Genomic DNA, 57279 nt, shown 5'->3' on the forward strand with positions numbered 1-57279 from the left:
CTCGGTCCCCGTCGCGCAATTCCAATGCCCTTGCCAGATAAACCATGAATCAAGTCTGACAAACAATCAGACCCAAAGTAATCAACGACACGCTGCACTAGCAACTGAACCGCGCTTGACGTGTGCACGCAGTGATGTCTTCAAGATTCCTCCAGGATGAAGAGAGAGGCGCTACGACGTGAATTCAATGAGTGTCTGTTTCAACCCTGAAATTCTGTTTTCACTGACGGTCCGCAGCACTGCGCCGAAGCGCTCTGATAGAACCAACATTAGTGGCCTGCAGCACATCCGCTACCACATTGGCGCCGGATCCCGAAGATTGTTGAGAATTTGTTACCAACCAGTAGAAGTCGTCTTGGCTGCGCCCCTCCTTTAAGCGCGAACGGACACTTGGGGCCCGCCCGGGAGGGGCCCCAAGTGTCCGTTCGCGCTGGTGGGGAGCTTAGAGGCGCACCAGCATCTTGCCGGTGTTCGCACCATCGAGCAGATCCATGAAGGCCTGGGGCGCATTCTCCAGTCCATCCACCACGGTCTCGTCATACTGGACTGAACCGTCCGCAAGCCAGGCTGACATCTTCCCGAAGAATTCAGCACTGTGCTGGCGCTGTCCGCCGACCAGGAACCCCCGCAGGATGAGCTGCTTGCCAATGGCAAGCGCGAGGTTCCGCGGTGACGGGGTGGGTTCGGTGGAGTTGTACTGGGCTATCGCGCCGCACATGGCAACGCGGCCGCCCACATTCAGGACCGCCAGGGCAGCTTCCAGGTGATCGCCGCCCACGTTGTCGAAATACACGTCAATGCCTGCGGGTCCTGCGGCCTGGACAAGCTGGTCCAGCACCGGCCCGTCGTTATAGTTAAACGCGGCGTCGAAGCCCAGTTCCAGGAGCCGGGCCACCTTCTCCGCGGTTCCCGCGCTGCCGATGACCCTGGAAGCGCCCATCGCCTTGGCGATCTGGCCCACAAGAGAGCCCACGGCACCCGCCGCACCTGACACGAACACCGCATCGCCGGGTTTGAACTCCGCCACTTTGAGCAGGCCGGCGTACGCCGTCAGGCCGGTCATGCCCAGCGCGCCAAGGAACGCCGACGCCGGCGCAAGGTCCGTGCGGGCAACCGAGGTTGAGTCTGCGTCCAGTACGGCGAATTCCCGCCAGCCCAGCTGATGGACGACGGCGTCCCCCACTTTCCGCCCTTCGGCCCTGGACGCGATGACCTCACCAATGGCGCCGCCGTCGAGCGCTGCATCCAGCGCGAACGGCGCCGAGTACGACTTGACGTCGTTCATACGGCCGCGCATGTAAGGGTCCACGGAGATGTAGAGGTTGCGGACCAGGATCTGGCCGTCCTGAAGCTCCGTCAGCGGTGACTCTGCCAGCCGGAAGTTCTCACTGACCGGACGCCCTACCGGACGTGAGGCCAGGCGGATTTCCCGGCTGGATGTTGGAAGTGCCGTTGTCAGGCTCATGCTGCGAACTCCAGGATCTTGATGTCCACCGTCATGTTTCCGCGGGTGGCGTTGGAATATGGGCAAATCTGATGCGCTTGGGCGACCAGGGACTCGGCCGTGGCGAGATCCAGGGCCGGAACAGCGATCTCCAGTTCAGCAGCGAGGCCATAGCCCACGCCGTCTGTCAGCGCGCCAAAGTGGATCTTGGCCGCGACGGCCGAGTCGGTCAGGTCTGCGCGCTCCTTGCGCCCTACGAGGCGGAGCGCGGAGTGGAAGCAGGCCGCGTAACCGGCGGCAAACAGCTGCTCCGGGTTGGTGCCCTGGCCGTCACCGCCCAGCTCCACAGGGCTGGCCAGGCAGACATCCAGCTTGCCGTCGTTGGTGCGTGCGTTGCCGTCCCGGCCTTCGCCGGAAGCGAGGGCCTCGGCAGTGTAGAGAGTCTTCATATGTGGTCCGTCCTGTTGGATGTGGATAACGGAAAATCTTGGCGCTCAGTGCGCGCGGTGAAGAGCTTCGGTGAGCCTTTCCAAGGTGGTGCGAAGCTGTTCCAGCTCCTCGGATGACAACCCGGCGGCGTCCGCAAGGTGCCGTGGAATCCCGCTGGCCTTGCTGCTGAGCGAGCGCCCGGTCGGCGTCAGGTGGACTGCAACACGGCGCTCATCTTCCCCGGACCGGCGGCGCTCCACGAGCCCCATGGCCTCAAGCCGCTTGAGCAGCGGCGACAGCGTGCCGGAGTCAAGGCCCAGTTCCTCGCCGAGCTCCTTGACGCCCTTCGGCTCCGATTCCCAGAGGACCAGCATCACCAGATATTGCGGGTACGTCAGGCCGAGGTCTTCCAAGACGGGGCGGTAGACCGCTGTTGCCGCGCGGGACGCGGAGTACAGCGCAAAACACACCTGGCGGTCGAGGCGGGGGGCTTCAGTCATACCTAAGACGGTAGTCCACAATTCAATTGTGCACAACTTACCGCGCCAAAGGGACGCGTGAACGAGCAGATAACACCCTCAAAACCGGGATTTGAGGGTGTTATCTGCCAGTTCGCGCCGGGGGTGGTGGTTAAGTGTCCGTTCGCGCCAGGGGTTTAGGTAGGTCGGGGGCGCGGGGCTAGAGGTCGCGGATGGTCCGGAGGGCAGCTGCCGTGAGGACCTGGATACCCAGGCCCAGGGCGCGTTCGTCCAGGATGTAGTCACCGCGGTGCAGGTCGTACTCTTCGCCGCCGGGGGTCTTGGTACCCAGGCGCATCATGGCGCCAGGCCGTTCAGCCAGGAACCAGGCGAAGTCCTCGCCGCCCATGGACTGCGGCGTCAGCACTACGGCGCCCTCGCCGATTTCAGCGCGGGCTGCGGCCTCGATCAGAGCCGTCTCGTCCTCGGAGTTCACCACCGGCGGCACTCCCCTGGTGTGCTCCAGGCGTACTTCGACACCGTAGGGCGCGGCCACCTGATGTACCACTTCGTCCAGGAGCTCGCCGGCGTCCTTCCAGGCATCGCGGTCCAGGCAGCGCATGGTCCCGGCCATGAAGCCCGTGCCGGGAATGGCGTTCGGCGCCGATCCGGCGGAGATATGGCCCCACACCACAGAGACACCGCTGCGCACGTCAACGCGGCGGGACAGCACAGCCGGAACATTCACGGCGATCTGTGCCAGGGCGAACACGAGGTCCTCCGTCAGGTGCGGACGGGAGGTATGGCCGCCGCGGCCGCTCAGCTCGATCCTGATGGTGTCCGAGGCGGAAGTGATGGCGCCGATGCGCGTGCCGATGCGTCCGACGTCGATCCTCGGGTCACAGTGCAGCGCAAGGATGCGCGGCACACCGTCCAGGACGCCCTGCTCAATGCAGGACAGAGCGCCGCCGGGCATGGTCTCCTCGGCAGGCTGGAAAATGATCCGGACCGAACCGCCCAGCGGGGACTCCTCGTGCATGCGCTGCAGGACCAGAGCGACGCCGAGCATGGCGGCGGTGTGTACGTCGTGGCCACAGGCATGCGTGACGCCATGGTTCTTCGAGGCAAACGGCAGCCCCGTTTCCTCGATGATGGGCAGGGCGTCAATGTCGCCCCGGAGCGCTGTGGCGATGGGCCCCTCGCCGATGTCGACGGTGAGGCCGGTGCCTTCAAGCCGCCGCGGAGCCAGTCCGGCGGCTTCGAGCCGCTCCAACAGCTTGTCTGTGGTGCGGAATTCCTTGAAGGAAAGCTCGGGGTGCGCGTGCAGATCTCGGCGGAAGTCGATCAGCTCCGGCAGGAGGGGTTCCAACCATGGCCGCACTAATGCGGTGGGCTCGGCTTCAGTAGTGTAATTACGCACTCATTTACTCTAGCGAGCGTCCACGGAATAGCGTCATCACGGCGGGCGCGTTACAGATTGTGCCGCGCCTGGACACTCCCGACCGGGTTACAGAACGTCGGTGTCGCCACTGGCCTTGAGCGCGTCAACGGCTCCCTTGACCCGCTGCGCGTGCTGCTTGGTGGTCACCAGGAGGGCATCGCCCGTGTCAACGATGACCACATCCTTGATGCCGATCAGGGCGATCACGCGCTTCGTGTCCGAAACCACCACACCGCTGGCGTTTTCGGTGAAAACCCGGGCGCCTTCACCGATAACGGTGACGTCATCGACTTCCCGCGCACTGTTGAGCCGGCCCACCGAAGCAAAGTCTCCGACGTCGTCCCATCCGAACGTGCCCGGCACAACGGCCACATCGCCGGCAGCGGCGGCAGGCTCGGCCACCGCATAGTCAATGGCGATTTTGGGCAACGTGGGCCAAACGCGGGCTGTGACGACATCACGTTCGGGAGTGTCCCAGGCTTGGGCGATCTCCTGCAGGCCCTTGAACAGCTCCGGCTGGTTGGCCTCAAGGTGCCTCAGCATCAGGGCAACGGGAGCCACGAACATTCCTGCGTTCCAGACATACTCACCGCTGTCCACATACTGCTGGGCAACTTCCTCGTCCGGCTTCTCTACGAACTCGACAACGGCCTGGGCGCTGGGCGCACCTTCGATGTTGAGTTCCGCGCCGGCGCGGATGTAACCGAAGCCGGTGGACGGGTGGGTCGGCTTGATGCCGATGGTCACGATCTTGCCGGCGGCGGCCGTGTGGATGGCTTCGCGGACGGCCTGCTGGAACAGGTGGTCAGGACTGATGACCTGGTCAGCGGCGAAGGAACCCATGATGGTGTCCGGGTCGCGCTGGTACAGGATGGCGGCAGCCAGGCCGATGGCGGCGCCGGAATCCTTGGGCTCGCTCTCCAGGACCAGGTCCGACTCCTGGACCTCGGGCAACTGCCGGCAGACGGCGGCCCGGTGTGCAGTGCCGGTCACCACGAGGACGCGCCTGCCTGCCAGCGGCTCGAGGCGGTCGTAGGTGGCGCGCAGCAAAGTGCTGCCGGACCCGGTGAGGTCATGGAGGAATTTGGGAGCTGCTGCCCGTGACAGGGGCCAGAGGCGAGTCCCCACTCCGCCTGCCGGAATGACCGCAATAAAGCGGTTCAGGGGTGAATCCGGGCTTGTCACTTTGTCTGTACTCATCACGGCTACTTTAGCTGACGAGCCGTGAACTGCCCCTTTCAGAACCCTCCGCCAACCCCCGCGGGCGCGCCATGATGTGGTGTTCGTCTCATCTGCAGGCAAAACGCAGGCATTGCGGGGTCACCAAGGAGTTCCTAAATTGAATAAGCTGTGAGCGAAGCCTAGATTTAGGCCTGAGCTACGAGTTGCTCTCGCAGCAGGCGTTCCCCCCGCGTGGATCTCATGCCAGCGCCGCTGTGTTGCAGGGAGGTTTATCAGTGCCGACAAAACCAGCTGGCACCTTGTACCGCGGCCGTGAAGGCATGTGGTCCTGGGTAGGACACCGGATTACCGGTGTAGTGATCTTTTTCTTCTTGTTGGTCCATGTGCTGGACACCTCATTGGTGCGTGTGTCCCCGGAGGCCTACACGGCTGTTATCGGTGCCTACAAGAACCCCCTTATGGCCCTGGGTGAAACGGGCCTGGTTGCCGCGATTGTCTTCCACGCCTTTAACGGCCTGCGGATCATCGCCGTCGACTTCTGGAAGAAGGGCGCCAAATACCAGCGCCAGATGCTGTGGACCGTCCTGGCCCTGTGGGTAGTTGTTATGGTCGGCTTCTCCATCCGCCACCTTTCCCTCGCACTTGGAGGTCACTGAGCCATGACTGCAACGATCGACAGCCCACGCAGTGGGAAAAACAGTAGCGGCAAGATCTCCCCCCAGTACCGCCGCACCGGCGCAAGCCGGGGCAACTTCGAAATGTTCGCCTGGCTGTTCATGCGCCTTTCCGGCGTAGTGCTGGTGGTGCTCATCTTCGGGCACCTCTTCGTGAACCTCCTGGTGGGCGAAGGCATCCAAGCCATCGACTTCGGCTTCGTCGCCGGCAAGTGGGCTGACCCGTTCTGGCAGATCTGGGACCTCGCCATGCTGTGGCTGGCCATGCTGCACGGCACCAACGGCGTACGCACCATCATCAACGACTACGCCGAGAAGGATTCCACCCGACTCTGGCTCAAGATCGTCCTCTACGCGGCCACCACCGTGATCATCGTCCTTGGCACCCTGGTGATCTTCACCTTCAACCCGTGCCCCGTGGTTGACGGCGTTCCGCTGCCCGGCGGATTCTGCCCCGCGTAGCCAGATCATCCGCTGCCCGCGGTGAGCCGCAGGCTGTATTTTGCGGTGCAGGCAACGCCCGCCCGTTGTTTCATAGCGAATTTTGAGAGAAAGAGCGCCCAAGTATGCAGGTCCATAAGTACGACGTCGTCATCGTCGGTGCCGGTGGCGCTGGCATGCGCGCCGCGATCGAGTCCGGTCAGCGCGCGCGAACAGCAGTACTGACCAAGCTCTACCCCACCCGCTCGCACACCGGTGCGGCGCAGGGTGGCATGTGTGCGGCCCTTGCCAATGTCGAAGAAGACAACTGGGAATGGCACACCTTTGACACCATTAAGGGCGGTGACTACCTGGTTGACCAGGACGCCGCCGAGGTCATGGCGAAGGAAGCCATCGACGCCGTGCTGGACCTGGAAAAGATGGGCCTGCCGTTCAACCGCACGCCCGAAGGCCGGATCGACCAGCGCCGCTTCGGTGGCCACACCCGCGACCACGGCAAGGCGCCCGTCCGCCGTGCCTGCTACGCAGCTGACCGCACCGGCCACATGATCCTGCAGACGCTGTACCAAAACTGCGTCAAGCACAACGTGGAGTTCTACAACGAGTACTACGTCCTTGACCTCCTGACGGTCGAGGAAGACGCTGTCCGCGAGGACGGCACGCCGTACAAGCAGAAGCGTGTTGCCGGCGTCGTGTCCTATGACCTTGCCTCCGGCGAGCTGCACGTGTTCCAGGCCAAGTCCGTGATCTTCGCCTCGGGCGGCGCCGGCAAGGTCTTCAAGACCACCTCCAACGCCCACACCCTCACCGGTGACGGCATGGGCATCGCCTTCCGCCGCGGCATCCCGCTGGAAGACATGGAGTTCTTCCAGTTCCACCCGACAGGCCTAGCCGGCCTGGGCATCCTGCTGTCCGAAGCCGCACGCGGTGAGGGCGCCATCCTGCGTAACTCCGAGGGTGAGCGCTTTATGGAGCGTTACGCCCCCACCATCAAGGACCTGGCACCGCGTGACATCGTGGCCCGCTCCATGGCCAACGAAGTCCGCGAAGGCCGCGGCTGCGGCCCGAACAAGGACTACGTCCTGCTGGACCTGACCCACCTGGAGCCTGCGCACATCGATGCCAAGCTCCCGGACATCACCGAGTTCGCCCGCACCTACCTGGGCGTGGAACCGTACACGGAACCGGTTCCGGTGTTCCCCACGGCGCACTACGCCATGGGCGGCATCCCCACCAACATCACCACCGAGGTCCTGCAGGACAACGACACCGTCATCCCGGGCCTGTACGCCGCCGGCGAGGTCGCCTGCGTTTCGGTCCACGGCTCCAACCGCCTGGGCACCAACTCACTGCTGGACATCAACGTGTTCGGCAAGCGCGCCGGCATCGCCGCCGCGGAGTACGCCAAGACTGCTGACTTCGTGGACCTCCCAGAGGATCCGGAGGCCTACACCATCGAGCTGCTGGACATTGCCCGCAACGGCACCGGCGACGAGAAGGTGGCGGTGATCCGCAAGGAACTCCAGGACACCATGGACGCCAACATGCAGGTGTTCCGTACGGCTGACACGCTGAACCAGGTCCTGACGGACATCGAGTCCTTCGAGGCCCGCTACAAGAAGATCAGCGTCCAGGACAAGGGCAAGCGCTTCAACCTGGACCTGCTCGAGGCCGTTGAACTGGGCTTCCTGCTGGAACTGGCCAAGGTCATGACCGTGGCCGCCCTGCACCGTGAGGAATCCCGCGGCGGACACTTCCGTGAGGACTTCCCGGAACGCGACGACGAAAAATTCATGAAGCACTCCATGGCGTACAAGGATGACCACGCCCCGGCCGACGGCTCGGCAGAGGCAATCGCCGGCATCCGTCTGGGCACCAAACCGGTTGTCTTTACCCGCTACGAGCCGATGGTGAGGAAGTACTAAGATGACCGCTGAACTTGCTGAGCCAGCCTCCAAGATCGAACTGCCCGCACACATCGGAGGCGGCGGAGAGATCCCCACGTTCGACGTCACCCTGCGCGTCCGCCGTTACAACCCTGAGGTGTCCGAGGACGCCACGTGGGACGACTTCAAGGTGACCATGTACGGCACCGACCGCGTGCTGGACGCCCTGCACAAGGTCAAGTGGGAAATTGACGGCAGCGTATCGTTCCGCCGTTCCTGCGCCCACGGTGTCTGCGGTTCTGATGCCATGCGCATCAACGGCCGCAACCGCCTTGCCTGCAAGACGCTCCTTAAGGATTTGGACACCACCAAGCCCATCACCGTTGAGCCCATCAAGGGCCTGCCGGTGGAGAAGGACCTGATCGTGGACATGGAGCCGTTCTTCCAGTCCTTCCGCGAAGTCATGCCGTTCCTGATCAACAAGGGCCACGAGCCCACCAAGGAACGCCTGCAGTCCGCCGAGGACCGTGAGCGCTTCGACGACACCACCAAGTGCATCCTCTGCGCGGCGTGCACGTCCTCCTGCCCGGTCTTCTGGACCGATGGCCAGTACTTCGGCCCGGCCGCGATCGTCAACGCCCACCGCTTCATCTTCGATTCCCGTGATGATGCCGGCGACATGCGCCTGGAAATCCTGAACGACAAGGAAGGCGTGTGGCGTTGCCGCACCACCTTCAACTGCTCCGAAGCATGCCCCCGCGGCATCCAGGTGACCCAGGCAATCGCCGAAGTCAAGCAGGCAATTCTCTCCCGTAAGATCTAATTCAGGTTCTTGCTTACGACGGCGTCACCCACCTTAGGTGGGATGGGCGCCGTCGTTGTTTAACACGTGACGGCACCAACGAAAGCAGCACGCGATGTCCCGCTCCGAAAAAGTCAGCTTCGAAGGTTCCACCGGCGAGCTCCTGTCCGGCATCATCGACGTCCCGGAGGGGCCGGTGCGGGGCTGGGGCGTCTTCTCACACGGCTTCACCCTGGGCAAAGACAGCCCGGCGGCGTCCCGGATGTGCAAGGCCCTGGCCGACACCGGCATCGGGATGCTCCGCTTCGACAACCTGGGGCTGGGCGAGTCAGCCGGCCATTGGTCGGAGGGCTCCTTCAGCCACAAGGTGGCGGACACCGTGGTGGCCGCCGAGTTCATGCGCAGCCACGGGAGGGCCATCTCGCTGCTGGTGGGACACTCCTTCGGCGGCGCGGCGGTGCTTTCGGCCGCCCGACAGATCCCGGAGCTCGACGCCGTCGCAACAGTTGCGGCCCCGTTCTCACCCAAGCACGTGGCCCACGTCTTTGACGCCGCACTGGACAAGATCCTCAGCGAGGGCAGCGCGGAAGTGGACCTCGGCGGGAAACGCGTGGAGATCCGGAAACACTTTGTGGAGGACCTGGAAAACGCGGACCTCACGGACTGCATCCGGCAGCTGCACAAACCGCTGATGGTCCTCCACTCCCCCACGGACAACACCGTGGGCATCGAGAACGCCAGCACCATCTTCCAGACGGCGCGCCATCCGCGGAACTTCGTCTCACTCGAAGGCAGCGACCACCTGCTGACCGGCAAGGGCCAGGCAGCCCGGGCCGCCAGGATTATTTCTGCCTGGGCCGACCAGTACCTCGACGCCGGGAAGTAACTGCCGGGCTGCCCTGGTGCCCGGCGCCGGGGCCCTTTCCGTCGCTGTGGCCCTCCACGGGTACCTTGCCGGGCTGGACCTGCCGGGAGCCCCACAGTGCTTTCTCCTGGCCTGCGGGTGCGCTCCTGAGGTCCTCTTCACGGATGGTGGACCAGCCGGCGGACACGAGGTAGACCTGGCTGACCAGGTTGAACCAGATCAGCAGGCCGATGATGATGGCAAACGGCGCCAGGATGGGGTTCCGTCCCGCACCGGCCAGCAGTTCAGTGCTGAAGACCTGCAGGACGGTGGTGCCCACCGCGGCAAGGATGGTCCCCTCCAGGAGTGCCCGCCGGGAGAGCTTGAGCCCACCGGCCAGCCGGAACATGATGACGGCCGTGACCCAGTTGAGCGTCAGCGGCACACCGATCTTGATCGCTGTGGTCAGCGGACCTGCCACCGCCGGATCCAGCTGCAGGAAGTCCGTGACCCAGCCAGCCGCCGTGCCGAACACCAGGGACGCTCCGGCGCTGATCACCAGGGCCACTCCCAGGAGCAGGAGGGTGCCGGCGTCGCGCAGTTTAAGGACAATCGGGTTGATTTTCAGGGGCGGCAACTGCACCACACCGCGCAGGCCGTCGCGGAGTCCGGCGATCCAGCCCAGGGACGTGATGACCGTAACCGCGGCAGCAATCACGGCGGTCCAGCCGAGTCCGTCCGGGTTCAGGAGGTCGTTCGGATCAACCAGCCCTTCTCCCCCGCCCACCTTCAGCAGTCCGGGCGCACTCTGGGCCACGCTGCGGATGATGGTGTCCAGCAGGGCAGGCTGGCCCCGCAGCACCAGGCCGGCAACGGAGAAACCCGTGGCCAACAGGCCGGTGATGGAGAAGAACATGTTGAAGCCGATGCCGGCGCTCATCAACGGGCCATGCTGGAGGTTGTAGTGCTGCCACGCGCGCATCGGGCGGAAGGCATTAAGCCTGGCCAGCAGCCACTGGAGCATCGCCAGCGAGCTGGCCACCGGGCCGCCGTCGGACCTTCTGGCTTTGCCCCACTCCATCCGTTTCTGGATGACGGCGAGCTTCAGGCGGGCCTGTTCAGTAGGGAGCGGTGGCTCCGTTTGCGTCGGCGTCCGCGGCGAAGGACCCGCCGTCGTCAGTTTCGGTCCCAAAGTCCAACTCTTCCCGTAGCTGCCAAATGCCGTCGGCATCGTGCTCGTAGAGTCCCATGCTAACCACCGGGAACGTCGCCCGGTAACTTTCAAGCACCGTTTCGGCTTCGTCCAGGCTTTCGGGCGCGACATCGTGGGCGATGGTGACATGCGGGTGGTACGAGAACGGCAACTCGCGTTGCAGCGGGCCGCTCTGGAGTCTTTCGTGGAGCTCCACACAGGAGTCGAACCCGTCCTCGACGTTGATGTAAACCACCGGGGAGACCGGCCGGAACGTTCCGGTCCCGGCAATGGTGACCATAAACGGGACCTGCCGCCGCGCCACGTCGCGGACGTGCGCCTGGGTGGCTGCCCAGTCCTGGGTGGCCGTGGTGGTGACCAGCGTGATGTGCGCGGGCACCACCCCCGCCATGGGGTCCCCGAAGGAGGCGCGCCACCGTTGAAGCTCCTCGGCGATGGCAGGGGGAAAGCCCAGAATGACGCCTACGCTCATTCCTTCACTGACATTGCTGGCGGCCGACATCGAGCTAGCGGACGCCTGCGAGGCTGAGGGACGGCAGGAAGCCCATGCGCTCATAGACCTGGCCAAGGGTCACTGCGGCGATTTCCCTGGCCCGCTCGGCGCCCTGGGCCAGCAGCCGGTCCAGCTCGGCCGGGTCAGCCATCAGTTCGTTGGTGCGGTTCCGCAGCGGCGTGATGAAGTCCACCATGATCTCCGCAAGGTCCACTTTCAGGTGGCCGTACATCTTGCCCTCGTACTCCGTCTCCAGCTCAGCCACGGACTTTCCGGTGAGCGTGGAGTAGATGGTGAGGAGGTTGGAGATCCCGGGCTTGGCTTCGGCATCGAACCGGACTTCGGATCCCGTGTCAGTGACCGCGGACTTGATGCGCTTCGCGGCGAGCTTGGGGTCCTCCAGCAGCTGGATGGAACCGTTGGGCGACTCCCCCGTCTTGGACATCTTGGCGCTGGGGTTCTGCAGGTCATAGATCTTGGCGCTGGCCTTGAGGATGGTGGCCTCCGGCACGGTGAACGTGTGGCCGTAACGGGTGTTGAAGCGCTGGGCCAGGTTCCGTGTGAGCTCCAGGTGCTGCCGCTGGTCCTCGCCCACCGGCACGAGGTCAGTCTGGTACAGCAGGATGTCGGCTGCCATGAGCGTGGGGTAGGCAAACAGGCCAAGAGTTGCGGCGTCCGCGCCCGACTTCTGGGTCTTGTCCTTGAACTGTGTCATCCGGGACGCTTCGCCGAAGCCGGTGATGCAGTTCAGGGCCCAGGCCAGCTGGGCGTGCTCGGGGACGTGGGACTGCACAAAGAAGATGCTTTTGTCCGGGTCGATGCCGGCGGCAATGTACTGCGCGGCAACCACCCGGGTGCGCTTGGCAAGCTCGGCGGGATCGAAGTCCACGGTGATGGCGTGAAGGTCCGGGATGAAGAAGACGGCATCATATTCAGCCTGCATGTCCACCCAGTTGCGGACAGCGCCAATGTAGTTGCCCAGGTGCAGGGAGTCCGCCGTGGGCTTGGCGCCGGAGAGGATGCGTTTCTTGGTCACCGGGGAATTCGGGCTAGTCATGGGAAAAAACCTTCGGGGCTTAGAGCCGGTAGTCCACTACCAGCGGGGCATGGTCAGAGAAGCGGGTGTCCCACGAAGGCGCCCGGTCAACCACTGCCGAGAACGCGGCGGCGGCGAGGTCCGGGGTGGCCATGTGGTAGTCGATGCGCCAGCCGGTGTCGTTGTCGAACGCCTGCCCACGCTGTGACCACCAGGTGTAGGGACCGTCGACGTCGCCCGCCAGGCCACGGTGGACATCCTTCCAGCCGATGTCCTCGCCGAAGAAGCGGTCAAAATAGGCACGTTCGTCAGGCAGGAAGCCGGCCTTCTTGACGTTGCCCTTCCAGTTCCTGATGTCCCGTTCGGTGTGGCCCACGTTGAGGTCCCCCACCACCAGTGCGTGATCGCTGTGCTTGGACAGTTCCGGCAGCCTGGTGGTCATGACATCCAAAAAGCGGTACTTGTCCACCTGCTTCGGGGTACCCACCTCGCCGGAGTGCACGTAGGCGCTGGCAACCGTCAGCTGCGCGGGGTTCCCCTCGGCGTCGGCCACCCTGAAGTCAGCCTCAACCCAGCGTCCGGCGGTGGCGAAGTAGTCATCGCCGATGCCGTTGCGGGTGTCCAGCGGTTCTTCGCGGGAAGCGATGGCTACGCCGGCGCGGCCCTTGGCCTCGGCTTCGGCGTGCAGGATGTGCCAGCCATCACCGAGCAGCTGGCGCACAATCGCGTCAGGGGCCCGGACTTCCTGGAGGCAGACAATGTCCACCTCGCGGGGCTCCAGCCATGCCGCCATACCGTTCTTGTAGGCAGCCCGGAGGCCGTTGACGTTGACTGATGCGATGCGAAGGTGGTCCTTCTTCAATGCCGAGATCACCCGCACTACTCTAGTCGATGATGGTTCCGCTGACCGGGTCGCCGGTGCCGCCGGCAGCGCGGATCATGTCGCGGGCGTTGGTGGCGGTGATCTCGATGGTCTCCAGCGCGCGGCGGATCGTATCCTGGTCCGCTGCCTCGCCCTTGGCACGTTCCTTCTCCACTACCTGGATCTGGACCTGGACGATCTTGAAGGAGTGGTCCAGCTTGAGGTCGCGGACTTCGTCCGCTTCGGTCCGCTCGTACACCACCCGGGTGCCGCCGTGGTCGGCCGAGGACGACGACGGCGCACGGCCGGCTGCGCTGTTGAAGGCGTTCTGGGCTTCCGTCAGCTTCGCGCCGGCTTTTTTGGCCGCCTTCTGGATGCTGAACACCACAAAGGCTGCGAGGGCCAGCCAGAAAGCGGCGATGATGGCGACAACCCAGCCCACGACGTCGTTCTGGTTCGCGGCAAAGATCACGGCAACGATGAACGCGATGACAAAGACCATCATTCCCGGGCCGCTGATCCGCAGCATGGAGAAGCCGCCCTTGGGCCGGCCGGACGGAGATTGAGTGTTACCCAGAGATCGCATGCGTCTATTGTCTCAAACGCAGCAGAGCCCCAGCGCACCTTCCACCCCCGGCGAACACTTGCACGCTCCCAACTAAGTAGCGCTATCTGTCGTTTTGAGCCTCCAAAACGACAGATAGCGCTACTTAGTTGGGCTGGGCACGGTTAACGGCCGATGGCGGCCCGCACCTCAAGTGGAGGTGCTGACCGCCGTCGGGCTTTGCTGTTGAGGAACGAAACTAGGCGATTCCCGCCTGGCGCTCCGCGGTTTCCACCACATTGGCGAGCAGCATGGCGCGGGTCATCGGCCCCACGCCGCCCGGGTTCGGGGAGATCCACGAGGCGACGTCGGCAGCGGCGGGGTCCACGTCTCCGGTGACCACTGCCTTACCGTTGCCGTCGTCAACACGGCTCACGCCGACGTCGAGCACTATTGCGCCCGGCTTGAGGTCCGCTGCCTTGATCATGTGCGGGACTCCCGCGGCGGCGATCACGACGTCGGCTTGGCGGAGTTCGGCGGCCAGGTCCACGGTCCCGGTGTGCGCCAGGATGACCGTGGCGTTGACGTCCTTGCGGGTCAGCAGCAGCCCGACGGGACGGCCGATGGTCACGCCGCGGCCCACCACGAGGACGCGCTTGCCCTTGAGGCTGATGCCGTGCCGGGTGAGGAGCTCCACGCAGCCTTTGGGGGTGCACGGCAGCGGCGAGTTCATCGGTCCGCTGACGTTGGCCACCAGGCGGCCCAGGTTCATCGGGTGCAGGCCGTCTGCGTCCTTGACCGGATCCATGGCCTCCAGGATGACGTCCTGGTTGATGTGCTTGGGCAAGGGAAGCTGCACGATGTAGCCGGTGCATTCCGGGTTCCCGTTCAGCTCACGGACCACGGCGAGGAGTTCGTCCTGCGTGGTTTCCTCGGGGAGGTCGCGGCGGATGGACGTGATACCCACCTCGGCGCAGTCCTTGTGCTTGCCGCCCACATACCAGGTGCTCCCGGGGTCGGAGCCCACCAAAACGGTCCCCAGTCCGGGGGTGACGCCCTTGGCCTTGAGTGCGGCCACGCGTTCGGTCAGCTCGGCCTTGATGGCAGCGGCGGTGGCTTTGCCGTCAAGAATCTGTGCAGTTCCAGTTTCAGTGGTCATGGATTACCACTGCTCGTGCAGCGGGTACAGCGGGAAATCGGCGGCGAGCTTGTCCACGCGGGACTGCAGTGCCTCGACGTCCGTGGCGGTGCCGGCCTTCAGTGCAGTGGCGATGATCTCTGCCACCTCGGTGAACTCGGCAGCACCGAAGCCGCGGGTGGCCAGGGCCGGGGTGCCGATGCGCAGGCCGGAGGTGACCATCGGCGGGCGGGGGTCGAACGGAACCGCATTGCGGTTCACGGTGATGCCCACGGAGTGCAGGAGGTCCTCGGCCTGCTGGCCGTCGAGCTGGGAGTCGCGCAGGTCCACCAGGACCAGGTGCACGTCGGTGCCGCCGGTGAGGACGGAGACGCCGGCGTCGGCGACGTCGGACTGGTTGAGGCGGTCGGCGATGATCCGGGCGCCTTCCAGGACGCGTTCCTGGCGTTCCTTGAATTCCTCGGTGGCGGCGATCTTGAAGGCCACGGCCTTGGCCGCAATGACGTGCATGAGCGGGCCGCCCTGCTGGCCCGGGAAGACGTTGGAGTTGATCTTCTTGGCCCACTCCTTCTTGGCCAGGATCACGCCGGAGCGGGGGCCGGCGAGGGTCTTGTGCACGGTGGAGGTGACGACGTCGGAGTACGGAACCGGGCTCGGGTGCAGCCCCGCAGCCACCAGTCCGGCGAAGTGTGCCATGTCGGTCCAGAGCAGCGCGCCCACTTCATCGGCGATGGAGCGGAAGGCCGCGAAGTCCAGGTGGCGCGGGTAGGCGGACCAGCCGGCGATGATGACCTGGGGCTTCTCGGCGATGGCCTGCTCGCGCAGCTTGTCCATGTCAACGCGGAAGTTGTCCGGCTCCACCTGGTAGGCAGCCACGTTGTAGAGCTTGCCGGAGAAGTTCAGCTTCATGCCGTGGGTCAGGTGGCCGCCGTGGGCCAAGGACAGGCCCAGGATCTTGTCACCGGGAGCGATCATGGCGGACAGTGCTGCGGCGTTGGCCTGGGCACCGGAGTGCGGCTGGACGTTGGCGTACTCGGCACCGAACAGTGCCTTGACGCGGTCGATGGCCAACTGCTCTGCGATATCCACATATTCGCAGCCGCCGTAGTAACGGCGGCCCGGGTAGCCTTCGGCATACTTGTTGGTCAGGACCGAGCCCTGGGCTTCCATCACAGCGCGCGGGGCAAAGTTTTCGGAGGCGATCATTTCCAGGGTGCCGCGCTGGCGGCCAAGTTCCTGGCTGAGGACTGCTGCGATTTCGGGGTCAAGCTCGGCCAGCGACTGGTTGCTGACGGCGGCTGTTGTGGTGGCGGTAGTAGTCACGAAAAACTCCTGGCTAGGGATACGGGCACTGCTAAGGTCAGGCTACCGGCTGGCGCACATCACCGCCCCTTGATGACAGGGCGTGAAAGCGAACCGCACCCTCAGAGGGTGCAGTTCCGGTAAGACATGACCCTCGGCCCAGGCGTACGATCCGTGGTCTTCGTGATTGCCACTCCCTGGTGGTTAGCCACCCAACGCCAGTTGCGACCCCACCAGACTACCAAACGCGGGCGGGCCGCGCGGGTAGGCTTGTAGTCGTGACTGAAGAGCAGCTGAACCGAGCTTACGTATTGACATTGTCCTGCCCGGACCGCCCCGGAATTGTCCACGCCGTGGCCGGAGCGCTGCTGGTGGCGGGCTGTAATATTTTGGACTCGCAGCAGTATGGCAGCCCCGCAACCGGCAACTTCTTTATGCGGGTGGAAGCGACGACGACGGCCTCCCGGGCCGAGGTCCAGGCCGCCCTTGAGCCGGTGGTCCACTCCTTCGGCATGCAGTGGAGCCTCAACCCCGTGGGCCAGAAGGTGCGCACGCTCCTGATGGCCAGCACGTCCGCGCACTGCCTCAACGACATCCTGTTCCAGCAGCGCTCCGGCACCCTGCCCATCGAGATCCCGGCCATCGTCTCCAACCACCGTGACCTCGCCGGGCTGGCCGAGTTCTACGGCATCCCGTTCCACCACATCCCGGTCACCCCGGACACCAAGGCCCAGTCCGAGGACAAGCTGCGCGCCCTCATGGCCGAGCACGATATCGAACTGACCGTCCTGGCCCGCTACATGCAGATCATTTCGGATGACCTGTGCGCGGAGCTCACCGGCAAGGCCATCAATATCCACCACTCGTTCCTGCCGTCCTTCAAGGGCGCCAAGCCCTACCACCAGGCTCATGCCCGCGGCGTGAAGCTGATCGGCGCCACTGCCCACTACGTCACGGCCGCGCTGGACGAGGGCCCCATCATCGAGCAGGAAGTCATCCGCGTGGACCACGCCCGCACTCCGGAGCAGTTCGTGCAGATGGGCCGGGACGTGGAGGGCCGCACCCTGACGCAGGCCGTCCAATGGCATGCAGAACACCGGGTGCTGCTGGACGGCAACCGGACAGTGGTCTTTAACTAGGCAGTCTCTTATCTAGGTCGTGGTCCATGGACGCAGTTGAGAATGCAGTGGAGGAACCCGGCCGCGAACAGCGCCTCGCCGAGTTCTATAACCGCCGCGCGGCGTCCGGCACGGAACATCCGCTTGCGCCCCAGCGGGTAGAACAGCGTGAGCGGTTCATCTCGCTGCTCAAGGCCGAGGGCCGGCACAACGTCCTGGAGATCGGCTCCGGCATGGGGCTCGACGGCCTGGAGTTCGTCCGGGCCGGCATCCATTACACCGGCGTTGACCTCTCCGAGGAGCACGTCCGCAGGTCCCGGACGAAGGGCCTGGACGTCTCCGTGGCCAGCGCCCGGCAGCTGCCCTTCCCGGACGGGACCTTCCCGGCCCTCTGGACCATGAGCACGCTGCTACACGTCCCTGCCACCGATATCGACGGCGTCCTGCGCGAACTGGTGCGCGTCACGGCACGCGGCGCGCCCATCGCCGTCGGCCTCTGGTCCGGTGAGGATGAAGAGGTCCTGAACCCCGAGGACGACGTAGAACCCCGGTTCTTCAGCCGGCGCAGCGACGCGACGGTGCGGCAGGTCTTTGGCCGGCACGGTGCCATCGAGGACTTTGTCACCTGGCCGGAAGGCAACGGCGAGGAATCCGGCCCGGGCGCCGGGAACTGGACACAGCACTACCAGTTCCTGATCCTCCGCACCCCCGCCTCTCCCAACTGAGTAGCGCTATCTGTCGTTATGAGGGCTCATAACAACAGATAGCGCTACTCAGTTGGGGTGGGCGGATGTCCTAGGCTTGGCCCATGGCTCCTCTTCACACTTTCGCCGGGAACACCCCGGCCGTCCACGAATCCGCCTTCATCGCCCCGACGGCGTCGATCATCGGCAAGGCCACGCTCGCTGAGGATTCAAGCGCCTTCTATGGTGTGTCGGTCCGGGCCGACACAGCGGCCATCAGCGTCGGCGCCGGCAGCAACCTGCAGGACAACGTGGTGCTGCACGCCGATCCGGGCTTCCCCTGCACAGTCGGGGCCGGGGTCAGTGTGGGACATGCCGCCGTCGTCCATGGCTGCACTGTAGAGGACGACTGCCTGATCGGCATGGGCGCCACTGTGCTTAACGGCGCGGTGATCGGCACCGGCTCGCTCGTGGCAGCCGGCGCCGTTGTCCTGGAAGGGACTATTGTGCCGCCCCGCTCGCTGGTTGCCGGCGTCCCGGCGAAGGTACGGCGGGAACTCACCGATGAGGAGTTCGACGGCGTGAAGCAGAACGCCGTGCGCTACGTCGAGCTGGCGCGCGCGCACCGGGAGCTGCACGGCTAGTCGAGGCTGATGGGCCCGATGGCGTCCAGGAGTTCGCCCGGACCGGGGTTGCCCGGCGCCGACGTCCCGCCCAGGTGTTTCACCACACCCCACACCGCGTTCAGGCCGGTGGTTACGGCGCCTTCGGCCCAGCCCGCCGTGAAGGACACATCATCACCGGCAAGGAAGATCCCGCGCTGGGATTCGGGCAGCTTGTCCTGCTTGAAGTGCGTGAAGAGGCGCTGCTGGTAGCGGTAGTGCCCCGGCAGGTTCGCTTTGAAGGCACCCATGAAGTTGGGGTCCGCTTCCCAGGAAACGGTGATCGGCTGGCCCACGATGTGGCTGGCGATGTCCACGCCCGGGTAAATCTGCTCGAGCGAGTGCAGCATCAGCTCAACGCGTTCGTCGGCGTCCAGCGCCAGCCATTTGAGCGCGTCATCGTTCCACGTGTAGGACAGCAGGATCACGGCGGGCTTGTCCGGGCCGTCATCCAGGAGGTAGGTGGCCCTGTTCAACCGGTCCGTGAGGGTCATGGACAGGACCTCACGGCCGGTGTCCCGATCGATGTCCTTCCAGAACGGCCGGTCCACCATCACAAACGTCTTGGATGACTGCATGTAGTGCGAACGCTCGATCGCAGTCCACAGTTCGGCCGGGAACAGTGCCTCCTCGGTGTGGATGCGCGTGGACAGCAGCCAGGACTGGCACGTGGTGACCACGGCGGGGTAGCTGGCTTCGCGGCCCCAGCGCTCCCGGATCCGGAGGTCGCCGTCGGCATCGCGGCTGATCTTGTCCACGGCGCCGCGGGGCGTGCCGGAGTGGAGCGACGCCAGGGATGTTCCGTCCGGCCAGTGGGCCATGCCCGACGGCGCGTGCTGCCACAGTGCCTCGGGCAGCCGTTGGGCTCCCCCGCTGATGAGCCGGTGCTGGTCATCGGCGTCGGTGTAGACCACGCGGAGGATTTCCAGGATGGAGTTGGGGAAGTCGGTGTCCCAGCCGCCTGTGCCGAAGCCCACCTGGCCAAAGGCCTCCCGGTGGGCAAAGCCGGCTTCCTTGAATGACTCGCTCCCGGCGATGAACCCATAGAAGGTCTGCTCGTCCATGAGCGGCAGCAGCTCATTCCAGAGCTCCTTGATCCGGCCCGTGTCCCGGGCCCGGATGGCCTCCTGCATTTCGACGAACCTCGCGCCGTCGTTCACCGCGGCCTTCCAGGCATCGGCCACCTCGCGGAAGAACGGCGGCAGGTCCTGGGCGGTCTCGGCGTAGTACTTCTGGCCGGCCAGTTCGATCACGGTGCTGGACGTGACGGGTGCCAGCGGGTTGGGGAAATCCTGGGTGTCCAGCCCTAGCAGGTCCACGTAGTGGTAGAAAGCCCTGCCCGACACGGGGAACCGCATGCCGCCCAGATCGGCCACCACGCCGGGAGCGGACGGAAAACCGGCCGTCCGCAGGCGGCCGCCGATCTGGTCCGCTTCATAGATGACAGGGCGCAGGCCCAGCTTCATCAGTTCGTAGGCCGTGACGAGGCCCGAAAGGCCCGCCCCTACAACTGCCACCTCGGTGCCGTACAGCTCCGGCGGAACCGCGCCGAGCCCTGCCGGATGGGCGAGGTAGTGGTCGTAGCTGAACGGAAAATCGGGGTTCAGCATGGTGATGGGGCCAGCCTGGGTGCTGGATGGGTCAGAGGCCGGGAGTTCGGTGGCGACGGTCATGAAAGCTCTGCCTTTGTTTGTTCGGGGGTGGACAGCGTTGAAGATTCCGGCCTGCTCAGCTCACGGTATTCCTCGTGGCTCATGGAAGCCACCCTTGAATTGCGCCGGCCATAGCCGAAGTACGCCGCGATACCCACCATCATCCAGATGCCGAAGGTCACCCAGGTGTCGGCGCCCAGGTTGGCCATGAGGTAGGCGCACATGAGCGCTCCGAGGATGGGCGTGAGCGGAAATAGCGGGACCCGGAAGGTCCGCTTGAGTTCAGGCCGCACACGGCGCAGGTAGATGACGGCAACGTTCACCAGCGCGAAGGCGAAGAGGGTGCCTATGCTCGTGGCGTCAGCCAGGGCGCCGAGTGGAACCAGGCCGGCCGTGACTGCCACGAGGAGGCCCACGATCAGGGTGCCGGCAACCGGTGTGCCGGTCCTCGCGGAGACCCGGCCGAAGATTTTTGGAATGAGTCCGTCGCGGGCCATGGAGAGAAGAATGCGGGTCTGTCCGTAAAGGACAGTCAGCACGATGCTGGCGATGGCAAGGACCGCGCCGACGGCGAAGACCAGGGCGATCCACGGCTGTCCGGTGGTTTCCTCAAGGATCTTCACGAGTGCTGCTTCATTACCGTCGAACCAGCCCCAGGGACGGGCGCCGACGGCGGCGACGGCAACCAGGACATAGATGGTGGTGACGATCAGCATGGAGAGCATGATGGCCCGCGGCAAGTCGCGCTTGGGATTGCGGGCTTCCTCACCGGCCGTGGACGCCGCGTCGAAGCCGATGTAGGAGAAGAAGACGCTGGACGCGGCGGCTGAGACACCAGCAGCGCCCATGGGCAGGAGAGGCTCGAAGTTGCCGGCGCTGAAGGCGGTGAAAGCCACGGCGCAGAAGAAGATCAGGATTCCCACCTTGACCACCACGATGGCGGTGTTAATCCAGGCGCTTTCCTTGGCGCCGCGAACCAGCAGGATCATGGCGAGCAGAACGATGACCATCGCCGGGACGTTCACCACTCCGCCGTCTCCGGGTGGCTGGGAGATTGCGTCGGGCAGGAACTGGCCGAAGACCGCCAGGGACTCGTTCACGTACTGGCCGGCCCCAACTGCCACCGCCGCGACCGAGACTGCGTATTCGAGCACGAGGCACCAGCCACAGATCCAGGCCATGCCCTCGCCCAAAGTGGCGTAGCTGTAGGAATAGCTGGAACCTGCCACCGGAACCAGGCCGGCCATTTCGGCGTAGGACACCGCGGACAGCAGGGCGGCGAGTCCAGCGATGGCAAAGGAGATCCAGATGGCCGGCCCGGCCAGCGGAACCGATTCGCCCAGGATCACCAGAATTCCGGTTCCCAGGGTCGCGCCGACGCTGATCATGGTCAACTGGAAAACGCCGAAGCTGCGGATCAGGCGGGTGCCGCCATGGCCTGTTTCGGCTTCATTGACCATCTGTCCGATCGGCTTGCGGCGCAGCAGCTGCGCGGCCAGGCCGGGCCTGCCGGCAGGCGGTGCCGGCCGGCGTTCTGTGTAGGTGGGCACAGTCATCGTTGACGTCCGTTCGTGAGTAGTTGTCGTTTCCCCTCGCCCAGCTTAGGCATGTGAGCCACCTCTCATGAGTGTGCAAAATGACCTATAGTGTTCTGGCATGAGACGTAATGCACAACAGACCAGCACGCCTTCGGCAGTGCTTTCCGGCCGGGTCAGCGTTGATCTGGCCGCGATTTCCGATAATGTCCGCGCCCTCCGGAAACTCACTCCCGCACCGCACTTCATGGCGGTGGTGAAAGGCAACGCCTATGGCCACGGGCTTGTCGAGGTGGCGCAGGCTGCCCTGTCTGCCGGCGCTGACTGGCTCGGAACGGCACAGCTCACGGAGGCTCTTGCGCTACGCCGCGCAGGCATCACGGCGCCGGTGCTGTCCTGGCTGTACCTCGCCACAGCGTCCAGCGAGATCATTCGCGAAGCTGTGGAAAACGACGTCGACATGTCCTTGGGCAGCCCCGCCCAACTCGACGTTGTGGCCGGCATCGCCCGCACGCTCGGAAGGCCGGCCGCGGTCCACCTTGAGCTGGACAGCGGGTTGAGTCGCGGCGGCGCCCGCGCGGAAGACTGGGTTAACCTTGTGGCCGCTGCACGCAACGCCGAGCTCGAGGGGACCCTCACTGTCCGGGGCATCTGGACCCACCTGGCCTGGGCCGACGTACCGGCCCACCCCGGGAACGCCGCAGCGGTGGACGCCTTCGGGGAAGCCGTACGGCAGGCCAGGGAAGGCGGCCTGGAACCGGAGCTGAGGCATGTGTCCAGCTCTGCCAACATCCTGGACCGCCCTGAGTTTGCCTTCGACATGGTGCGGGCCGGGCTGGCCATTTATGGCCTGGCGCCCGCCGACCATCTTGACCCCGCGGATTTCGGGCTGCGCCCGGCCCTGACTGTCACGGCTCCCGTTGTGCTCGTGAAGAAGGTTCCGGCCGGCACCGGCGTGAGCTACGAACACCAGGCCATCACCCACGAGGCAAGGTATCTGGGGCTGATCCCCCTCGGCTATGCGGACGGCATCCCGAAAGGCATCTCAGGGCGCAGCATTGTCCAACTGGGCGGCAGGCGGGTGCCCGTGATCGGCAAGGTGTGCATGGACCAGTTCATGGTGGACCTCGGCCTGGAAGCCTGCGGAGTTTCCGTCGGCGACACGGCCGTGCTGTTCGGCGATCCGGACACCGGTGCGGCGAGCGCGGACGAATGGGGCTCGGCCATCGGCAGCCACGGCGACGAAATCATCAACCGGATAGCGCCGCGGCTGCCCAGGGCCTACGAGTGCCCCGACTACCAGGATCCTGAAGTCAGCGTGCCGCATGTCGCCTGAAGCTGCCGCGGGAGCGGGCACCAGAGCCGTAACGGGAAGAGGGACCGGCGCCGAGCCGATCAGCGCTGTCACGTTGGAGCAGTTCCTGGAAAAGTTGCCGCCGGAGTTAACGATCCTGCACGACGGCGGCAACGGTTCCGGCCTGCTGCGCTGGGTAGAGCCCAGCGAGCTGGAGGACCCCACGCCGTACCTGCTCGACGGTGAGTTCCTCCTCACGGCGGGTCTGCCGTTTGTGGGCGAGGCAGGCAACCAGGTCCGGGTCGACGCGTACGTGCGGCGTCTGGTGGGAGCCGGGGTGGGGGCCCTGGGCTTCGGGCTGGAACCCTACTTCGACGCAGCGCCGGAGGCACTGGTGAAGGCCTGCGTCCGGCATAACCTGACTCTGGTTCAGGTACCAAGCACTGTGCCGTTCGCTGCCATCGGGCTGGAATTTTCGCAGCTGCTCGAATCGGATAACGCCAAAGCCTTCAGGCAGCTGGCGGACATCAACCGGCAGCTGATGCGCGCAGTCCTCTCCGCCCGCCCCGAGCATGAACTCCTGGCCGCACTGGCCCAGCGGGTTCCCGTGTGGGCGGTGCTGGTCGGCGCGGACGGAAGGGTCCGCGCCCGGGCGGGCACCGGCGTCGAACTTCCCGCCCTGCAGCAGATCCTCGACCGGCTGCTCAGCGGCAGCGGCCCCCGGGTGGAAATGGAATCCTTCGACATTCCCGGCTCTGCCCTGGTGTTCGGGCATCCGCTGCGCAGCACGCGGGACGCCACCCTCGGCGCTTTGATCCTCGGGACGGACAGGGCGCTGACCCCGGCGCAGAACAGTGTGGTGTCCTCGGTAGTGGGGCTGCTGGAACTGCTGGTGCGACAACGCACCAGCGGCTCGCTCGCCCCCAGCCAGCTGGCAACGGCGCTGCTGCTGCATCCGGAGAGCCTGGCCGCCGGCTCAACCCGGCAGCTGAACGTCCTCAGGGACCTCCTGGCGCAAAGCGTTTCCGGAACCCGGTCCGGTGCCCTCCGGGTGGTTCAGGGCGTGCGGGCGGACGCGTCGGCGCCCGCGCCGGCCGATGGCCCTGTCAGGGAACTGCTGCAGTGGCGCAGGCTGTTCGACACGAAGATGGTGGAACTGACGGACTACGGGTTTGCCGCCGTCACCCGGCTCAAGGTGGACGACACGCTGCTGCATGAGGTGGAGGAGCTGGGCTGGCGCCTGGTGGTGGGCGATCCGACGGAAATGGCCGGACTTCCTGCCGCGTACCAGCGTGCGGCGTCGCTGCGGCCCCGCGTCCAGGCCAGCGGACAAAGTGTGCGCGTGGATGACGTCACGTGGTCGGTCACGGGGCTCTTGGGCCGCACCGCCGGCACCATGCTTGCCGCCCGGTTGCTGGAACCGATCCTGGCGCAGGAGCCTGACCGAATCAGCTCCCAACTCAGTGTCCTGAAGTCGTGGCTGGGCGAAAACGGCAACTGGGATGCCACTGCCAAAGTCCTGGGGATGCACCGGAACAGCGTGCGGCGCCAGATCAATGCACTGGCCGAGCTGCTGGCCATGGACCTTGGTTCCGCCCACGTGCGGGCGGAGCTGTGGATTGCCCTGCAGTATGTGGACGGCCTGGAGGACCGGATGGTTCAGATGCCCCAGGACCGGTAGAGCTCCGGGCGGCGTTCCCGGAGATAGGGCATCACGTCACGGGTAATCCGGGCGGCGTCCGGATCCACCTCGGCGAACAGGAGTTCGGCCCCCGGTCCCGCCGTGGCCAGCAGCGAACCATCCGGTCCGGCAATGACACTGCCGCCGAGGAATTCGCAGCCGTCCTCGGTTCCTGAGTGGTTGGCATAGGCGATGGTCAGCTGGCTTTCCAGCGCGCGGGCCCGGAGCAGCACTTGGGGAACCGCCTCGAAGCCGTGCGCCAGAGCGGTCGGCACCAGGAGCAGCTCTGCCCCGCCCAGCGCGGCGGCCCTGACCGATTCCGGAAATTCCACGTCGTAGCAGATCACCATTGAGGTCCGGAATCCGTTGAAATCGACGACGGCGGGACCCGCCTCCGCGGGGCTGAACGCCGCGCGTTCGTCATCGCCAAAGAGGTGCACTTTTGCGTAGGTGAGAAGCTCACCCCCCGTGGCGTCCACGAGCGTGGAGGTGATGTGCCAGCTGCCCCCGTCTGTGACTGACGGCAGGCTGTAGACCAGTCCGATCCCGTGGCGCCGCGCGATCCCTTCCAGCGCCTCCCGGATGGCGGGAAGCCCGGCAGGGTCCAGCTCCGCGCGGAGCCGCAGCGGCGCGTAGCCCACGGGAAACAGCTCCGGGGTGACCAGGACTGCTGCGCCCTCCCCGGCGGCCGCCCGGGCAGCCGCATCCAGGGCGGCACAGTTTGCATCCACATCGAGTACGCGGGCGTTTGCCTGCATCAGGGCCAGCAGCACCGTTTCCACCTCACATGATCGGGACGGCCACAGGAAGTATGCGTCCGCTTTTTCCAGCCTAGCCACCGGGCCTGAACGGCATCCGGGGCCAATTGCACCGGCCGAAGCCACAGGAGGGACGGATCGTCCTATCTTTTTTTCTCATCCGGCAGACTCCTTGCGTTAACTTCTTGACTGCAACCGTCAATGTAGGGCAGTCTTCTTTTCATGTCCGCCACACCGCGCTCGACGAGGAGCAAGCCAAAAAATCCGGGATCCCAGTCAGCCCTCCGGCAACTGAACCAGCAACGGATCATCGAGACCCTCATGAGCGGCCCGTCCACCCAGGCCGAGCTTGCGCGCCAGACCGGCCTCTCCACCGCCACGGTGTCCAACATCGTCAAAATCATGCAGGACGCGGGCCTGGCGTCAACCGAGCCGATCACCAGTTCCGGCCGCAGGGCACTCAACGTAAGACTAAACAGCAACGGCGCGGTGGCAGTGGGAATCGATTTCGGCCGGCGGCATCTCCGAGTGGTCCTGGCATCCCTGAGCTACCACGTGATCGCCGAGGAATCCGTCCTGCTGTCGCTCGGCCACCAGGCCGAGGAAGGCATCCGGGCAGCCGTCGGACTACTGGACAAACTGCTGCAGCAAAGCGGCGTGGACCGGACCCTGGTGGTGGGCGCCGGCGTCGGAATTCCCGGCCCCATCGACCGCCGGACCGGCACCGTGGCGCAGGGCGCTATCCTCCCCGAATGGGTGGGCATCAACATCCTCCAGCATCTGGAGGAAAAGCTCAATATCCCCGTATTCGTTGACAACGACGCCAATCTTGGCGCTTGGTCCGAGGTCACTTGGGGGCCGCATTCGGGCGTGAGCAACCTGATGTTCCTCAAGATCGGATCGGGCATCGGCGCGGGCCTGATCCTCAACGGCGCGCCGTACTACGGCAACGTCGGCATTACGGGCGAAATCGGCCATGCAACGATCCACGAGCACGGGCTGGTGTGCCGCTGCGGTAACCGTGGCTGTCTGGAGACCATCGCCTCCACTACCACCATGATGGAGCTGCTGGGCCGCGGCGAAGACCCGCCCCTGACGCCGGCGGACATCGTGCGCAAAGCCCTGGCGCGCGACTCCGCCACGCTCAGGGTGGTGGATGATGCAGGCCTGGCAGTGGGACGCGCCCTGGGCAATGTGGCCAATCTGATCAACCCTGAAGTGATCGTGGTGGGCGGTCCCCTCGCGGGGCTGGGCGACCTGCTGCTCGACCCCATTCGGAGGGGGCTTATCCGGCATGCAGTGCCGGTGATCGGCGAGACCACCAAGCTGACGATGTCCTCACTTGGGGACCGCGCGGAGGCCCTGGGGGCTGCCGCGTTGGTGTTCCAGCATGCCGGGATCCGGCGAACGTAGCCGTTTTGTTATCCGGCAATTGCGTTAAAGACTTGACGACAACGGGTGTGATCCAGTTTACTTTTTCATCAGACGCCCCTGCGCTTTGCGGGGCGGACAAAGAAGTCATGCATTGGAGGCGTAAGGGCAAATGACGTCCCAGACCACGCACACTGACCCGGTCATCCTGGAGATGCGTTCCATCACCAAGGAATTTCCCGGCGTCAAGGCATTGTCGGAAGTGAGCCTCCGGGTCAAAGCCGGCGAGATTCACGCTATCTGCGGCGAAAACGGCGCCGGCAAATCCACGCTGATGAAGGTGCTTTCGGGCGTCTACCCGTACGGCAGCTACGACGGCGACATCGTATACCAGACCGAGGTCCAGCAGTTCAAGGACATCCGCGCCAGCGAGCACGCCGGCATTGTGATCATCCACCAGGAGCTGGCCCTGATCCCGGAACTGTCCATCATGGAGAACATCTTCCTGGGCAACGAACCGACCAAACGCGGCGTCATCAACTGGGCGGAGGCCCGGCAGCGGTCCACGGAGCTGCTGGCCCGGGTGGGACTCAGGGAAGACCCGGACACCCCCATCAAGGAGATCGGCGTCGGCAAGCAGCAGCTCGTGGAGATCGCCAAGGCCCTGAACAAGTCAGTCAAGATCCTCATTCTGGACGAGCCGACCGCGGCGCTGAACGAATCCGATTCCCAGCACCTCCTGGACCTGATGCTGGGCCTCAAGGCCAAAGGCATCACCTCGATCATCATTTCCCACAAGCTCAACGAGATCGAGCAGATCGCCGATTCCATCACCATCATCCGGGACGGCAAGTCGATCGAAACGCTCGACGTCAAGGCCGACGGCGTCGACGAGGACCGCATCATCAAGGGCATGGTGGGCCGGGCCCTGGAGTCCCGCTTCCCCGACCACACCCCCAAGATCGGCGAAGTGTTCTTCGAAGTGAAGGACTGGTCCGTTGGCCACCCCGCCATCCAGGACAGGCTGGTCTGCAAGAGCTCAAACTTCTTTGTGCGGCGCGGCGAGATTGTGGGATTCGCCGGGCTGATGGGTGCCGGCCGTACCGAACTGGCCCGCTCCGTCTTCGGCCGCTCCTATGGCCGGTTCATCAACGGCCATGTATATAAGGACGGCAAGGAAGTTGTCCTCAAAAACGTCCGGCAGGCGATTGACGCCGGACTGGGTTATGTGACCGAGGACCGAAAGTCCCTGGGCCTGAACCTGCTCGATGACATCAAGGCCACCACCGTTTCAGCGAACCTCAAGAAGATCAGCCGAAACAGCGTGGTGGACACTGCCAAGGAATTCGAAGTTGCCGAGCAGTACCGCAAGGCGCTGCGTACCAAGACGCCCTCTGTGGAGGAAGGCGTCGCCAAGCTGTCGGGCGGCAACCAGCAGAAGGTGGTTCTGGCGAAGTGGATGTTCACGGACCCGGACCTCCTCATTCTGGATGAACCGACGCGTGGCATCGATGTGGGCGCCAAGTACGAGATCTACGGCATCATCCAGCAACTGGCCAACCAGGGCAAAGGCGTGGTGGTCATCTCATCCGAGCTGCCCGAGCTGCTGGGTCTTTCCGACCGCATCTACACCATCTTCGAGGGCGCCATCACCGGGGTCCTGAATAAGGAGGAAGCGAGCCAGGAAAGCCTGATGAAACTCATGACCTCCGCCCGTAAGGCCGCCTGACCCTCTGGAATCCTCCAGATCCTTCCAGATACAAGGACTGAAACAATGAACGCGCTCAAGAAGCTGTTTGGCGGCAATACCCGCCAATTCGGGATGATCTTCGCCCTGGTCGCACTGATCGTCTTTTTCCAGATCACCACAGAGGGCCGCACTCTCACTCCGGGCAATGTCATCAACCTCTTCAATGGCAACTCGTACATCCTCATCCTCGCCATCGGCATGGTGCTGGTCATCATCGCCGGTCACATCGACCTCTCCGTAGGATCCGTGGCCGCGTTTGTGGGCGTGACAGTGGCCCTGGCCATCCGCGACTGGGGTATCCCCTGGTACGCCGGCGTGCTGCTGGGCCTGCTCCTGGGTGCCCTGATCGGTGCGTGGCAAGGACTTTGGACGGCGTACGTAGGGATCCCCGCCTTCATCGTCACCTTGGCCGGCATGCTCCTGTTCCGTGGCTTCAACCAGTTCGTGGGCAAGTCCAACACCATCCCGGTACCCAATGACTTCCAGTACCTGGGTTCCGGCTACCTTCCTGAGGTTGGGCCCAGCACCGGCTACAACAACCTCACCCTGCTGATCGGCCTCGCTGCAGTCGCCTTTGTGATCTTCAGCGAAATCCGCCGCCGCCGGACCGCGAAGGTGCTGGGCGCCGAAGTGGCAGAGACCTGGGTGGTCGTCCTGAAGCTTGTCCTGGTCTGCGCGGCCATCCTGTACGCCACGTACCTCTTCGCCACCGGCCGTCCGGGCACGTCCTTCCCCATCCCCGGCCTGATCCTCGCCGTCCTGGTCCTGATTTACGGCTTCGTCTCTTCCAAGACCGTGGTGGGTCGCCACATTTACGCCGTGGGCGGCAACCGGCATGCAGCCGAACTCTCCGGCGTCCAGTCCAAGAAGGTCAACTTCCTGGTCATGATGAACATGTCCATCCTGGCTGGCCTCGCGGGCATGATCTTCGTGGGGCGCTCCACCGCTTCGGGCCCGTTCGACGGCGTCGGCTGGGAACTGGATGCCATCGCCGCAGTCTTCATCGGCGGCGCGGCCGTGACGGGCGGCGTGGGCACCGTGATCGGTTCCATCATCGGTGGCCTGGTCATGGCAGTCCTGAACAACGGCTTGCAGCTCCTCGGCGTCGGCGCCGACCTCACCCAAATCATTAAGGGCCTGGTCCTGCTGATCGCAGTGGCGTTCGACGTCTACAACAAGTCTCAGGGCAAGCGGTCCATCATCGGACTGATGATGAACAACTTCAACCGCCCAACCGGCGGGCCCGGCACACCCCTGCAGCCCGACGAAACCACCTCCACCAAGGAAACGATCGCCAGGGAAGCCTGAGCGATGCAGGTTCCGGAACCAATACCCTCAAAGAGAAAGTGGACCAAGAAATGCGAATGATTGGTAAAGCAGGAAAGGCAGCAGCGATAGCTGCAATCGCAGCACTGGCGATGACGGCCTGCGGACGGGCCGAACCCGGCACCACCAGCACCACCGGAGCCGGCGGCTTCGAGCAGAACTCCTCCATCGGCGTCGCGCTTCCCCAGAAGACCAGCGAAAACTGGGTGCTGGCGGAGAAGCTGTTCAACGATGGGCTCTCCGGCGCCGGCTTCAAGCCGGACGTGCAGTTCGCCAACGGCGGCGTCTCCGAGCAGCAGAACCAGATCAGCGCCATGATCACCAAGGGCGCCAAGGTCATCATTGTCGGTGCCATCGACGGTGCCCAGCTGGGTACACAGCTGAAGCAGGCGAAGGACTCCGGCGCGACGATCATTGCTTATGACCGGCTCCTGCTCAACACGGAGAACGTGGACTACTACGTGGCCTACGACAACTTCAAGGTGGGCGTGCTGCAGGGCCAGGCGCTGCTGGACGGCATGAAGGCCAAGAAGCCGACCGGCCCCTACAACGTCGAGCTCTTCGCCGGGTCGCCGGATGATGCCAACGCGAAGGTCTTCTTCGACGGGGCCATGAGCATCCTGAAGCCCAAGATCGACGACGGAACGCTCAAAGTTGTCTCCGGCCAGACCACCTTCGAACAGGCAGTCACCCAGGGCTGGAAGGCAGAGAACGCCCAGCGCCGCGCCGACACCCTGCTGACCGGCTCCTACGGGACCGCTGCCCTGGACGGTGTCCTCTCACCGAACGACACTTTGGCCCGCGCTGTCCTGACTTCTGTCAAGGCCGCCGGTAAGCCGCTGCCCATCATCACCGGCCAGGACTCGGAAGTTGAATCCGTCAAGTCCATCCTTGCCGGCGAGCAGTACTCCACCATCAACAAGGACACCCGCAAGCTCGTTGAGCACGCAATCGTGATGGTCAAGGATCTCCAGGCAGGCAAGACGCCTGAGATCAACGACGACAAGTCCTACAACAACACGGTGAAGACCGTACCCGCTTTCCTGCTGCCGCCGGTCATCGTGACCGCCGCCAACGTGAAGACGGCCTACGTGGACGATCCGGTACTGGGCCCGCTGACCAAGTAACGCGGTCTAAGTAACGCGGTCCGCCGGTCACCACCGGTTTACATAGAATGCCCCGGCTCCCCCACAGGGAGCCGGGGCATTCCGCATTCCAACGCTCTCTCACTTAATGCACGCTTTTCACTAGCGCTCTCTCACTGCCCGCCGCCTTTCACAGCCCAAACACAGCTTCGGCCGCCTTCCTGCACAGGCCCCGAAGCGAGGGTAGGAGCAGATGCCGGCCTTCCGCCGGCCCCAGATCCTAGGAGTATAGTGAGCGTCCTTGCCCGGAGTGTTGGCAATGCCTTCAGAAACAAGGTCCGAACAGCCGCGGTGGTGGCACTCCTGGCCGTCGCGATCGGACTTGCACTGGCCATGCTGGTGGCCAACCAGGCCGTCGGAGCCAAAGTCCAGGAGCTGAACGCGTCCGTCGGGACCGTCCTGACCGTCAACCCGGCCGGCGGCCAGTGCGGTCCCGCCGGACAGAACGCCACCACGTTGACCACCAGCCTTACCGCAGCCATCGACGCTGGCACCCTCGGTGGACGGAACCAGCCCGCAAACGGCACCACCGGAACCACCACCGCGCAGCCGGTACGCTCCCTCCCGATCACTGCAACCGGAATCGGCGGCGAAGTGGACACCATCGGCAAGAGCCTGACCATCACCGAAGGCACCGGGCTCGGCGACTACACGGCTGAATCCGCCAACGCCCTCCTGGGAACCACTCTGGCCGAGAAGAACAACCTGACCATCGGCTCCACGTTCACCATCAACGGGCAGACGTTCACTGTGGCCGGCCTCTTCGACTCCGGCACTACGTTCGGCAACAACGCCCTTTACCTGACCCTCCCCACGGCCCAGACCGTCGCGGAACTGCCGGGCGAGCTGTCCTCGATGATTGTCACGGTGGACGGCATGGAAAACCTCGAGGCCGCCAAGGCCGCGCTTGAGTCCGCCCTCGGCACCGACAAAGCCGACGTCACGCAGGGCCAGAACCTGGAGTCGGCGGTCAGCTCGCTCGGCAGCGTCAAGAACATCTCCTTCATCGCCTTCGTAGCTGCCCTGGGCACCGCCGGACTGATCATCCTGCTGATCATGGTCATGCTGGTCCGCGAACGCCGCCGGGAAATCGGTGTTCTGAAGGCGATCGGAGCACCCAACCGCACCATCGGCCTGCAGTTCGTGCTGGAGGCACTGGTCCTCGTGGCCATGGGCAGCGCGGTGGGCGCCGCCGTCGCCTCCTTTGCCAGCGGCGGCATCGCTTCCGCGCTGATCAGCACCAACACCACCACGACGGCGGCCACCACCACCGGTCGCGGGGCCGCCATGGCCGGCGCTGCAGGCGGCGCCGGAATGCCGGGCGGCGGTGCTGGCTTCCCCGGCGGCGCTGGCCTTCCCTCCGGGAACCCCCTTGGTGGCGCTTCCCAGCTGCTGACATCGGTCACCGCCAGCGCCTCCCCCGGCGTCATCGCCGCCGGCATCGCAGCGGTGTTCGGCGTGGCCATCATCGGCGCGCTGGTCCCTGCACTGCTCACGGCACGCATCCGTCCCATCGAAGTCCTGCGAGGAGAATAGCCATGATTGAAGTCAAGAACCTGGTCCGCACTTTCAACTCCGGTGACCACACCATCAAGCCGGTCAACGACGTCAGTTTTGTTCTGGAGCAGGGCACGCTGGCGTCCATTGTCGGCAAGAGCGGCAGCGGCAAGAGCACACTGTTGTCCCTCCTGGGTGCGTTGGACAAACCGACCAGCGGAGACGTCGTCGTCAACGGCGTGAGCCTGGCCGGGATGCCGGACGGCAAGCTGACCGAGTACCGGCGCCGGGATATCGGGTTCGTTTTCCAGCAGTTCAACCTGATCCCGAATCTTTCGGCGATGGACAACGTCATGCTGCCCATGGAGTTCGCGGGCGTGCGCAGGACCGAGCGTCGGCAGCGGGCAACGGACCTTCTGGAGCAGGTGCAGCTGGACCCGGAGAAGCAGGTGCGCCGCATCAACCGGCTGTCCGGCGGCGAGCAGCAGCGCGTGGCGATTGCCCGGGCGCTGGCCAACGAACCCAAGCTGATCCTCGCTGACGAGCCCACCGGCAACCTGGACGAGCAGACCGGTGACCACATCATCGAACTGCTCAGCTCGCTCAGGCGTGACCACAACACCACCATCCTTGTGGTCACCCACGACAAGGCGTTGGCCAACAAGACGGACCGCCGCTTCAGGCTCCAGCAGGGCAGACTGACGGAAGAACCGGCGCGCGCCTTGGTCTGACGCCCGCACTGGTCTGAATGAGAGGATGGGCACCATGAGCGCGCCCATTGCCACACCGTGGCTGTCCACCCAGTCCGACCCGGATCCCCGGTCTGCCACCGGAAGACGCCTGCGGTGGGGCGTCATAGCCACCGGCGGGATCGCGCGGTCAGTGTCGCAGGACCTGGCACTGCTCCCAGACGCCGAGCTCTATGCCGTCAGTTCCCGCTCACCGGGCACTGCGGAGAGTTTCGCGGCGGACTACGGTTTCGCCAAGGCCTACGGGGACGACGACGGCGTGCCCGGCTACCAGCGGCTGCTCGCCGATGACTCGGTGGACGTTGTCTACGTCGCAACACCGCACGCCCAGCACCACCAGATTGTGCTCGCTGCGCTTAATGCGGGCAAGCACGTCCTGTGCGAAAAGGCGTTCACCATCAACGGCAGGGAAGCGAGCGAACTCGTCGCGCTTGCCCGGGAACGGAAGCTCTTCCTCATGGAGGCAGTGTGGTCCCGCTTCCTCCCGGGCATGCAGCGGGCGTTCGAGATTGCCGCGTCCGGGGAGCTCGGGGACGTGCACTGGGTGACCGCTGACCTGGGTTTTCCCGCACCGTATTCCCCTACGTCCAGGCTGTGGGCCAGGCAGGACGGTGGCGGTGCCCTCCTGGACATCTCGGTCTACCCCCTGCTGTGGGCAGTGGGAACGCTGGGGTTCCCGCAGACCGTCAGTGCCACCGGCTTCATTAATGACGACGGCGTGGACGCCCAGAATGCGCTGACGCTCGGCTACAACCATGGTGCCCAGGCCCAGCTGACGTCCTCGCTCCTGGCGTACGGTCCGCGGACTGCCACCGTGGCCGGCAGCCTGGGCTACCTCCAGAGTGTCGGTTCCATCAACAATCCGCGGGAGTTGGTGATCGGCGTCGGACGGGAGGGCCTGCGCACGGAGGCGTTCGACGTCGTCGGCATCGGCTATACCTACGAACTGCGCGAGGTGACCCGCTGCATCCAACAGGGCCTGACCGAGAGCCCGGTCATGCCGCTGGAGGATTCCATCAAAACCATGCGGCTCTTTGACGGAGTGCGCGGGCAGCTGGGCGTCAGCTACCCGAACGATGCCCACTGATCGTTATGGCCTATGATTTTTTTGTAACAGGCTTGACAATCATCTTTCGGTTATCGATGACTGAGTGACAAATTAGTAAGCTTGCTGGATTTATTTTCAGTTTCCCTAGACTTCCTGCACGCGAGAGTCTTACGCTGATGAAATCGTAGGTCTCAACGATGCTGGGGGTGGTACGCATGGCTAAATTCCGTTCGCCATGGCGTGCGCTCCGGCCGCTTCTCCTCGCAGGTGCAGTGACTGCCACTTGGCTGACACTTTCCGCTTCAGCCGCAACAGCTGACTCCTCGAGAGATTCAGGATCCCTTCTGGGCGGCCTCTCTTCATCGGCCGCGTCCCCGGCTCCTTCTCCCAACGGACTCCTGCAGCCCGTTGTGGGAAGCGTGGCGGGCACAGCGGACCACCTGATAGCCCCATTACCCGTAGTGAACAGCGTGGTTCCGGCTGGCACCGTCACTTCCGTGGCCGTCCCGGTTGCCGGAGTGGTCGATACGGCTGCCGATGACCTGATCGAGACCGTCGCTCCGCCACTCGCCGAAGCGGTCCCCGTTCTTGAACCCGCGCTGCAGCCCCTGGTCGATCTGGTGGATGCAACCGTGGCGGCCGTGCCGGTCACGCTGCCCGACCTGATCGTTGACGGGATTGCCGTCGCCGGTGAGGCCTCCACCAGCACGGATGCCGCCGCGGGACCAACTGCAGGTGCTGAGCACAGCGCCGATGATGCGCCGGGCCGCTCCACCAACACTGCAGACCACTTTCGGGCCGCCACTGGCACGTCGTCCGCGCTGGCTAAGACCAGCGCACGAACGCTCCCGGCTGCGCCCGGAATTACGTGGACAGTCGACCCGTCCATGCCTCCGGCTCCAGCCCCGGCAGGACCTGCATCGGGGGCAGGGGGTGGCGCCTCGCCATCCGGCCCCTCAGGCTCTGCTGCCTGGCTGAATGAGTTCGGTTTTTACCTGCCGCTCCCGGGATCCTTCCCGGTCAGCGGATCACCTCAGCATGTCCCTTCGCCGGTGTCATTCGACCCCGGTTCCTCTCCTGACTAGTTGAGCCCCCTGCCCTTCATGGGCAGAACACGGCCTCAAGGCGCTGAACAGCGCCCCAAATCAACTCTTCAGGAGACATCACCATGAATTGCAACCTTCGTAGGGGGCTGCTTAGCACCCTCTTTGCCCGGCGGGCTACTAGCCTTCGGCGCCACCGCGGCCAGCGCCGCGGACACAACCAGCGGACCGGACCTCACGGCCTCCGCACTGGTCTCAGCGGCGACGTCCGCAGATTCGACGTCGTTGGGCCTGCTGGGTGGCTCAACGCAGTCGGACACTGCTGACGTCGCCGCTGTGGTCGACGTCAACCTCGGTCTCGGCGGCACCGACGGGAGCGGAACCACCGCCGACGTTGCCGCAGCAGCCGACATAAACCTCGGCCTGGGCACGTCCGGCGTTCTTGACGGCTCGAATGTTGTTATTGATGCATGCGTCATCTTCGGCGGCGGCGATGGCTGTGGAACCCCAGGTACTGAAACCCCCGGTACGGAAATGCCCGGTACGGACACAACGGACCCAGGAACCGGCACGACGGGTGACACGGACACAACGGACCCAGGAACCGGAACCACCGGCACCACCGATCCGGGAACCGGAACGACCGGCACCACGGGAGGTGGCACGACCGGTATCACTGTTGTTCCCGCCGGCACCACCACCGGTTCGGTATCTTCCGCAGCAAACACCATGGGCAACACCTCAGGCCAAGGCGGCACGGCCGCCCTAGCCAAGACGGGCATGGATGCTTCACTGATCCCTCTAGTCGTCATCCTGCTGCTTGCCGGACTGCTGATGCTCAAGCGGCGTCGGAAGGCCTAGCGGCCTCCGCACTCAGCGGACTGCGACGGCTAAGACCGTCAACGCACCGGCTCCGCCGTTCGGGGCCTAGCCAACTGTTCGGATAGGAGGTGGCAACCAGAGAGCTCAACTACCAGCACTTGTCCTTGTGACCGGAGGTCCGGCTGAGAAAGTCCCAATCACTTCTTAGCCGGGCCGCCGGCGTGCCGGCAGACGGCTTAAGGGATGCCCTGCCAGCCGGTATTATTGAGCAGGAATAGTGCCGCAGCGCACCGGGAGGAACTGGTCATGGTGGCGGATTCGCCTAGCTCCATTAAGAATGAAGTGCTCGGCGAACGCTATCGGCTGGCGGACGTAATCGGCCGCGGCGGCATGTCATCCGTCTACCGCGCCCGGGACGAAAACCTCGGCAGGGATGTCGCTCTGAAGCTCTTCGCCCCACAGGCACCGGATGCCAATGAGCTCAGGCGCCAGGAAGCCGAAATCCAACTGCTGGCAACGCTCAACCATCCCAGCCTGGTCACGCTGTTCGATGCAGGCATCGATACCCGTGTCCTGGACGAACCTCGGCCGTTCCTGACCATGGAGCTCGTGGAGGGCCAGGACCTCCGCAGCCGGATCAGGCACAGTGCAGTTCCCTTGGACGAGCTTGCAGTCATCGGGGCAGGCGTAGCTGACGCGCTGGCCTACGTGCACAGCCTGGGCATCATCCACCGCGACATCAAGCCCGGGAACATCTTGCTCGTGAAGATCCGTCCGGGCGAACCTTTACGACCAAAACTCACGGATTTTGGCATCGCCAGGATGGCGGATTCAGCCCGGCTGACCGCCACGGGAACCATGGTGGGGACGGCCGCATATCTCAGTCCGGAGCAGGCCATGGGTTCTCCCCTGTCGCCCGCCACGGATATCTACTCGCTGGGTCTGGTACTGCTGGAATGCGTCAAGCAAACCGTTGAGTTCCCGGGCAGCGCCGTGGAATCCGCAGTGGCCAGGTTGCACCGGGCACCCGAGATCCCCGCTGACCTTCCGGCGGAGTGGGCTGATCTGATCCGTTCAATGACTGCCATCGAACCGCTGGAACGTCCCGTGGCGTCCGATGTTGAATCCGCTCTGCGTCAGGCCCTGGTGTCACCCGTGTCCGCACCGGGCGAGCTCGCGGCGGAGACAACCCGTGTACTCCCGGCCATGCCGTTCAGGCCGCCGTCCATCGCCATCACCGCGGAATCAGATCTGCCTGTAGTCCGGTCCAGCAAGGGCCAGTTGGACATCACCCGCGGTCCTGACGCGCGGGGCTGGGTCCCGGACTTGTCTCGTCTCCGCCACGCCGGAAGGCGGTTCTGGACGGTCACCGCACTGGGCATGCTCGCCGCTGGAGCAGCCGCGGCGGCGCTGACCTTGGGCCTGGCACCTCAGCCAACGCCCGACGTCGTTCCTTACCCCGCCGTCACCGGCACCTTGGGCGACCACCTCAAGGAACTTCAGGAGAGCGTGGAACCATGAGCCCTGCACCGAAGCACCGCGGGCGTTCGGCCACTGCCAAATGCCTGACAGCTGCAGCAGCATTTCTGCTCGCCGGTTCACTGGCAGCGTGCGGTCCGGCTGAGGCCAGCCTTCAACGTGATGCCGCCCGCCAACTCCAGGAACGAGTCCTCGGCGTCACCCAGGCCTCAGCGAATAATGACCCCGCTGGCGGATTGGCAGCTTTGGATAGCCTCGAGGCCGACCTCGCGTCCGCTGCGCGGACCGGGCAGGTTTCCGAGGAACGCCGGCGCAGCATCACGACGGCCGCCACTGCCGTCCGGGCAGACCTGACGGCGGCCAAGGCCGTAGCCGACGCCGCAGCAGCGAAGGCTGCGGAGGACGCGGCCGCAGCGCAAAGGCAGGCGGACGCCGATGCGGCCCAAAAAGCAGCCACCGCGCCGGTAGCTCCCGCGCCCACAGACGACAAGGGAAATAGAGGCAAAGGCAAGGACGACGACTGACGGGCAGACGGACGGCCCGTTGTGTATTAACTCACCCGTGCTTCATCCGCTCCCGTCGGCCATACGAGAAAGGCGGCGTCCCGGTTTCCCGGGGCGCCGCCTCCTAACGTTCGTTTCCGCTTAGTTCAGCGTCGCAATGACATTGTTCAGCGTGGCGGACGGACGCATCACGGCCGAGGCCTTGGCCTCGTCCGGACGGTAGTAACCGCCGACGTCCACCGCTGAGCCCTGCACCGCGGCCAGCTCGCCCACGATAGTGTCCTCGTTGGCGGAAAGCTCCTTGGCCACAGCCGCGAACGATGCCGCCAGCTCCGCATCCTCGGTCTGCTTGGCCAGTTCCTCAGCCCAGTAGCGGGCGAGGAAGTAGTGGCTGCCACGGTTGTCCAGTTCGCCCGCGCGGCGGCTCGGGGACTTGTTTTCCAGCAGGAAAGTTCCCGTCGCCTTGTCCAGGGTGTCTGCCAGGACCTGCGCGCGGGCGTTGTTCGTGGTGGTGGCCAGGTGCTCGAAGCTGACGGCCAGAGCGAGGAATTCGCCCAGGCTGTCCCAGCGCAGGTGGTTTTCGTTAAGCAGCTGCTGGACGTGTTTGGGGGCAGATCCGCCGGCGCCGGTCTCGAAGAGTCCGCCGCCGTTCATCAGCGGAACCACAGAAAGCATCTTGGCACTGGTGCCCAGTTCCAGGATGGGGAACAGGTCCGTGAGGTAGTCGCGGAGCACGTTGCCGGAGACGGAGATGGTGTCCTCGCCCTTGCGGATGCGTTCCAGGGTGAAGGCCGTTGCCTTCTCCGGGGACATGATTTCGATCTGGAGGCCCTCGGTGTCGTGGTCCTTGAGGTACTCGCGCACCTTGGCGATGAGGTTGCGGTCGTGGGCGCGGGTCTCGTCCAGCCAGAAGACGGCGGGCGTCTTGGAAGCGCGGGCGCGGGTGACGGCGAGCTTGACCCAGTCGCGGATGGGGGCGTCCTTGGCCTGGCAGGCGCGCCAGATGTCACCGGGAGCAACTTCGTGTTCGATCAGCACGGCGCCGGAACCGTCAACGATCTGTACCGTGCCGGCTTCCTGGATCTCGAACGTCTTGTCGTGGCTGCCGTATTCCTCGGCGGCCTGGGCCATGAGGCCTACGTTCGGGACTGTGCCCATGGTGGTGGGGTCGAAGGCGCCATGGGCGCGGCAGTCGTCCAAAACAACCTGGTAGATGCCGGCGTAGGAGCTGTCCGGAAGGACCGCCAGAGTGTCGGCTTCCTTGCCGTCCGGGCCCCACATGTGGCCGGAGGAACGGATCATGGCGGGCATGGATGCGTCCACGATGATGTCGGAGGGCACATTGAGGCTGGTGATGCCCTTGTCCGAGTCCACCATGGCCAGTGCCGGGCCGTCGTCGAGGCCCTTCTGGATCAGTGCCTTCACGCCTTCACGGACGTCCTCCGGCAGCTCCTCGAGGCCGCTCAGGATGGCGGCCAGGCCGTTGTTGGGGCTCAGGCCGGCGGCCTTGAGCTGCTTGCCGTAGGTCTCGAACAGTTCGGAGAAGTAGGCCTTCACCACGTGGCCGAAGATGATGGGGTCCGAGACCTTCATCATGGTGGCCTTCAGGTGCGCTGAGAACAGGACGCCCTCTTCCTTGGCGCGGACTACCTGGGCTGCCAGGAACTCGTCCAGTGCTGCGGCGCGCATAACAGTGCCGTCGATGACTTCGCCGGCCAGCACGGGGAAGGCCTTCTTCAGGACCTTGACCGAGCCGTCTTCGCGGACTAGCTGGATGGCGATGGTGCCGTCGGACTCGATGACCACGGACTTCTCGTTCGCGCGGAAGTCGTCAGCCGTCATGTATGCAACGTTGGTCTTCGAATCCGCGGACCAGGCACCCATGGAGTGCGGGTTCTGGCGGGCGTAGTTCTTGACGGACAGCGGTGCACGGCGGTCCGAGTTTCCCTCGCGCAGGACCGGGTTCACAGCGGAGCCCTTGATCTTGTCGTAGCGGGAGCGGACGGCCGTTTCCTCGTCCGAGGAGGGGTTGTCCGGGTAATCCGGCAGGTTGTAGCCCTGGCCCTGAAGCTCGGCGACGGCGGCCTTCAGCTGCGGGATGGAAGCGCTGATGTTGGGCAGTTTGATGATGTTGGCTTCCGGCGTCTTTGCCAGCTCACCCAGTTCAGCAAGGGCGTCGCCGATCTGCTGTTCCGGGGTGAGGTAGTCACCGAACACGGAGATGATGCGGCCTGCGAGCGAAATGTCACGGGTCTCCACCTCCACACCTGCGGTCGAAGCAAATGCTTCGATGATCGGCAAGAACGAATACGTAGCCAGCATCGGCGCTTCGTCGGTGTGGGTATAGATAATCTTGGACATGCGCGGGCGTCTCCCTGGAGGTCGGCTGATTTTTTGGAAATTTTGTTCTATTTCACCACCCCCTAACTTACCTGAGGACACGGCTTTGAACCGTACCGGGGCGGCCGGACGGTCCCGCATTACAGCGGATTGGGGCATGCAATAACGCCCGACGGCGGTGCGCACCCGGGGCGGCCAGCCGCCGTAGCGCTTTACCTCCGGGAGCCACCGGCGCAGGTAAGGATCCGGTCAGCGCCGCTTGTGGGGAATATCACTGGGCCAGAGCTGCACGTATTTGGTGTCCTGACGGCGCAGCTCCTCCGTCGCCGTAAACGAATGGATAGGGTCGACGTCGCGCAATTGCACGGCTGCGGCGTAGGCCTCAATTTCCGGCGAAGCGCCCTGGGCGCTCCCTTCGGCTGCAAAATGCCGGCCATGTACGGCCGACTTCTTGGCGGACTTCCAGAAAGCAATCACGATGGGGCCCCAATTCGCATAGAGTCCGGAGCCCAGATCGGACGTGCCACTGTATAGGAGAAAAATACCCTTCGGCAACGGTTTTGACCAGAGCGGCACACTAGTTCCAGCGAATCCAGGACACGTTTGCGGACCATACTTTTGGCGTCACTACTATTTACAAATTTGTCATGTCTCGATAGGTTACATGGGTCACGCGGCTGGCTCTCCCGGGCACGCCTTCACACGTTTAGACAGGACGATAATGACGCGTACCAGGTCCTTGGCTGCCACCCTCCTGAGCCTTTCGGCGGCTGCCGTCCTGGCGCTGGTTGGCGCCGGAAGTGCCCATGCTGCCTCGTCGTCGAGCGATAAAGCAGCTCCTTCGGTGGCCAGCGCAATCGTAGACAGCACTGGGGCGGCGGACTACTGGACGTCAGACCGCATGCGCGCCGCGATTCCCGGTGATGTCCTGGCCGGCAAGGCGCTGGAACGCGGTAAATCATCCAGTGCGGCCAGTGTGCTGAAGGGACCCAAAACCAAGGTGGCGGGCACCACGGGAAAGCCCTCACTCGCTCAGCCTGCGAACCCGGTAGCCCACATCGGCAAGGTGTTCTTCACCCTTGGCGGCGCGAACTACGTCTGTTCCGGAAACGCCGTTGCGGCGACGAACAAGAGCACCGTGGCCACCGCCGGGCACTGCGTCAGTGATGGCCCCAACTCGCATGCCACTAACTTCGTCTTTGTACCGGCCTACGAGAATGGCGCCAGGCCTTACGGTACCTGGACAGCCAAGGCGCTTTACACCACGGCCCAGTGGGAGGGCTCCGGGGACATCAGCTACGACACCGGCTTTGCGGTCATGAATCAGCTTGGCCGCGCGTTCCTGACCGACGTCGTCGGGGGCTCCGGCGTGGCATTCAATGAAGACCGCGGCCTTCAGTACACCTCCTACGGCTACCCTGCCGCCAAGCCCTTCAGCGGCGAACGGCTCTGGAGCTGCACTGGCACGGCCACCAAAGACACCAACAACCCGCAGTTCAATACCCAGGGCATCCCATGCGACATGAACGGTGGCTCTTCCGGTGGCCCGTGGTTCATCGGCAGCGGCCCCGACGGCTTCCAGAACTCCGTCAACAGTTACGGCTATAGCCAGAAACCCGTGATGTACGGCCCGTACTGGGGCGCGGCCATCCAGGAGACCTATGTCCGTGCCGCACGAGCTTAGGAAATCCTCACCTGTCGCGGAATCCGGGAGCAGATCCGTCAGCCACAGCGAATCGGACCAGACCCACGGGGAGATCCTCGAGTACTGGACCAAACCGCGAATGGCCGATGCCAAGCCCCGGGAGCTTCGGCTTCCGGAAGGGGGTCCGCGCCTCATGCAGCGGGGCGCGGACCCGGCACCACGTCCTTCCTAGCTGCCCGTTAAGGCCCGACGGCGCCTGTCCCCTCAGCGGGGACAGGCGCCGTCGACGTTTAGCCGCTTAGTGGAAGAAGTGGCGGGCACCCGTGAAGTACATGGTGATGCCGGCCGCGCTGGCCGCGGCGACCACTTCCTCATCCCGGACGGAACCGCCCGGCTGGACCACGGCGCGGACGCCGGCGTCGATCAGGATCTGCAGGCCGTCAGCGAACGGGAAGAACGCGTCGGAGGCTGCGACGGCGCCGCGGGCACGCTCGGGTGCAACGCTCGCCTCCGTCGTCGACGGACCAGCCGCGCCGCCAGCACCTTCGACGTCGGACTCCACCGAAACGCCCAGCGTGTTGGCACGCTCGACGGCCAGGCGGCAGGAGTCCAGCCGGTTGACCTGGCCCATGCCGATGCCCACGGCTGCGCCGTGATCGGCGATCAGGATGGCATTGGATTTGGCGGCACGGCAGGCAGTCCAGGCGAAGGCGAGGTCCGCGAGCGTCTTTTCGTCAGCGGCTTCGCCGGCGGCGAGGGTCCAGTTGGCGGGGTTGTCGCCGTCGGCGTCCACCTTGTCGCTCATCTGTACCAGGACACCGCCGGAAACCTGGCGCATTTCTGCCGGGTAGCGGTCGTAGCCTTCGGGCAGGGCCAGCAGGCGGATGTTCTTCTTCTTGGCGAGGATCTCCACGGCTTCCGGCTCGAAGTCCGGGGCAATGACAACCTCGGTGAAGATGCCGGCAACGGTCTGCGCCATGGCGGCGGTGACCGTGCGGTTGGCAGCGATGACGCCGCCGAAAGCGGAGACGGGGTCGCAGGCGTGGGCCTTGGCGTGGGCGTCGGCGATCGGGTCTGCAGCATCAGCGGAACCAACGGCGACACCGCACGGGTTGGCGTGCTTGATGATGGCGACGGCGGGCTCGGCGAAGTCGAACGCGGCACGGAGGGCGGCGTCGGCGTCGACAAAGTTGTTGTAGCTCATGGCCTTGCCGTGCAGCTGGTCCGCCTGCGCGATTCCGGCCGGGGCGGCCTTGTCCACGTAGAGCGCGGCCTGCTGGTGCGGGTTTTCGCCGTAGCGGAGAACCTCGGAGCGCTCCAGCGAGAGGCCGGCGTAGGCAGGCCAGTCGATGACGCCGTCGCCGTCTTCATCCAGGAACTGGCTGGCAGTCCAGGTGGCCACGGCGTTGTCATAGGACGCGGTGTGGGCGAACGCCTTGGCGGCCAGCCGCCGTCGGGTCTTCAGGTCAAAGCCGCCCTCAGCGGCGGCGGTGACCACGGAGCCGTAGTACGTGGGGTCCACAACAATGGCGACGGCGGCGTGGTTCTTCGCTGCCGAACGGACCATGGCGGGGCCGCCGATGTCGATCTGTTCAACGACATCGTCCTGCGCGGCGCCGGACTTCACGGTCTCAACGAACGGGTAGAGGTTCACCACCACCAGGTCGAAGGTTTCAATTTCCATGCCGGCGAGGGTTTCCATGTGCGCGGGGACGCGGCGGTCCGCCAGGATGCCGCCGTGGACGCGCGGGTGCAGCGTCTTGACGCGGCCGTCCAGCATTTCCGGAGACCCTGTGACTTCTTCGACTTCCTGCACCGGGATACCGGCCGCGGCGATCTTCTTGGCCGTGGAACCGGTGGAGACGATCTTCACGCCGGCTGCGTGCAGGCCCTTGGCGAGATCCTCCAGACCGGTCTTGTCGTAGACCGAGATCAGCGCCCGGCGGATGGGAACACGGTCGATGGATACACGGTCAGGCTGCGTGACGCTCACAAAAAGTCTCCGTCTGATCTCGCGGAACAGTGCCGCGGTTGGTGGGGATGGGCCCAGTTTATCGTGTTGTGCGGTTTGCCCCGCTTGCCGGCGGCAGTGTGAACGTCAGTGGGCACGGTTAGAGTTTTCACAGGAGGCTGCGATGAATACTTACACCACTGTGCCCAGCGGCGAACAAGTGGTCCAGGAACTGCCCTGGCGTTGGAAAGTCCAGGGCAGGATCTTCGTGATCGGCGGCCTCGGCTTTATGTTCGATGCCTGGGACGTGACGCTTAATGGCATCCTCATCCCGCTGCTCTCGACGCACTGGGCCCTGGCTCCCGGCGAGGTGGCCTGGGTGGGTACGTCCAACCTGATCGGCATGGCCCTGGGCGCGTTTGTGTGGGGAACCATCGCGGACACGATCGGGCGGAAGAAGGCGTTTACGGCCACGCTGCTGATCTTCTCGCTCTTCACGGTCCTGGGCGCCTTCTCCCCCGACTTCATCTGGTTCTGCGCGTTCCGCTTTATGGCCGGCTTCGGTCTGGGCGGCTGCATTCCCGTGGACTACGCGCTGGTGGGTGAGTTCACACCACGCAAGCAGCGCGGGAAGGTCCTCACCGCGATGGACGGCTGGTGGCCGGTGGGCGCGGCCCTTGCCGGTTTTGTGTCCGCCGGCCTCGTGGCGGTGTTCGGCGACTGGCGGCTGACCATGCTGGTGATGGTGCTGCCTGCGCTCCTGGTGTTCTGGGTCCGGCGCAGCGTTCCGGAGTCGCCGCTGTTCCTCATCCGCAAGGGGCGCCGCGAGGAAGCTGCCAAGGTCATCGACGACCTCGTGGCGGCAACCGGCGCCGAACCCCGCGCCTACAGCCTGCCCGACGCGCAGGAAGTTCCGCGGCTCTCCGCCGGCAGCGCGTGGCACCAGCTGCGGCTGGTGTGGCAGTTCAACTGGAAGATCACGGCCACGGCCTGGGCCCTGTTCTTCAGCATCCTGCTGGTCTACTACCTGTCCCTGACGTGGATGCCGCGGATCCTGATCGGCGCTGGTTTCGCCGAGTACAAGGCGTTTGTGACCACGGCGTCCATGGCCGCGGTTGGGCTCTTGGGTGTGGTTGTGGCCGCGCTGCTGGTGGAGCGTGTGGGCCGCAAATGGATCCTGGCCATCACCGGCCCGTTGTCCGCGCTGACCCTGGTGATCGTGGCGATTGTGGTCGACATCCCCACGGCGGCGGTGTTCTGGCTGCTGGTGTTCGGATTTGTGGTGCAGATAGCGATTCCGGTGCTCTACGCCTATGTGTCTGAGCTGTACCCCACCGAGCTCCGCGGCACGGGTTTCGGCTGGGCGTCAACATTTTCGCGGCTGGGGGCTGGTTTTGGGCCCCTGATATTTGCGAACTACTTCTGGCCCGAGCTCGGCCTGGCCACGTCCTTCGCCCTGGCCGGCGGGCTGGTGCTGGTGGCCGTCCTGTGGATGGCGTTCTTCTCCCCCGAAACCAAGCAGCGCCGCCTCGAGTAGCCCCCGGCGTCGCCCCACCCAACTAAGTAGCGCTAACTGTCGTTTTGAGCGCTCAGAACGACAGTTAGCGCTACTTAGTTGGGCGACCAGCCGCGGTTCATCAGCGCTGAGCGGACTTTGGCGACGGCGGCCCGGGCTTCGTTCTCCATGTGCCGTTTCGAGATCCGGACCAGCAACCACCCCGCCCTGGCAAAGTCCTCTTCGCGGGCAATGTCACGGACGATCTGCGCCGTCTCGGAATGGCCTTCGCCGTCGTACTCCACTGCAACTTTTTGTTCCGGGTAGGCGAGATCCGGTTGACGTACGACGCCGGCGCCCAGTAACACGGGAACGTTCAGTCGCGGTTCTGGCAGCCCGCGGTTCTCCAGGGCCAGCCTAAGTTTGGTTTCCGGGGCAGAGTCGGACCCGATCCGGGCCTGCTCAAGGGCAAGGCGCGCCTTTTGAATGCCGGGCGTTCCTTTGTGCCGGTCGAGCATTTCCGCCAGGTCCGCCGGCGTGGCATAAGGCTCGGATCTGCCCTCGAAATCAGGCCTGGGAATCCTCAGCATGTGATCGGCAACCACAGTTAGCTCGTCAATGCTCATCTTCCGGGCGCAATCCAGCCACGTCCGCGCCCGGGACGTGATCAACAGGCCGTTGAGGGTGACAATTTCGTCGGCAAAGAACTGACCCCTGTGACCTTTCACCCCTGGTCGGCGCATGATGGCTACCGTGTCCGGGCGCGAGATATGAATCAGTGGATCATCGCTCCCCGGCAGGAACCCGGGGAATTGCCACAGCAAGAACGCAGAGGCGTGCGAAGCTGCCGCGAACTCCGTGACCTGGGTGTACGGCCGAATGTTGGGCGCCAGGCCGTACACGGCCACGTCGTCCGCCCTTGGCACCCGGACTCCACGGGTGGGCCGCCCCAGACCTTGGTGACGTAACTGCCGTTCGGTGATCCCGGCGTCGGCCGCTTCTTTCAAGGTGAACGGCAGCACAGCCAGCGGCTCCGGCAGAGAACGGGGGACTTTCATGTGCCCATGTTGGCAGCCCCGCGAAAACGCCGCTGAAGTTATCCACAGGTTCCTGCCCACCTGCCAAACTAAGTAGCGCTATCTGTCGTTTTGGCGGTCAAAACGACAGATAGCGCTACTTAGTTGGGGGAGGGTTGGGGTTGTTGGGGTTAGGAAGCGGCGGCGAGGGCTGCCAGGGTGTTGACGAGGAGGCGGCGCTCCACCACCTTGATGCGTTCGTGCAGGGATTCCTCGGTGTCGCCCGGTTCAATCGTGACCGCTTCCTGGGCGATGATGGGCCCGGTGTCCACACCGGCGTCGGCCCAGTGCACCGTGCAGCCGGTGACCTTCACGCCGTAGGCCATGGCATCGCGGACGCCGTGAGCGCCGGGGAAGGCGGGCAGCAGGGCCGGGTGGGTGTTGAGGTACTTGCCGTGGAATGCAGCGATGAAGTCGGCGCTGACAATGCGCATAAAGCCGGAGGAGACCACCACGTCCGGGGCGTAGGACGCCACGCGGGCGGTCAGCGCGGCATCCCATTCGTCGCGGGTGGGGAAGGAGTTGAAGTTGACCACAAACGTCTCCAGCCCGGCTTCCGAGGATCGTTCGACGCCGTAGGTCCCCTCCCGGTCGGCACCCACCGCGGCGATTTCCACGTCCAGCTCCCCTGCCTTGACGGCGTCGATGACTGACTGGAGATTGGACCCGGTGCCGGAAACGAGGACTACGATGCGCATGGGTCTAGCTTATGGGCACGCTCGCGTAGGCTGGAAAACATGAACAACACCCCGGAACCGGCTGGCCAGCAACGGACCAAACAGCCGCTCAGCGACGCCGCCAAGGACTCGCTCACCAAAACCCGCAACCTGTTCCGAATCTTCATTGTCACCGTGCTGGGCGCCTTCTTCGTCTACCAGCTCGACGTCAGCTACCTCTGGCTCACCGGCATCCTGACCGCCGCGAGCTTTGTGCTGGGTATCCTTCTGCTGGTCCGGTCGGCTCGGCTCAAGGAGTCCAAGCTGGTCCTGTTCGGCACCATCTCGGGGCTGGTGGTCTCCCTGATCATCCTGCTGGTCATCCTGGCCACGGCGCTGTTTTTCCGCCAGGTCCAGGACTTCCAGACTTGCTCACGCGAGGCCCTCACTGACCAGGCGCTCTCCAATTGCCGGGTCCAGTTGGAAAGCTCGCTGCCGGGTCTCCGGTAGCAGCCACGCCAGCAACAGCCACGCCAGCAACAGCCACGAAAGTCAGCGGGCCAGTTCCGCTTCCTCATCCACGTGCTGCTGGCGTTCCAGCCACGGTCCGGCTGCGTAACCGATCACTACGCCGATGCCCACCTCTGCGGCAATCCAGAGTCCCATCCACAAGGGGTCGGGTCCGATGGCCGTGAGGCGGCCCAGCCCGGCCGAGCCGCGGGCCAGCCAGGCCAGGCCCGCGGCCAGCAGCCCGGACACAACGCCCACCAGCGCGCCGAGGGCAAGGGTGGACACCGTGGCCGTGAACCAGCGCGCGTCAATCTTGATGGAGAGCCACTCGTCGAAGTGGTTTTCGCCTTCGCGCAGGAACCACCAGCCGGCCAGGATCCCCGCCAGAACGGGCAGCACCAGCGCCATGAACCCGTAGTCCAGCGGACCCGAAGGGATAGCGGCGAAGACCGGGATGGACGGCAGCGGCCCGGTGGCTGTACCAAGCGGCCCCACCTGCGAGCCCACGCCCAGGGCGAGGCCCGAGCCCGAGACCCAGGCCAGCGCAAAAACCACAAGGTTGGGCAGATACCCAAGCTGCGCGATGGTGAGGGCGGCACCCCCTACCGCGCCGGCGTCGAGCGCTTCATAGACAGCAATCACCAGGTTCCAGTGGATAAAAAGGTCCACGGCCAGGAGCACACCGGCGAGCGCAAACGCCGCTAGAAGGGCCACACAGCCCGCCTTCGCCGCGGAGCCCAGATAGGAGCCGGCCCAGCGGGAATGCTGGCTGGTGCGCGAGATCCAGTCGACGGCGTCGACGCCGATCAGCCGGCTCCATGAGCCTGCCTCGCGGCGGGCACCGATCACCATGCCGAGGGCGAACGGGATGAGCGGGATGAGCATTGCCAACCAGATGTTAATGACGACGTCGGCCGTGCGGCACACAAAGCCGGTGGCAGCGCCGAACGCCGAGTAGACCACCCAGGACCCGAGCAGCGCCTGCCACAGCTGGTCCGTATAGGAGGCCCGGGCCAGGCGCCGCCCCGCACGCCAGGCGAGCAAAAACGGGATCAGGGTCAGGCCGAGGGGCACCAGGGTCAGCAGGCCGGAGCCTGGACTGCCGGCCGCACCAGCCTCGCCGGAGACCACGGCGAGCTGCAGCGGCACCCCGTGAATCAGCAGCCAGCCTTGGCCGGCGAGTCGGGCCAGGGCATCAAAGGCGGTGTTCTGGAAGCCCGCGGTGGCCCACACGGCCACAATGGGAACCACCGCCAGGAGCGCGGAGATGATGGCAGCCTGCGCCGTTTCGAGGCCTCCCTGCAGCCACAAGGGCATGGGAAGGCCTCGGTCTCCGGTCTGATCAGCGCGCAGTTTCATCGTGTCCCATGGTGTCACGGCCGGGGCTTCGGACCGGGCTTCGACAGGCTCATTCTCCATGCGAGACGCGCCTCACCAGAGTTTGTAGTCCGCCGCGCTGATCGTGAACCCGTGACCGGTCCGGAGGTGGGCGCAGGCCATCCGGCCCGGCTCCCGCGAGCACACGATGTTGCGCTGCCTGTCCTTGTTCACCGACTGCCCCATCACCGGCCGGCGGGGCCCGTGGCAGGCGAAGAACCGGACGACGACGGCGGGACGGCCGCCGCCGGTGATGGCGCCGTCGTCGGGCGTTCAGAGTGTCGGGGCGCCTCGTCCGGGTCGCTCATGACGCTGGGCAGATGTCCCCATCCGGGCCTGATTCGGCGCTTTTTCCGCGGGTCCGCCGTAAGATTGGAATGTCCGCAATCAGTGGTTGGAGGCAGAAAAAATGACTACCGCATCCCCACATGCACACGTTCATTTTGGGCGCGCAGACGTCCAGAATGCGGGCATGGGAGTAGGTATCCTGTTGTTGGTGGTGGGTGCCCTGGGCTTTATCCCCGGCGTCACCACCCAGTACAGCGAATTGATGTTCCTGGGACCTGATTCCCATGCAATGTTCCTTGGGCTGTTCCAGGTGTCCATGCTGCTCAATATTGTGCAGCTGGTCATTGGCGCAACGGGCTGGGCGATGTCCCGGACCGAACACGGCGCACGGAACTTCCTCATCGGAGCAGGCGCGCTGTACATCATCCTCAGCATTTTCGGGCTCAGTGTCGGCGTTGACTCGGCGGCCAACTTCCTGTCGTTCAACATGGCTGACAACTGGACCCACCTGGTGCTGGGCGTAGCGATGGTAGCTGCTGGCTGGCTGTTCTCCAGGAACATGTCCGGCGAGAGGAAATAGCCCGGAAATGACAGGCCGGGATACAGGAGCCGCGAATGAGAAATGATCAATAAGTTCTGAATTTTCGTCCTACTCGCCGGTGCAGTTGCCGCGTTCCGCGAACAGCTGCACCGGCTTCTTTGTGGGCTTCTTAGCGGCCGACGGCGGCGCGTGGCCACGTTCTGATCGCGTGGCAACTTAGTGCCCCGCAATGGGTCCAGCGCGAACGGTCACTTGTTGCCCGCCGTGGCGCGAACCGGCAGGTAATACCCTCAAAACTCGGTTTTGACGGTATTACCTGCAAGTTCGCGCTTGGAAGTCAGGGCCCCCAAGTGTCCGTTCGCGCCAAAGGCGGCACGGGCCATGGAGCCTGCAACAATGGCCCCATGAGCGCCATCATCCTGGGCTGGGACCCGGCCGGCTGGAACCGCTGGAACTACGCGGCTGTTACTGAACACGTCGCCGTGACAGGGCTGCACCTGGAGCCTTGGAGCGTGGGCCAGAGCGTTGCCCCCGGCACCGGCGTGTGGCTGCTCCTGCTGGGAGCGCACGGCCCCGGCCTGATCGGCCATGGCGTTGTCCTGTCGGGGCAGCCCGGGCACCCGGATCAAGCGGCCACGTCGTCGGGCCAGCCTGAGTTCACCGCGCAGGTGGCGTTCGATGCGCTCCTGCCGCTGGGCGACCACGTGCCTGCGGCGGTCCTCGACGCAGCGGTGCCCGGCGTCGTCTGGGACAGCGCCGAAACCGGGGGCATGGCGCTGGAGTCCGGCGACGAAGCCGCGGTCCTTGCGCTCTGGGCCACTCACGGACCGGCACAAGGACCCGACCCAACCCAACCTGTGCCCGGCACATACCCCGAGACCGCCGTCGTGCGCGTCGCCGCCAACCGCTACGAGCGTGACCCCGAGGCCCGGCGGGCGTGTATCGCGCACCGCGGCAACAGCTGCGCGGCTTGCGGGTTCTCCTTCGAACTGGCGTACGGGGAGCTCGGCAAGGACTTCATCGACGTCCACCATGTGGTGCCGGCGGCCCAACTCGGCGGCGGCTACCAGCTGGATCCGCTCACGGATCTGGTTCCGCTCTGTGCCAATTGCCATGGCATGGCCCACCACGGAGTCAGCACGCCGCGCACGCAGGCCGAGCTGCGGCAAATCATGGCCACCGCCGGATACCTCCGCGGAACCACCGTTGCCCCTGAGGAGATTGAGGCCCAGCGCGTTGCCCGCGAGATCCTCGGCAAATAGGAGCCTGGCCGGTCGAGATCCAGCCTGTTGAAACCCCCACGCAACAGCCCGCGCCCTGGACTCTTGGGCGGGCGCCAACCAGACTGTCTACAACAGCTGGCCGGCTGGCCGGAATTGGAGACACGCAATACCGGCAGGGACTGAGCAGCTGCCATTATTGGGGCTTTCCTGGGAGGCCTGTTCCGCACGCGCGAAAGGACCTCGTCATGCCGGATCTGTCAGCATTCTTCCCGCTTCTTGCCGCGATTATCGGGGCAATGCTGGTGGTCGGCTTTGTCTGGGGGGCCATCAAACTGATGTGGAAAGTGGCGGAGCCCAATGAGGCCCTGATCATCTCCGGCCTGACCCGCGGAACCCTGGAAACCCGGGCCGGGATGGACTTCAAGATTGTCACCGGAAAGGGCGCCCTGGTATTTCCGGGCCTGCAGACCGTCCGCACGCTTTCCCTGACGCTGAATGAAACGGAGCTTAAGGTTTCCTGCGTGACCTGGCAGGGCATCCAGGTGATTGTGGAAGGCGTGGTAATTTACAAAATCGGTGACGCCCCGCCGTTTATCGCAAATGCGGCCAGGCGTTTCCTGGGCCAGCAGCCCAAAATGGAAAGCCAGGTCTACAACGTCTTTGAGGGCCACCTGCGGTCCATCATCGGAAGCATGACCGTTGAAGAGATCATCCGCGAACGGGACAAGATGGGGTCCCAGGTCCGCAGCGCCAGCGGAGTGGAAATGGAGAAGCTGGGGCTGGTGGTGGATTCGCTGCAGATCAAGGACCTGCAGGACCCCACGGGGTACATCCAGAACATCGCCAAGCCCCACATCGCCCAGGTCAAAATGGAGGCCCGGATCGCGGAGGCCACGCGGAACCGTGAGGCGGCCGAGAAGGAGGCCGAGGCGGCTGCAATGATCGCGGACGCGCAGAGCGTTTCGGCCATCCGGCAGTCGGTGGCGCAGGCGAACGCCGAGCGGGCCAAAGCCGAGGCCGCCCAGGCGGGACCGCTGGCGGATGCGACCGCGCGGCAGCACGTCGTCGTTCAGGAAACGGAAGTGGCCAAGCTTGAGGCGGACCGGGAGGAGCAGAAGCTCCAGACCACGGTCCGGAAGCCCGCCGACGCCAGGGCGTATGCCAAGCGCACAGACGCGGAGGGCCAGAAAGCGGCGGACATCAGCGCCGCCGAAGCGCTGGCCCGCCGCACGGAACTTGAGGCCCAGGCCAACGCCCGCCGGACGGAGCTGCAGGCCCAGGCGAACGCCACTGCCGCGGCGGCCGCGGCCGGAGCCACGAAGGTACCGGCGAGGCCGAAGCCGCTGCCACCAGGGCCCGCGGTGACGCCGCGGCCTCCGCCATCAAGGCCAAGGCGCTGGCCGAGGAAGACGGCATCAAGGCGCGGGCCGAAGCACTCGGGACCAACCAGGACGCCGTCATTTCGCAGCAGCTGGCCGAAAACATGCCGGCCATCATCGCCGCAGCGGCCGAGCCTTTCTCCCACGTGGGCCAGATGACCGTGCTGAACGGCGGCGAGGGCGTCAACAAGATGCTGGGCGGCATCCTGGCTCAGTGGGTGACTACCTTCCTGCCTTGTCCTCGGCACTGAAGAACAGCCGGGAAGGCAAGCGCCCCGCGAAAGGCCCCGATGCATAGAAACGTTGACCGGAGCCTTACCGGCAAGATCGGCCGCGTGACCGGGCGCATTGGGCCCGGAACCCTCGGCGAGGTCATGCTGCCCTACCTGGGCGGCACCAACGCGTTCCACGCCCACCCATTCGACAAGACGAGCATCTTCGCGGTGGGCGACGAAGTGCTGGTCATCTACTTCGAGCCGCCGCAAACGGTCTATGTGGACGAACTCCCGGACGTGCTGCGGCACGGCGAAGGCGGCTGACCCCAAGCGCTGATCTGTTAACCCAACCTTTCCCTCTACTCAACCCAGGTGACCCCGCCCCGACAGGCGACGCGCCCACCGTGGAGGGGTGAGGATCGCAATTGTTGCCGAGTCATTCCTGCCGCTGATGAACGGAGTGACCCACTCCATCCTGAGGGTGCTTGAACACCTGGAGGACCAGGGCCACGACGTCCTGGTCATCGCCCCTTCCACCTATGCTGTCTCCGAGTTCGTGGGACCGGCCGAGGTGGTTCACGGCGCGACGGTGCACCGGGTTCCCGCGGTTCCGCTGGCCGGCTACACCAACGTTCGAGTGGCGATGGGCGGTGTGTACCGGGTCAAGCGAATCCTTGCCGACTACGCACCCGACGTTGTCCACCTCGCATCGCCGTTTATCCTCGGGTGGCGGGCAGTGCAGGCCGCGCATCAGTTGGGGATCCCCACCATAGCCATCTACCAGACCGAGGTTCCCAGCTACGCCGCCCGCTATGGTGTGCCGTTCCTGGAGAACTGGGCATGGAACCGGGTGGAGAACATCCACCTGCTGGCCACCCGCACCCTGGTGCCGTCCACCTTCGCGCTGAACCAGTTGCGCGGCCGCGGGATTCCGCGGGTGGGCATGTGGCGGCGCGGTGTGGATACCGCGCGGTTTTCGCCGGAAAAGCGCGACGCCGGGTGGCGGGCAAGGGTTGCCCCCGGCGGTGAGCGGATCATCGGCTACGTCGGCCGGCTGGCCATCGAAAAACAGGTGGAGGACCTCGCCGCGCTCGCCAACGTCCCGAACACCAAGCTGGTGATTGTGGGCGACGGACCCCAAAAGTCCGCCCTGCAGGAAGCCCTGCCGGACGCGGTGTTCACCGGGTTCCTCGGCGGTGAGGAGCTGGCGAAGGCGGTGGCGTCCTTCGACCTTTTTGTCCATCCCGGCGAGTTCGAGACGTTCTGCCAGACCATCCAGGAGGCCATGGCATCGGGGGTGCCGGTGGTGGCCACGGGCCGCGGCGGGCCTCTGGACCTGGTGGAAAACTCCCGTACGGGCTGGCTGTACCAGCCCGGCGACCTGGCCGGTTTCCGGGCCCGGGTGATGGACCTGATGGGCGACGACGCCAAGCGCCGCGCGTTCGCCAGGACAGCGCACGCCTCGGTACAGCCGCGGACGTGGCCGGTGCTCAGCGCCGAGCTGGTGCGTCAGTACCAATCAGTAATCGCCGGAGAACCGTTGGCTGAAACCGTCGAAACCAAGAGCCGCCGCCCGGTGGTTGAGCCTGCCCAAACCAAAAGTGGAGCGTCCCTGTGAAAATATCGGTGATCGGCTGCGGCTACCTCGGCGCCGTGCACGCCGCCACGCTCGCGTCCATGGGCCACACCGTGGTGGGCATCGACGTGGACGCCACCAAAGTGGACCAGCTGGGCCGTGGCCAGGCCCCCTTCTTCGAACCCGGCCTGGACGAACTGCTCCGCGACGGACGCAGCACCGGCCGCCTCACGTTCTCCACCGACGTCGCCGCTGCCGCCGGCGCCCAGGTCCACTTCCTGTGCGTCGGGACGCCGCAGTCCAAGACGTCCGACGGCGCCGACCTCACCTTCCTCGTTTCCGCCACCGAGGCGCTGCTCCCGCACCTGGCGAGGGGCGCCGTCGTCGTCGGTAAATCAACCGTGCCCGTGGGCACGGTGGACATGCTCCAGGGCGTCCTCGCGGGGCGGCCGGACGTGCAGGTGGGGTGGAACCCGGAGTTCCTGCGGCAGGGCACAGCGGTGAAGGACTCGCTGGTCCCGGACCGGCTGGTCTACGGTGTGGCGGGCGGACGCGCCGCGGCCTTCAACCCCAAGACCGGGGCGCCGCGTGCCGTGACGGCCGCGCTGGATGCCGTTTATGAGCCGCTGCTGAACGCCGGGATTCCGCGCCTGGTGTGCAACTTTGCCACGGCTGAACTGATCAAGTCGGCCGCCAACGCGTTCCTGGCCACTAAGGTCAGCTTCATCAACGCCATTTCCGAACTGTGCGACGCGTCCGGCGCGGACGTGGCCGAACTCAGCGAGGCCATGGGCATGGACCCGAGAATCGGCAACCGCTACATGCATGCCGGGCTGGGCTTCGGCGGCGGGTGCCTGCCCAAGGACATCCGCAGCCTTCGCAGCCAGGCCGCCTCTCTGGGCGTGGATCCGGTGAACGACTGGATGGGTGTGGTGGATGCCATCAACGTCCGCCAGCGGACCCGGACTGTGTCGCTTGCCGCGGAACTGTGCGGGGGCGGGCTCGCCGGACGCGCGATCACCATCCTCGGAGCCTCCTTCAAGCCCGAGACCGATGACATCCGCGACTCCCCCGCCCTGGACGTCGCGGCCCGGCTGGCAGCCGCCGGCGCACACGTGACAGTGACCGATCCCAAGGCCGTGAACCACGCCTGGCTGCGGTATCCGCAACTGCGGTTCGAGACCCCGGCAACACGGGCCTTGGAGGGTGCGGAGCTGGTGCTCCTCCTCACTGAGTGGGACGAGTACCTGCGCCTGAGCCCTGCCGCTGCGGGCGCTTTGGTGCGGCGGCGGATGATCCTGGACGCCAGGAACGTGCTCGACGCCGCTGCCTGGCAGGCGGAAGGCTGGGTGGTCCGCGGGCTGGGTAGGCCTGCGGGGGCGGCTCCCATCACATTGCCGACGCGGGCCTGACAGAAGTGCGTAACTCTTAGCCGGATTCGCGCACCGCGCACCAGCAGAAGCGCCAATTCCCGGACCTCCAATTCCGGCGGCCGCGCGAAGGTCACGCATTTTCGCTCCACGATCCGCACGTGCACTTTATGATGTCCTTGGGGGTGGTAACGCATGGGGGGATCCAGGCGCTGTCCATGAACGTCTCGGGGGTCCAGCTGCAGGAACTCGACTTTGCCGAGAAAGTCCTGGACCTTTCGGAATCGTGCGGCGTGGGCATTTACCAGCTGGTTTTCGAGGTAACCGAGAGCGTGTTCTTCGACGCCGACTGCAACGTGATCGAACAGCTCAGCCGGTTGCGGGAGGCCGGTGCCCGGGTGGCGCTGGACGATTTCGGTACGGGCTACTCCTCGCTGGGACGGCTGCAGGAGCTGCCGGTGGACATCGTCAAAATCGACAAGACGTTTGTCTCCATGATTCGCACCGGCACGGAACGCCTGCCCATCCTGAACTCCATGATCAATATGGCGCACAGCCTGGGACTGACCGTCACAGCAGAAGGCATCGAAACCGACGAGCAGGCGAATTACCTCATCGCACTCGAATGCGATTCGCTGCAGGGCTACCTGTTCTCGCACCCGGAACCGGCCGACCGCTTCGAGCACGCGCTGAAGAACGCCGGACATGCGCTCTATGCGTTGGCGAGCCGCTCCGGCCCAGGCTAAGCATCTTTGCCAAATGGGAATCCGGGCACGCGTCCGGCAAGGCGAGGACAATGGATCTATGGACGTCGTTGTCATCGAAACCCGCCCGCTCGGGGACCGCAGCTACCTGGTCCACGACGGCGAGGTGGCGCTGGTCATCGATCCGCAGCGGGACATGGACCGGGTGGAGGCTGCGGCGGCGGCAGCCAACGTCCGGATCACCCATGTTGCCGAAACCCACCTGCACAACGACTACCTCAGTGGCGGCCTCATCCTCGCCCGTGCGCACGGTGCCCTGTACCTGGTGAGCGCAAACGACGACGTCGCGTTTGAACGCACGCCAATAGCCGACGGCGGCACGGTCCATGTGGGCCGGCTCACCGTGAAGGCGGTGGCCACGCCCGGCTACACCCACCACCACCTCAGCTACGTTGTCAGCGACGGCGAGGAGCAGGCCGTGTTCTCGGGCGGAAGCTTGCTCTACGGGTCAGTGGGCCGGACTGATTTGGTCAGCGACGAGGACACCGAACAGCTCACCCACGACCAGTACTCCTCGGTCCGCCGCCTGGCCGCCGGGGCCAATCCGGACGCTGCCCTGTACCCCACG

The 57279-nt window shown here is 65.0% G+C and carries 52 protein-coding genes and 2 pseudogenes (1 of these 54 only partly in view); 33 read left to right on the top strand and 21 right to left on the bottom strand.

Annotated features, from left to right (window positions below):
• Window positions 1-442: 442 nt before the first annotated feature.
• The 5 genes from NG697_RS00005 to NG697_RS00025 form a co-directional block, all read right to left on the bottom strand.
• Complete coding sequence (locus tag NG697_RS00005) at window positions 443-1465, bottom strand: NADP-dependent oxidoreductase (protein WP_252602438.1); 1023 nt, start codon at window positions 1463-1465, stop codon at window positions 443-445.
• Window positions 1462-1893 (bottom strand): organic hydroperoxide resistance protein, encoded by a 432-nt coding sequence (locus tag NG697_RS00010; RefSeq protein WP_252602440.1) that lies wholly within the window; start codon window positions 1891-1893, stop codon window positions 1462-1464. Before NG697_RS00010 ends, NG697_RS00005 begins: the two co-directional genes overlap by 4 nt.
• A 45-nt stretch (window positions 1894-1938) precedes the next feature.
• Window positions 1939-2373, bottom strand: a complete 435-nt coding sequence (locus tag NG697_RS00015; RefSeq protein WP_252602441.1) for a MarR family winged helix-turn-helix transcriptional regulator — start codon at window positions 2371-2373, stop codon at window positions 1939-1941.
• A gap of 178 nt (window positions 2374-2551) precedes the next feature.
• Window positions 2552-3751, bottom strand: a complete 1200-nt coding sequence (locus NG697_RS00020) for an amidohydrolase (RefSeq protein ID WP_252603650.1) — start codon at window positions 3749-3751, stop codon at window positions 2552-2554.
• An 87-nt stretch (window positions 3752-3838) separates the two neighbouring features.
• A complete protein-coding gene (locus tag NG697_RS00025; protein ID WP_252603648.1) occupies window positions 3839-4972 on the bottom strand; it encodes a mannose-1-phosphate guanylyltransferase in 1134 nt (377 codons plus the stop codon).
• 257 nt (window positions 4973-5229) lie between these two features.
• On the opposite strand from NG697_RS00025, the gene sdhC reads away from it, so the two are divergent.
• From sdhC to NG697_RS00050, 5 genes are all read left to right on the top strand, one after another.
• Window positions 5230-5610, top strand: coding sequence for a succinate dehydrogenase, cytochrome b556 subunit (gene sdhC, locus NG697_RS00030; protein WP_082576094.1), 381 nt, complete (start codon window positions 5230-5232; stop codon window positions 5608-5610).
• A 3-nt stretch (window positions 5611-5613) separates the two neighbouring features.
• A complete protein-coding gene (locus NG697_RS00035) occupies window positions 5614-6090 on the top strand; it encodes a succinate dehydrogenase hydrophobic membrane anchor subunit (RefSeq protein WP_252603645.1) in 477 nt (158 codons plus the stop codon).
• Window positions 6091-6194: 104 nt separating this feature from the next.
• Complete coding sequence (gene sdhA / locus NG697_RS00040; RefSeq protein ID WP_252566498.1) at window positions 6195-7994, top strand: succinate dehydrogenase flavoprotein subunit; 1800 nt, start codon at window positions 6195-6197, stop codon at window positions 7992-7994.
• A gap of 1 nt (window position 7995) precedes the next feature.
• On the top strand, window positions 7996-8778 hold the full coding sequence (locus NG697_RS00045; protein ID WP_058929685.1) for a succinate dehydrogenase iron-sulfur subunit: 783 nt from the start codon (window positions 7996-7998) through the stop codon (window positions 8776-8778).
• 94 nt (window positions 8779-8872) lie between these two features.
• Window positions 8873-9643, top strand: coding sequence for an alpha/beta hydrolase family protein (locus NG697_RS00050; protein WP_252603643.1), 771 nt, complete (start codon window positions 8873-8875; stop codon window positions 9641-9643).
• Here the strand turns inward: NG697_RS00050 and NG697_RS00055 are convergent.
• From NG697_RS00055 to glyA, 7 genes are all read right to left on the bottom strand, one after another.
• Window positions 9600-10682, bottom strand: a complete 1083-nt coding sequence (locus NG697_RS00055; protein ID WP_252603640.1) for a YihY/virulence factor BrkB family protein — start codon at window positions 10680-10682, stop codon at window positions 9600-9602. The two genes, NG697_RS00050 and NG697_RS00055, sit on opposite strands and share 44 nt — an antisense overlap.
• Window positions 10683-10719: 37 nt before the next feature.
• Window positions 10720-11316, bottom strand: a complete 597-nt coding sequence (locus NG697_RS00060) for a 2'-5' RNA ligase family protein (RefSeq protein ID WP_252607793.1) — start codon at window positions 11314-11316, stop codon at window positions 10720-10722.
• 4 nt (window positions 11317-11320) lie between these two features.
• Window positions 11321-12364 carry a tryptophan--tRNA ligase gene (trpS, locus tag NG697_RS00065; RefSeq protein WP_252603635.1) on the bottom strand — a complete coding sequence of 348 codons (1044 nt, stop codon included), beginning with the start codon at window positions 12362-12364 and terminating at the stop codon, window positions 11321-11323.
• A gap of 19 nt (window positions 12365-12383) precedes the next feature.
• Complete coding sequence (locus tag NG697_RS00070) at window positions 12384-13217, bottom strand: exodeoxyribonuclease III (protein WP_252607792.1); 834 nt, start codon at window positions 13215-13217, stop codon at window positions 12384-12386.
• A 10-nt stretch (window positions 13218-13227) separates the two neighbouring features.
• A complete protein-coding gene (locus tag NG697_RS00075; protein WP_058929690.1) occupies window positions 13228-13791 on the bottom strand; it encodes a hypothetical protein in 564 nt (187 codons plus the stop codon).
• A gap of 217 nt (window positions 13792-14008) precedes the next feature.
• Window positions 14009-14908: a bifunctional methylenetetrahydrofolate dehydrogenase/methenyltetrahydrofolate cyclohydrolase gene (locus NG697_RS00080; RefSeq protein ID WP_252613071.1), complete on the bottom strand. Its 900-nt coding sequence runs from the start codon at window positions 14906-14908 to the stop codon at window positions 14009-14011.
• A gap of 3 nt (window positions 14909-14911) precedes the next feature.
• Window positions 14912-16210 (bottom strand): serine hydroxymethyltransferase, encoded by a 1299-nt coding sequence (gene glyA, locus NG697_RS00085; protein WP_308293008.1) that lies wholly within the window; start codon window positions 16208-16210, stop codon window positions 14912-14914.
• Between the two features lie 257 nt (window positions 16211-16467).
• On the opposite strand from glyA, the gene purU reads away from it, so the two are divergent.
• The 3 genes from purU (at window position 16468) to NG697_RS00100 (ending at window position 18634) form a co-directional block, all read left to right on the top strand.
• The gene (gene purU, locus NG697_RS00090) at window positions 16468-17328 is read left to right on the top strand and encodes a formyltetrahydrofolate deformylase (protein WP_252603627.1); all 861 of its coding nucleotides are present in this window, start codon (window positions 16468-16470) and stop codon (window positions 17326-17328) included.
• Between the two features lie 26 nt (window positions 17329-17354).
• Window positions 17355-18032 (top strand): class I SAM-dependent methyltransferase, encoded by a 678-nt coding sequence (locus NG697_RS00095; protein ID WP_252603624.1) that lies wholly within the window; start codon window positions 17355-17357, stop codon window positions 18030-18032.
• Between the two features lie 83 nt (window positions 18033-18115).
• On the top strand, window positions 18116-18634 hold the full coding sequence (locus NG697_RS00100) for a gamma carbonic anhydrase family protein (protein WP_252603621.1): 519 nt from the start codon (window positions 18116-18118) through the stop codon (window positions 18632-18634).
• Here the strand turns inward: NG697_RS00100 and NG697_RS00105 are convergent.
• Window positions 18631-20325, bottom strand: coding sequence for a flavin monoamine oxidase family protein (locus NG697_RS00105; RefSeq protein WP_252603706.1), 1695 nt, complete (start codon window positions 20323-20325; stop codon window positions 18631-18633). The two genes, NG697_RS00100 and NG697_RS00105, sit on opposite strands and share 4 nt — an antisense overlap.
• Window positions 20322-21860, bottom strand: a complete 1539-nt coding sequence (locus NG697_RS00110; RefSeq protein WP_252603704.1) for an amino acid permease — start codon at window positions 21858-21860, stop codon at window positions 20322-20324. The genes NG697_RS00105 and NG697_RS00110 overlap by 4 nt, the downstream gene beginning before the upstream one ends.
• Before the next feature lie 100 nt (window positions 21861-21960).
• Here NG697_RS00110 and alr point away from each other — a divergent pair, with 100 nt between their 5' ends.
• Together alr and NG697_RS00120 are read left to right on the top strand one after the other, a co-directional pair.
• On the top strand, window positions 21961-23175 hold the full coding sequence (alr, locus tag NG697_RS00115) for an alanine racemase (RefSeq protein ID WP_252613074.1): 1215 nt from the start codon (window positions 21961-21963) through the stop codon (window positions 23173-23175).
• Window positions 23165-24814, top strand: coding sequence for a PucR family transcriptional regulator (locus NG697_RS00120; RefSeq protein WP_252613076.1), 1650 nt, complete (start codon window positions 23165-23167; stop codon window positions 24812-24814). Before alr ends, NG697_RS00120 begins: the two co-directional genes overlap by 11 nt.
• On the opposite strand, the gene NG697_RS00125 is transcribed toward NG697_RS00120, so the two are convergent.
• A complete protein-coding gene (locus NG697_RS00125; RefSeq protein ID WP_252603698.1) occupies window positions 24793-25587 on the bottom strand; it encodes a carbon-nitrogen hydrolase family protein in 795 nt (264 codons plus the stop codon). The genes NG697_RS00120 and NG697_RS00125 overlap by 22 nt on opposite strands.
• Before the next feature lie 207 nt (window positions 25588-25794).
• Here NG697_RS00125 and NG697_RS00130 point away from each other — a divergent pair, with 207 nt between their 5' ends.
• The 11 genes from NG697_RS00130 (at window position 25795) to NG697_RS00180 (ending at window position 38326) form a co-directional block, all read left to right on the top strand.
• The gene (locus tag NG697_RS00130; RefSeq protein WP_252607788.1) at window positions 25795-26985 is read left to right on the top strand and encodes an ROK family transcriptional regulator; all 1191 of its coding nucleotides are present in this window, start codon (window positions 25795-25797) and stop codon (window positions 26983-26985) included.
• A gap of 130 nt (window positions 26986-27115) precedes the next feature.
• Window positions 27116-28672, top strand: a complete 1557-nt coding sequence (gene mmsA / locus NG697_RS00135; protein WP_252603695.1) for a multiple monosaccharide ABC transporter ATP-binding protein — start codon at window positions 27116-27118, stop codon at window positions 28670-28672.
• A gap of 45 nt (window positions 28673-28717) precedes the next feature.
• Window positions 28718-30001 (top strand): multiple monosaccharide ABC transporter permease, encoded by a 1284-nt coding sequence (gene mmsB, locus NG697_RS00140; RefSeq protein WP_252607787.1) that lies wholly within the window; start codon window positions 28718-28720, stop codon window positions 29999-30001.
• 50 nt (window positions 30002-30051) lie between these two features.
• The gene (locus tag NG697_RS00145) at window positions 30052-31146 is read left to right on the top strand and encodes a substrate-binding domain-containing protein (protein WP_252603689.1); all 1095 of its coding nucleotides are present in this window, start codon (window positions 30052-30054) and stop codon (window positions 31144-31146) included.
• A gap of 249 nt (window positions 31147-31395) precedes the next feature.
• Window positions 31396-32700: an ABC transporter permease gene (locus tag NG697_RS00150; RefSeq protein ID WP_252613079.1), complete on the top strand. Its 1305-nt coding sequence runs from the start codon at window positions 31396-31398 to the stop codon at window positions 32698-32700.
• A 2-nt stretch (window positions 32701-32702) separates the two neighbouring features.
• A complete protein-coding gene (locus NG697_RS00155) occupies window positions 32703-33392 on the top strand; it encodes an ABC transporter ATP-binding protein (protein WP_252613081.1) in 690 nt (229 codons plus the stop codon).
• 34 nt (window positions 33393-33426) lie between these two features.
• Window positions 33427-34497 (top strand): Gfo/Idh/MocA family protein, encoded by a 1071-nt coding sequence (locus NG697_RS00160; RefSeq protein WP_252607785.1) that lies wholly within the window; start codon window positions 33427-33429, stop codon window positions 34495-34497.
• 422 nt (window positions 34498-34919) lie between these two features.
• Window positions 34920-35543 carry a hypothetical protein gene (locus NG697_RS00165; protein WP_252613084.1) on the top strand — a complete coding sequence of 208 codons (624 nt, stop codon included), beginning with the start codon at window positions 34920-34922 and terminating at the stop codon, window positions 35541-35543.
• Between the two features lie 123 nt (window positions 35544-35666).
• Window positions 35667-36362: an LPXTG cell wall anchor domain-containing protein gene (locus tag NG697_RS00170; RefSeq protein WP_252607783.1), complete on the top strand. Its 696-nt coding sequence runs from the start codon at window positions 35667-35669 to the stop codon at window positions 36360-36362.
• A 267-nt stretch (window positions 36363-36629) separates the two neighbouring features.
• A complete protein-coding gene (locus NG697_RS00175; RefSeq protein ID WP_252607896.1) occupies window positions 36630-37844 on the top strand; it encodes a serine/threonine-protein kinase in 1215 nt (404 codons plus the stop codon).
• Entirely contained in the window at window positions 37841-38326 is a 486-nt protein-coding gene (locus tag NG697_RS00180) for a hypothetical protein (protein ID WP_252601170.1), read from the top strand. Before NG697_RS00175 ends, NG697_RS00180 begins: the two co-directional genes overlap by 4 nt.
• A gap of 120 nt (window positions 38327-38446) precedes the next feature.
• Here the strand turns inward: NG697_RS00180 and NG697_RS00185 are convergent, their stop codons facing one another.
• The gene (locus NG697_RS00185) at window positions 38447-40666 is read right to left on the bottom strand and encodes an NADP-dependent isocitrate dehydrogenase (protein WP_252613087.1); all 2220 of its coding nucleotides are present in this window, start codon (window positions 40664-40666) and stop codon (window positions 38447-38449) included.
• 228 nt (window positions 40667-40894) lie between these two features.
• Window positions 40895-41221 (bottom strand): hypothetical protein, encoded by a 327-nt coding sequence (locus NG697_RS00190; protein ID WP_252601175.1) that lies wholly within the window; start codon window positions 41219-41221, stop codon window positions 40895-40897.
• 145 nt (window positions 41222-41366) lie between these two features.
• Between NG697_RS00190 and NG697_RS00195 the strand changes: the two genes are divergently transcribed.
• Window positions 41367-42329, top strand: coding sequence for a trypsin-like serine peptidase (locus NG697_RS00195; RefSeq protein WP_252601178.1), 963 nt, complete (start codon window positions 41367-41369; stop codon window positions 42327-42329).
• Window positions 42330-42588: 259 nt separating this feature from the next.
• On the opposite strand, the gene purH is transcribed toward NG697_RS00195, so the two are convergent.
• Window positions 42589-44283, bottom strand: coding sequence for a bifunctional phosphoribosylaminoimidazolecarboxamide formyltransferase/IMP cyclohydrolase (gene purH, locus NG697_RS00200; RefSeq protein ID WP_252601181.1), 1695 nt, complete (start codon window positions 44281-44283; stop codon window positions 42589-42591).
• 142 nt (window positions 44284-44425) lie between these two features.
• Between purH and NG697_RS00205 the strand changes: the two genes are divergently transcribed.
• Window positions 44426-45778: an MFS transporter gene (locus NG697_RS00205; RefSeq protein ID WP_252601184.1), complete on the top strand. Its 1353-nt coding sequence runs from the start codon at window positions 44426-44428 to the stop codon at window positions 45776-45778.
• Window positions 45779-45852: 74 nt separating this feature from the next.
• On the opposite strand, the gene NG697_RS00210 is transcribed toward NG697_RS00205, so the two are convergent.
• The gene (locus NG697_RS00210; protein WP_252601185.1) at window positions 45853-46794 is read right to left on the bottom strand and encodes a DUF559 domain-containing protein; all 942 of its coding nucleotides are present in this window, start codon (window positions 46792-46794) and stop codon (window positions 45853-45855) included.
• A gap of 149 nt (window positions 46795-46943) precedes the next feature.
• Window positions 46944-47510 (bottom strand): phosphoribosylglycinamide formyltransferase, encoded by a 567-nt coding sequence (gene purN, locus NG697_RS00215; protein WP_252607779.1) that lies wholly within the window; start codon window positions 47508-47510, stop codon window positions 46944-46946.
• A 39-nt stretch (window positions 47511-47549) separates the two neighbouring features.
• Between purN and NG697_RS00220 the strand changes: the two genes are divergently transcribed.
• On the top strand, window positions 47550-47978 hold the full coding sequence (locus NG697_RS00220; protein ID WP_252613090.1) for a hypothetical protein: 429 nt from the start codon (window positions 47550-47552) through the stop codon (window positions 47976-47978).
• Between the two features lie 42 nt (window positions 47979-48020).
• Here NG697_RS00220 and NG697_RS00225 read toward each other — a convergent pair whose 3' ends face one another.
• A complete protein-coding gene (locus tag NG697_RS00225; RefSeq protein WP_252607895.1) occupies window positions 48021-49337 on the bottom strand; it encodes a cell division protein PerM in 1317 nt (438 codons plus the stop codon).
• Between the two features lie 427 nt (window positions 49338-49764).
• Here NG697_RS00225 and NG697_RS00230 point away from each other — a divergent pair, with 427 nt between their 5' ends.
• From NG697_RS00230 to NG697_RS00270, 9 genes and pseudogenes are all read left to right on the top strand, one after another.
• On the top strand, window positions 49765-50223 hold the full coding sequence (locus NG697_RS00230) for a DUF4383 domain-containing protein (protein WP_374209870.1): 459 nt from the start codon (window positions 49765-49767) through the stop codon (window positions 50221-50223).
• 365 nt (window positions 50224-50588) lie between these two features.
• Entirely contained in the window at window positions 50589-51446 is an 858-nt protein-coding gene (locus tag NG697_RS00235; protein WP_252613095.1) for an HNH endonuclease, read from the top strand.
• 296 nt (window positions 51447-51742) lie between these two features.
• A pseudogene (locus NG697_RS00240) lies at window positions 51743-52246 on the top strand (flotillin family protein); the annotation flags it as partial.
• Window positions 52247-52788: 542 nt separating this feature from the next.
• Window positions 52789-53037, top strand: coding sequence for a flotillin domain-containing protein (locus NG697_RS00245; RefSeq protein ID WP_252613407.1), 249 nt, complete (start codon window positions 52789-52791; stop codon window positions 53035-53037).
• 39 nt (window positions 53038-53076) lie between these two features.
• Window positions 53077-53325 carry an NfeD C-terminal domain-containing protein gene (locus NG697_RS00250; RefSeq protein ID WP_252601198.1) on the top strand — a complete coding sequence of 83 codons (249 nt, stop codon included), beginning with the start codon at window positions 53077-53079 and terminating at the stop codon, window positions 53323-53325.
• 88 nt (window positions 53326-53413) lie between these two features.
• Entirely contained in the window at window positions 53414-54619 is a 1206-nt protein-coding gene (locus tag NG697_RS00255; protein ID WP_252601201.1) for a glycosyltransferase family 4 protein, read from the top strand.
• Window positions 54616-55989, top strand: a complete 1374-nt coding sequence (locus NG697_RS00260; RefSeq protein WP_252601203.1) for a UDP-glucose dehydrogenase family protein — start codon at window positions 54616-54618, stop codon at window positions 55987-55989. Before NG697_RS00255 ends, NG697_RS00260 begins: the two co-directional genes overlap by 4 nt.
• Window positions 55990-56165: 176 nt before the next feature.
• A complete protein-coding gene (locus tag NG697_RS00265) occupies window positions 56166-56693 on the top strand; it encodes an EAL domain-containing protein (protein WP_308293065.1) in 528 nt (175 codons plus the stop codon).
• A 58-nt stretch (window positions 56694-56751) separates the two neighbouring features.
• Window positions 56752-57279, top strand: a pseudogene (locus NG697_RS00270) (MBL fold metallo-hydrolase); it runs 797 nt beyond the window's last position.

Source organism: Pseudarthrobacter raffinosi, from assembly GCF_023913835.1.
Lineage (GTDB): Bacteria > Actinomycetota > Actinomycetes > Actinomycetales > Micrococcaceae > Arthrobacter > Arthrobacter raffinosi.

What these genes read in the sequence shown, in the direction of transcription:
- NG697_RS00060 (WP_252607793.1), bottom strand. Translation starts at nt 11,316, where the DNA reads ATGTCGGCCGCCAGCAATGTCAGTGAAGGAATGAGCGTAGGCGTCATT.
- NG697_RS00210 (WP_252601185.1), bottom strand. Translation starts at nt 46,794, where the DNA reads ATGAAAGTCCCCCGTTCTCTGCCGGAGCCGCTGGCTGTGCTGCCGTTC.
- NG697_RS00080 (WP_252613071.1), bottom strand. Translation starts at nt 14,908, where the DNA reads ATGACCACTGAAACTGGAACTGCACAGATTCTTGACGGCAAAGCCACC.
- mmsB (WP_252607787.1), top strand. Translation starts at nt 28,718, where the DNA reads ATGAACGCGCTCAAGAAGCTGTTTGGCGGCAATACCCGCCAATTCGGG.
- NG697_RS00205 (WP_252601184.1), top strand. Translation starts at nt 44,426, where the DNA reads ATGAATACTTACACCACTGTGCCCAGCGGCGAACAAGTGGTCCAGGAA.
- NG697_RS00100 (WP_252603621.1), top strand. Translation starts at nt 18,116, where the DNA reads ATGGCTCCTCTTCACACTTTCGCCGGGAACACCCCGGCCGTCCACGAA.
- NG697_RS00180 (WP_252601170.1), top strand. Translation starts at nt 37,841, where the DNA reads ATGAGCCCTGCACCGAAGCACCGCGGGCGTTCGGCCACTGCCAAATGC.
- purN (WP_252607779.1), bottom strand. Translation starts at nt 47,510, where the DNA reads ATGCGCATCGTAGTCCTCGTTTCCGGCACCGGGTCCAATCTCCAGTCA.
- trpS (WP_252603635.1), bottom strand. Translation starts at nt 12,364, where the DNA reads ATGACTAGCCCGAATTCCCCGGTGACCAAGAAACGCATCCTCTCCGGC.
- sdhA (WP_252566498.1), top strand. Translation starts at nt 6,195, where the DNA reads ATGCAGGTCCATAAGTACGACGTCGTCATCGTCGGTGCCGGTGGCGCT.
- NG697_RS00185 (WP_252613087.1), bottom strand. Translation starts at nt 40,666, where the DNA reads ATGTCCAAGATTATCTATACCCACACCGACGAAGCGCCGATGCTGGCT.
- NG697_RS00250 (WP_252601198.1), top strand. Translation starts at nt 53,077, where the DNA reads ATGCATAGAAACGTTGACCGGAGCCTTACCGGCAAGATCGGCCGCGTG.
- NG697_RS00155 (WP_252613081.1), top strand. Translation starts at nt 32,703, where the DNA reads ATGATTGAAGTCAAGAACCTGGTCCGCACTTTCAACTCCGGTGACCAC.
- NG697_RS00230 (WP_374209870.1), top strand. Translation starts at nt 49,765, where the DNA reads ATGACTACCGCATCCCCACATGCACACGTTCATTTTGGGCGCGCAGAC.
- NG697_RS00235 (WP_252613095.1), top strand. Translation starts at nt 50,589, where the DNA reads ATGAGCGCCATCATCCTGGGCTGGGACCCGGCCGGCTGGAACCGCTGG.
- NG697_RS00005 (WP_252602438.1), bottom strand. Translation starts at nt 1,465, where the DNA reads ATGAGCCTGACAACGGCACTTCCAACATCCAGCCGGGAAATCCGCCTG.
- NG697_RS00055 (WP_252603640.1), bottom strand. Translation starts at nt 10,682, where the DNA reads ATGGAGTGGGGCAAAGCCAGAAGGTCCGACGGCGGCCCGGTGGCCAGC.
- NG697_RS00015 (WP_252602441.1), bottom strand. Translation starts at nt 2,373, where the DNA reads ATGACTGAAGCCCCCCGCCTCGACCGCCAGGTGTGTTTTGCGCTGTAC.
- NG697_RS00120 (WP_252613076.1), top strand. Translation starts at nt 23,165, where the DNA reads ATGTCGCCTGAAGCTGCCGCGGGAGCGGGCACCAGAGCCGTAACGGGA.
- NG697_RS00045 (WP_058929685.1), top strand. Translation starts at nt 7,996, where the DNA reads ATGACCGCTGAACTTGCTGAGCCAGCCTCCAAGATCGAACTGCCCGCA.
- NG697_RS00175 (WP_252607896.1), top strand. Translation starts at nt 36,630, where the DNA reads ATGGTGGCGGATTCGCCTAGCTCCATTAAGAATGAAGTGCTCGGCGAA.
- NG697_RS00025 (WP_252603648.1), bottom strand. Translation starts at nt 4,972, where the DNA reads ATGAGTACAGACAAAGTGACAAGCCCGGATTCACCCCTGAACCGCTTT.
- NG697_RS00095 (WP_252603624.1), top strand. Translation starts at nt 17,355, where the DNA reads ATGGACGCAGTTGAGAATGCAGTGGAGGAACCCGGCCGCGAACAGCGC.
- NG697_RS00195 (WP_252601178.1), top strand. Translation starts at nt 41,367, where the DNA reads ATGACGCGTACCAGGTCCTTGGCTGCCACCCTCCTGAGCCTTTCGGCG.
- NG697_RS00105 (WP_252603706.1), bottom strand. Translation starts at nt 20,325, where the DNA reads ATGACCGTCGCCACCGAACTCCCGGCCTCTGACCCATCCAGCACCCAG.
- NG697_RS00075 (WP_058929690.1), bottom strand. Translation starts at nt 13,791, where the DNA reads ATGCGATCTCTGGGTAACACTCAATCTCCGTCCGGCCGGCCCAAGGGC.
- NG697_RS00265 (WP_308293065.1), top strand. Translation starts at nt 56,166, where the DNA reads ATGAACGTCTCGGGGGTCCAGCTGCAGGAACTCGACTTTGCCGAGAAA.
- alr (WP_252613074.1), top strand. Translation starts at nt 21,961, where the DNA reads ATGAGACGTAATGCACAACAGACCAGCACGCCTTCGGCAGTGCTTTCC.
- NG697_RS00035 (WP_252603645.1), top strand. Translation starts at nt 5,614, where the DNA reads ATGACTGCAACGATCGACAGCCCACGCAGTGGGAAAAACAGTAGCGGC.
- NG697_RS00010 (WP_252602440.1), bottom strand. Translation starts at nt 1,893, where the DNA reads ATGAAGACTCTCTACACTGCCGAGGCCCTCGCTTCCGGCGAAGGCCGG.
- NG697_RS00160 (WP_252607785.1), top strand. Translation starts at nt 33,427, where the DNA reads ATGAGCGCGCCCATTGCCACACCGTGGCTGTCCACCCAGTCCGACCCG.
- NG697_RS00110 (WP_252603704.1), bottom strand. Translation starts at nt 21,860, where the DNA reads ATGACTGTGCCCACCTACACAGAACGCCGGCCGGCACCGCCTGCCGGC.
- NG697_RS00130 (WP_252607788.1), top strand. Translation starts at nt 25,795, where the DNA reads ATGTCCGCCACACCGCGCTCGACGAGGAGCAAGCCAAAAAATCCGGGA.
- NG697_RS00050 (WP_252603643.1), top strand. Translation starts at nt 8,873, where the DNA reads ATGTCCCGCTCCGAAAAAGTCAGCTTCGAAGGTTCCACCGGCGAGCTC.
- NG697_RS00145 (WP_252603689.1), top strand. Translation starts at nt 30,052, where the DNA reads ATGCGAATGATTGGTAAAGCAGGAAAGGCAGCAGCGATAGCTGCAATC.
- NG697_RS00225 (WP_252607895.1), bottom strand. Translation starts at nt 49,337, where the DNA reads ATGAAACTGCGCGCTGATCAGACCGGAGACCGAGGCCTTCCCATGCCC.
- NG697_RS00220 (WP_252613090.1), top strand. Translation starts at nt 47,550, where the DNA reads ATGAACAACACCCCGGAACCGGCTGGCCAGCAACGGACCAAACAGCCG.
- mmsA (WP_252603695.1), top strand. Translation starts at nt 27,116, where the DNA reads ATGACGTCCCAGACCACGCACACTGACCCGGTCATCCTGGAGATGCGT.